Source organism: Salinibacillus kushneri (assembly GCF_900111405.1).
Classification (GTDB): domain Bacteria; phylum Bacillota; class Bacilli; order Bacillales; family Alkalibacillaceae; genus Salinibacillus; species Salinibacillus kushneri.
This window is the reverse complement of sequence record NZ_FOHJ01000016.1, coordinates 1-57,671: the sequence shown is the minus strand read 5'-3', so window position 1 is coordinate 57,671 and position 57,671 is coordinate 1. Positions and strand designations below refer to the sequence as shown.

The following is a 57,671-nucleotide window of genomic DNA, read 5'->3' as shown; positions in this document are numbered from 1 at the left end:
AGACCCCATTGCATATGCATCGGCTAACGGAACTCCTTCTTCAATCGCAATTCCAATGCACATATTAATAATCCCGTTCTCATAATAAGACGGCGGTGAACCATCTGTTGTTAACATAACCTGATCGTATGAAGTCATTTCATAGTCCTTAAGCTCTCTTAAGATTTTTCGTAAATCCGGGCGAATGGAGGAATGTCTAAGAGCTACACGATAGCCTAATAAAAGACGACGATACACTTCCTCGCCTGATATGGATTCATGATCACTATCTGCCCCAAGCAGCTTCATTTTTGTCAATGTTTCTAAAGATGCACCAGGAAAATGCCCTTCCACAGGCTTTCTCAGCCGCTTCGTTTCCTGCATCCAATGAAGCATACGATCATCATCTTTTAACACACTCGTCCATGAAGTCAACTCTCCGCCCTGGATAACAGCATCATGCTTTAACCATGACAAGACATTTGCCTTCCGGATAAATTGTTCATCATCCTGTAAGAAGGATTGGGAATCGAAACGCGCCCACCAATAAAGAGAAGTCGGTAAATCATCCAGTTCCTCCAATATAGAAAACGCTTTCTTATTATCTAATAAATAAAGGTACAAGAGATTATCATTAATGAAAACAGATGTACCAAATTGAGATGCATATAGTGATAAAGTATGGGGATTATATAATTGAAATGGATGTGCGTGTGGTTCAATATATCCTGGAACTAAATACTGATCTTTACAATCAATGATTTGTACATTCTCATGTTTTGGCAATCGATCTCCCATATAAACTATTCGATCTTCATATATCCAAATATGAGCATGCATCCATTTTTTCAAAAAAACATTTAAGTACGTAGCATTTTTTAAAACAAGCGTTGGTATTAAGCGATTATCAATAACAGCGACATGTTCCCGGAGCTGTCTGTTTCTCCATCGGCTATTAAAAGTCATGTTCGTCCCCCTTTTTAAATAGAAAGCACAAGCTCTTAAATCTTATTATGCAAGTTGCCGTGCATAGCTTAAAAACTTTTATTATGTAAAAGTTTAATACATTAACACTGTGAAGGGAAGGATAAATTTGGTTCAAAAAAATGTAGGGACAATTAATGCACTGATTCGAATTACTTGTGGACTTACATCAGTAAGCTTCGGTACAGCCGGATTAGTTAAAAGAGGCGAAAATGGCAAAAATGGATTTCTCATTCTTATGGGTGCCATGAAGGTTGCTGAAGGTATCGTCCGCTACTGCCCTGTGACAGACCTGATAGATAACACACAAATGGGTCAAGATGTCATACAAGGAATGAAGACAAATCAGCAGAGTCAGGCCAATCAATATGAGATTTAAGAACGAAAGCGGGGATTGCCAGGTTAACGATGTACGGACTGGACTCATGCGTTAAGAAATAAAGGAAACAAGACAAACGAAAATCAGGGTCGAGGTTGACTTAACTTACGGAGGTGAAGGAAGTCCAGCTAGTCCCTTCTCGCCGAAGCTTGACGTCGCCATTTTTGAGTTTTTATCCGTATATAACACTAGGGAAAAGCTTGAGGAATAACTCCCTCAAGCTTTTTGTTGTGCAATAACATATTTATGAAAATCCAGCCTTTTATATTCAATCATCACGACAGTCCAATGTTTTCAAAGATGCGATCTACATTCTTTAAATGGTATTCAGAATTAAAACATTCATCTAAATCCTCTTTCGACAAAACGTCAGTAATAGTTTCATCATTCTCCAAAAGCGTTCGGAAAGGAACTCCTTCTTCCCATGCTTCCATCGCTTTAGGCTGAATGATATCGTATGCCCTTTCACGTACCATTCCTCTTTCAATAAGGGTAAGCAGGACACGCTGAGAAAAAATAAGTCCATATGTCTTGTCCATGTTCCTTCGCATATTCTCCGGGAAAACGGTTAAATTCTTTATAATGTTCCCAAAACGATTCAGCATATAATTAATCACAATGGTACTGTCAGGTAAAATAATTCGTTCAGCAGAAGAATGAGAAATATCCCGTTCATGCCAAAGGGGAACATTTTCATAGGCTGTGAGCATATGCCCCCGCACAACTCTGGATAAACCTGACATATTTTCCGAGCCAATAGGGTTCCGTTTATGCGGCATGGCTGATGAGCCCTTCTGTCCTTTTGCGAAAAATTCCTCTACCTCACGGGTTTCCGTTTTTTGAAGCCCACGAACTTCTACGGCAAATTTTTCAATGGATGTGGCAATTTGGGATAAAACCGATAAATAATGAGCATGTCGATCTCTTTGCAGTGTCTGAGTAGAGACTGGTGCAGGAGTGAGACCTAATTTCTCACACACATATTTTTCAACAAAAGGATCAATGTTCGCATATGTACCTACAGCCCCAGATAGCTTTCCTACTTCTATCTGCTCTCTGGCTGACCGAAAACGAGCTAAGTTCCGCTTCATTTCTTCATACCACAACGCCATTTTTAATCCAAAAGTGGTTGGCTCTGCATGAACACCGTGCGTACGCCCCATCATCACTGTGTATTTATGTTCCTTCGCTTTGTTTGCCAGGATTTCAATAAATTTTTGTAGATCCTTTTCAATAATTTCATTAGCTTGACGTAACAAATAGGATTGTGCCGTATCTACAACGTCCGTAGAGGTGAGGCCATAGTGCACCCATTTTCTTTCTTCGCCTAATGTTTCAGAAACTGCCCGTGTAAAAGCTACGACATCATGTCTTGTTTCCTGTTCAATTTCTTTCACTCTATTGCTATCAAAGGATGCTCTTTGACGAAGAAGTCTAACATCTTCTGTTGGAATTATTCCCAGCTCACTCCAGGCTTCACAAGCAAGGATTTCAACCTCAAGCCAGGCATTCCATTTATTCTCTTCATCCCAGACTATACCCATTTCCTCTCTTGTATAGCGCTCAATCATGTCTATTCCCCCTATTTTCTATGTCATTATCTAAACATTATGTAAAAGCTAAGCCTCTTCCTTTTTGACAGCTTCAAAAATAATCTCCTGTTTTACAGGTTCCATGCCCTCATCTGTTTCTTGAAAAATCGGTTTTTCAAATCTTTTTACAGGCCGGTACCCCTCGTTATCTATTCGAGTTAAACAATCATGAATCGTTTCGTTCTCCTCCACCTTGAACTTTTGCTTTTTCGTTTTCTTTCCCACCTTGTTCACCACCAGCTAATTGCTTATTTCGTCTAATTCGTAGTTTACGTACTTGTTTTACCCAGAAGCCTCCGTGAATCGTCTTCGGTTCATAGGCAATCATAAAAGCCTTGGGATCCATTTCATGAATGGTCTTATATAAGTTTACCTCATACTTCCTAGGAGTTAAAATCTGCATTGCCAGACGATCTCCATCCATGCCGTGTGCAGACCAGCTTGTTACACCATATCCTTTATCTCTCAGCTTCTTTGTAAACTCAATATCAGGATTGGTGGAAATAACATTGACAGTTATGTAGCCTAAAGCAAGCTTCTCCTCAATTCTCGTACCAATAAGCACACCTATTCCAAATCCAAGTGCATAGGCTACAACATTTTGAATTTCATTTAAATTATCCAGCACCAGCCCTAAACCTACAATATAAACAACCGTTTCAAACATACTGACAAAAGCAGCCGTATATCGCTGCCCCTTTAACGTTAGCATCATGCGAACCGTTGAAAGTGAAACGTAAACAATATTAATCACTAAAATGATAGATACCATGATAAGTACGTTATCTAACATGCCGTTACCTCCTCTATCTTATCATTTGAAACTCCTATTATTATAATCACCTACTTCTCAATTTTTGCATAAATTATTAAAGGAAACATCATTTAGCAATGAATTTTTACGACTAAATCGTAAGTTTAACTACTTAGGAACTTCACTGCTTGAAGAGTACTTCCAGTTGTGGATGATAGTACTGGAAGTTCATTTGTGTTAAGGAATTTCGCCTTTTGTATATACTTACGCTGGAGGTAAAAAGTATGGATCCTTTTAAAAATATGCAAGATTGGAAAAAGAATATGGATAACTTTTTTGGTGAACAGTTTTGGAGTGAATTTGAAGGTATAATGAAGCCCCCTATTCCCCAAATCAACATATATCAATCTGATCACGAATTAACGATTCTCTGTAATATACCCGGTATGAAGGAAGTTAAAAACATCGATCTATTTGTCGATTACGCCAGTCTTGAAATCCAAGGTGTAATTAGTTTACCCTCTCAGGGAAATTTGGTACAGGAGGAAATTTTGCAGGGTGCCTTTGACCGAAAAATTGAGCTTCCTTTCCCTGTCCGCGGTGATAAAGTAGATGCAACCTACAAAAACGGTCTACTAAACATTCAGCTGTATCGGTTAATTACCAAAGAATCAAATAAAAACCGTGTGTCAGTACGGGTGATGGATAAGGATTAGAGAGAAAAGCCGTTATTTGATGAATCTTCATTCGTGAAAGCAGGAAGTAACGGATCCAGAGCGTTTTCTGCTCTGGATTTTCCCTCTAAGTCTTTTGGATAAACGGAGGAGACTCTATTCTTTCTAATATGCAATAAATCTGATCTGTTTGTTCCTTAATTCTGTCTCTTTGTTTAATAATTCGGTCTACGTTTCATTTATTCAAGTTTTTTATTTTTGAGCGAAAAATGATCAGGTCGATAGAAGCGTGTTTTCGGCTCAATTTGAGAGGAATCAAATCGACTGCTCCAATATTCATGTCGGTTTTCTTCTTATTTCTGTCTCATTTCTCTATTATTCAGTCACACAACATCATAATCCAGTCACAGCTTCATAGATTCCCGTCTCTCCCCCAACATCTTATGCTTTTGTCCGCTAAAAACCCCAGCTCGGAACAAGGCCAGGCTGGGGCTCATCAAATCTATTAACTTAAGAAAATAAAGTACAAGACAAAGATAACAAAAAGCCCATACATAATCGGATGAATCTCTTTCATTCGCCCTTTTAATAACATCGTAATGGGATAAAACACAAAACCAATCGCAATTCCTGTTGCAATACTATAGGTTAATGGCATGGCTATCACAGTTAAAAAGGCAGGTACTGCAATTTCAAATTCATCCCACTCAATATTTTTTAAGCTGGATGCCATCATCACACCAACAATAATAAGAGCTGCAGCTGTGACCTGGGAAGTAACCACATTTAACAATGGAGAAAAGAATAGAGCAAGCAGGAACAATACAGCTGTAACAATGGAAGTAAAACCTGTACGTCCACCGGCTCCAACCCCAGCCGTAGATTCTACATAAGATGTTGTAGTAGAAGTCCCTAATACAGATCCCGCAACAGTAGCAGCTGAGTCGGAAAATAAAGCTTTGCCTGCTCGAGGCAGCTTATTATCCTTCATTAAACCAGCCTGGTTGGCGACTGCCACTAACGTTCCAGCTGTATCAAAGAAATCCACAAAAAGAAAGGTAAGAATAACAACGAGCATTTCCATCGTAAAGATATCACCGAAGTGGGCAAATGCCTCTCCAAAAGTTGGCGCTAAGCTTGGTACACTACCGACAATTTGATTAGGTGCATCAATTAAACCAACCAGCATTCCAGCAATAGCTGTCATAATCATTCCATAAAAGATTCCGCCCTTTAACCCAAGAACGAGTAAAATAACCGTCACAAATATACCAAAAATCGCTAATAGCGTCGTAGGTTCAGTTAAATCTCCTAACGCCACCAAAGTACTTGGCTCTGCTACAACAATCCCTGCATTTTGCAAACCAAGAAAGGCAATAAATAAACCAATCCCTGCACCTACCGCCATTTTCATTTGAGCCGGGATGGCATTAATAATCATTTCACGTATACCTGTTAACGTCAGAACAATAAAAATAAGACCTGAAGCAAGTACTCCCGCGAGTGCTGTTTGCCAGGGAATTTCCCAGGTTAATACAACTGTATAAGCAAAAAAGGCATTTAACCCCATTCCAGGCGCTAATGCAATGGGATATTTAGCAAGCAGCCCCATAATCAAAGTACCAATCGCTGCTGCTAGCGCTGTAGCTGTAAACACAGCCCCTGAATCCATACGGTTTGGTAAATCCTGAACATCCTGCAGCGATAGTACACTAGGATTTAAAAATAAAATATAAGCCATAGATAAGAACGTTGTAATTCCCGCTATCGTTTCAGTACGATAGTCAGTACCGAGCTGATTAAAATTAAAAAACTTTTTCATCTTCCTTCCTCCCTGTCTGGTTTAAAAGCAAAGAAAAAAAGACACTCCAAGCTGTCGCCTAGAGTGTCTACTTATTACGGAAGGGAATTGCATACATCAAAAAACATAAAAAAGCAATGGCATCATGTATGCAATAACCTCGTAGTCAGACCATTTACGGTGGTCCGGTAGAAACTCATGGGCCCTATTCCCAAAATTATACGACGGTGTTTCTTTATGAATAAATTCAAGTTTATCGTATATGATAGAGTTACTTTTGTCAACGTAATTACGAATAATTTAAATCATTTCTTTTATAATGTTCGTTAAAAATCTTATTCCCATTCTATAGTTGATGGCGGCTTACTCGTAACATCATAGACTACACGATTAATTTGCTCTACTTCATTGACCATTCGAGTCGAGATTTTTTCCAGAACATCTAAGGGAATTCGTGCCCAATCAGATGTCATACCATCAACAGACGTAACAGCGCGAATAGCTATGGTGTGATCGTATGTCCGCGAATCTCCCATAACCCCAACACTTTTAATATTCGGCAAAACCGTGAAGTATTGCCAGATTTCCTGATCCAAACCTGCTTTAGCAATTTCATCACGCAATATGGCATCTGATTCACGAACGATTGTTAATTTTTCTTCTGTTACTTCACCTAGAATCCGTATAGCAAGTCCTGGACCTGGAAATGGCTGTCTCCAAACAATTTCTTCTGGTAAACCCAGCTGAAGGCCAAGCTCACGAACCTCATCCTTAAACAGCGTATTAAGCGGCTCTATTAAATCAAATTCCATATGCTCTGGTAATCCCCCTACATTATGATGAGACTTAATGGTTTGGGCTGTTTCCGTGCCGCTCTCAATAATATCTGTATAAAGTGTACCCTGTGCGAGAAAATCCATCTGTTCTAGCTTTGAAGCCTCTTCATCAAAGACATAAATAAATTCATTTCCAATGATTTTACGTTTCTGTTCCGGATCTGAGACACCAGCTAGCTTCTCAAGAAACCGGTCTTTTGCATCAATTTTTATAACGTTCATATGAAACTCATCACGAAATGTATCCATTACCGCATCAGCCTCATGCTTTCTCAACAATCCATGATCTACAAACACACAAGTCAATTGATTGCCTATAGCCTGGTGAATTAGAGCCGCAACAACAGAAGAATCGACGCCACCGCTTAACGCACATAAAACATTTCTATTGCCAACTCCCTGGCGTATTTTTTGGGACTCTATCTCAATAAAATTTGCCATAGACCAATTGGCTTTTGCCTGACATACGCTAAAGATAAAGTTATTCAATAAATCGTTTCCATATTCTGTATGTTTTACTTCCGGATGAAATTGTACCCCATATAGAGGCTTTTGTGAATGGCTCATGACGGCAATTGGACATGATTCGCTTACTGCATCAACACGAAAACCATCTGGTGCATTAATCACTTTATCACTATGGCTCATCCAGACAACCTGTTCATGGGGAAGACGATTAAACATAGCATTTTCATGATTAACTTGGATTTCAGCCTTTCCGTATTCCCTGTCATCTGCACGTTCTACATTACCTCCGAAATGATGAACCATCAATTGCATTCCATAGCAAATCCCTAAAACCGGGATATCCATGTTAAAAATCTCAGGGTCACAGCGAAAGCTATCCTCAGCATAAACGCTATTTGGACCTCCTGATAGGATAATCCCCTTAGGATTCATTTGTTTGATTTCATCCGCTGTCAGACGATGGGAATGAAGTTCACTGTAAACTCCCATTTCCCGGATTCTTCTCGTAATGAGCTGATTATATTGACTTCCGAAGTCTAAGACGACTATCATTTCCTGTTGATTTTTATCCATTATACTCACCCCTAAACTAGTAGATGTCTTTCTTGTTCTCTATTGTTAATAGTGCTCCCTTAGATACAAAAAAATGGATTTCCACCTATGATACAGAAGGCAGAAATCCAGTATATTGTATACGTCAGATCTGCCTTCATAGTCAGGATATTTAAGGTATCCCGGTAGAGACTCTCGAACCGTATTTTCGAGGATATATGAAGGTTAAGATGTTTTATTTTGGGCTGCTGTCGCATGATTTGTGCTTTAGCTACCGCAAAGTACACGTCCCTTTCTGCGGAATCACTAAGTAAAAATGAACAATCTAATAGAAAATTAGCTTTAACTTAAGTTTTTCTTATTCTACCAATCCCAAACAGAATGGTCAAGACAGGATTCGCTTGATAAGATTTTCCCACAGCTCCTGTTTCCGATTCCATTCCCTTATATTTTGATCATCCCGATACAAAATACGTTCATAGGAATTGGTCAATCGTCCCATTTCATTTGTACGCATCTGGTTATCAATCATTCTCGCATATTCACGTAAAGTCTGGTCTGATCCCCTTTTATATCCTTTATGTTTAAGCAGCGACAATAGAAAATGGTATGCCTTCATATACGTTTCTATATCTGTGTTTTTACGAAACTGTCTGCTTTTTAACCAGTAACCAAACGTATATCGCTTCCAGTACAAGATTCCAAGAAGACTTAAAACAATAAGTCCCAGGATGACCATTGGGAGGATTGATATATTTAGCGAAAAGTTGGATTTCGTCTCCTCCTCTTCCTGTTCCGGTGGTTCATTTTCCATTTGACTAACAGGAATATCCTCATTTTCCTCTTGATTGGTTAATTCTTCTAAATCTTCACCGGATGTAAAATCTACAGGATTATAAAAACCCTTAGTTGGTTCAAATGGAACCCAGCCGATTTCAGGGAAATAAACCTCAACCCAGGAGTGTGCATTAGAGTTGGTAATCTCATATGTGTTACCGTCCACACTTCGATCTACAATTTCGCCGGGCGCAAACCCTTTTACCCATCTGGCCGGTATATCAACCGAGCGTAAAAGCATAACCATTGATGTAGAGAAGTTATCACAGTATCCTACCTTAGATTCAAATAAAAATTGATCGACATAGTCCTCGTTTTCTCCTGGAACAGGCACATTTGTTGTACGATATTGAAAATCAGATGAGTTAAAATAATCCTCTATCGCTTTAGCTTGATCATAACGATTGGTCTCCTCAGCTGTTAGTTCATGAGCCAGCTCCCCTACCCTCGAAGGTAAGGATTCGGGTATTTGCGTATATTGATCTTTTATATTCTGAGGATCCTCCTGACCAGCCTCACGCAATGCTTTTAAAGAGTACGTCGGTTGATCGTAACTTACACTATATTGATTCATAGGTACTTCTTCACTAGCTATATGAGAATAAATTTCACCCGTAACTGGATTATAAGAGAAAGAATAAGACTGATCCCTCTCTGATTGAATGTCTGTTATGCCATACGGATATACCAGCTTCGGTAATTGTTGTTGTTCATTAAACGAAATAGTCCCCTGCCGCTCTTGGGTTTCAACTGTATCCGCTGTATCAGCAAAATGAATGGTTCCATCGTCGCTGAAGGTAAAGGATTCTTCTTTAGAGAACTCTGAACGCACCCATCCTTTTCCAGTATACACATCTTTCGTTTCAATCTTCCAATATTGAGCATCTTCTACCGTAGCCTCGAATACAAGGGTATGATCTTGTATAAAAGATCCTCCTAATCGCTCATCATTCTCCCCATAACCTACCTTTTTAAGCGCAGTACCTGATCCAGCGTTTCCTGTTGCGTTTTCAGACGAGCTCTGAATAAATGGAACAGGGTCCGGCCATTGGGGATTAAATTTCGGTGCAGCATACCCTACTAAACCGGAAAAGAGCACGAGAGTAATTAAAGGTAATGCCCATGCCAGGTAATTTCCCTTCGGAAGTCGAAATAGTCTTTCTTTAATCATGATACGCTGAACATTCGTTATCCCTAATATAATCATAGAAATGACAAAGGTTCGGATGATAGCATATTTAGCATCATATAATGTAAATGTATCTACCACAGTAAGATAAATCAACGTTAAAACAACAAAAAATAGTGTTCTCTTCGCAATAACAAACCAATAATAGAGTAAATAGCTCATTAGCCATAATAGGATTAGAAAGAGTAATGAGCGATATAAGGAAGTCATTTCCCACCATTGTTGGGAGAGCATGGCATCTATATTCCACTGAATGTCATTAAATAAGTGCTGAAACCATGCAGATGTCAGGAAGGTCTCCGAAAAGAACAACCCATCTAAAATAAAAAGCATACCAAATAGTTTAAGAGGTGATGTAATCCACCATTGAATCTGCATATAAGATAGGAAAAAGCAAAACATGGTGTATAAGACAAAAATGCTGACATTTCCTGTATCGGTAATTTGGTTCAAAGGTATTAGCCATTCCCAAAACAGTAGAAAACTGCCAATATAAATCGTAGAGTTAATCCAAAATTGACGTTGTTGCTGGTTTGTTTCTAAACGCATATTAAGCGTTCACCTCAATTTTTTCCTTCATTAAAATTCCCTCTGTAAGTAGATTGATGACAACGCCACTACTACTCAAGTACTTTAATCTTTGACGTTCTTCAGCTGAAATTAGTGAGCTTGCTTTAACCAAGAAGAGAACCACACGGGAGTTTTTCTGTTTAAGTTGAATTAACGTATCATAAAGTTCTAAGGATAATTCCGTTGTAACCACCATAGATAGATAGCCTTTTGGAAGTTTACCGACCTCTTGTTTAATCATTTGTCCAAAGGGAAGACTATCTTCAGGCTGAACAGTCGCCAAATAACGTTTGACTTGCTCCTTACTCATTGAATCCTTGTGAACCGGGATTACTTGACGATTACGTCCTAATGAAGCAAAAAATAACTGGGCAGACTCTTCCCTAATCGCATCTATTAAAGACACCCCAATCTCAACAGATCCTTCAAAAGCCAACCAATTATAATCATCATGCTTCGTTCCATCAAAAAGAATATACATATCCTGACTCTTTTCCTGATCGAATTCTTTGGTCATCATCGTATTCCTTTTGGCTGTAGACTTCCAATCAATCCAGGATACACGATCGCCAGGGATATATTCACGAACTCCAGAAACAACCATCGTATTCTTAACCATACGATTATACGAAGAAGACTCTCCTTCCTCAAAGCTCTGTGCATATTTATGGAATTTAAGGTTTCGTTCCATTGGATAAACCATTAAAGAATTCTGCACTTCGTAGATTTTTTCTTTTTTAATAAAACCAATGAAGTCTCCGCTAATAACACGAATTTGATTAAATAAATGCTGTCCCCTGGGCACTTCCTCTATTTGGTATTCAAATGAAAAGGTCCGTTTAAACCAAGGGAAAATAATCTTCTTCGCATTACGCTTTTCTTTTAAACGATCTGGATTAGCCAAATACGAATACTTTTTCCGTTTAGTATCCCGAAAATGAATCGACTCAGGTAAAACATCTTCAATGATACAGTAATATAAAGGAAGTAAGCGGGGACGTTTAAAGGTTAATTCTATTTTAATAGTACTTCCTGTTTCTGAAATGACAGGATAAATCTTTCGGTCTAGTTTGATACGAGACATTGGATAAAAGAATAATAAAATCATATAAATAAAAATTGGGAGGGTACTAAAAAACAGAAACCAACTAACAAAACCACCCTGGAACATGGCATACGCATATAATATGCCTGCGGGTATAAAAATACATAGCAACTTAAAAACCTTTTTTATGATTGTACCCATATCTATCCCCTATCTATTGGAACCTTGGTTTGTGCCAAAACCTCTTCCACAATCATTTTTTCATTTTTATCCTCAAACTTACTCTCTGAAGTAATGATAATACGATGCGCTAATACAAATGGTGCTAAATATTTGACATCATCAGGAACGATATAATCACGATTATGGATAAACGCATAAGCTTTAGCTGCTTTCATAAGTGCTATCGAACCACGAGGACTAGCCCCTAAATAAACTTGCGGATGATTTCTCGTACCACTTGTTATATCAACAATATAACGCTGTAAGGATTGATTCACGAATACCTCATCAATTTCTCTTTGCAAGTGGATAAGCTCTTCCTGTGTCATAATCGGTTCGATTTGATCAATTGGATGTGAATGAGATGTACGGTTTAACATATCCATTTCCTCTTGAGGACTTGGGTATCCCATATTCAGCTTCATTAAAAAACGATCAAGCTGAGCTTCTGGTAAAGGATACGTCCCTTCATATTCAATGGGGTTTTGTGTAGCCATGACAAAGAATGGTTTTTTCAACGGAATGCTTGTTCCATCAACCGTAATATTCTTTTCCTCCATCCCTTCTAATAAGGCAGACTGTGTCTTAGGTGATGTACGATTGATTTCATCCGCTAGGACAATATTCCCAAGAATAGGACCCGGACGAAATTCAAATTTAGATTCTTTTGGATTATAAATCGAGACACCTGTTACATCAGAAGGTAATAAATCGGGTGTAAACTGAATTCTCTTAAACTCACAATTTAACGATTTTGCCAATGCACGAACAAGCATAGTTTTTCCAACACCAGGAACATCTTCTAATAGAACATGCCCTTGTGCTAATAAGGCTACAATACTTAATTTCGTGACTTCCTCTTTTCCTATAATTACTTTTTGAATGTTTTGTAAGAGCTGATCAGCCTTTTCATGAAATACAAATGTTTGCTGGGTCATTAGATCCGGTTCCTCCCAATAAATAATCAAAATATTTTGTGAACATATACCATATTATTACTATACTATATTCCTAGTATGTACACAAAAGCGAAATCTTATAATCTATGTGGTAAAAATTAGTCCATTACCTTTTGAAAAATGAAAAGGTATCTGAACATTTTATGTTGAGAAAATGATGTAGATGAATGCATACAGGAGAGAATGATTGAGGTTAAAAGGGGGAAGAGACAGGGAGTGTTAAGATCAGCTTTTGATTTCATTTATGAATAAAGGATGGATGTACTCCCAGAATAAGATATAGTTATCTATTTAAGGGGGAAATTCCATGAAAAAAAGGTTATGGTTCATACTTGTATTCTTTTTAACAATCGGACTTGCTGCCTGTGGAGATGCTGAAATTGAAGAGGCAGATGATAAAGGACAAGAAGGGGCAACCAGTGATAATCCTGAGGAGCAAGACGATAATCAGGAGGAAGATAAAAACACTACTGAACGATTTGCTATTGGTGATACCGTCAACTTTGATGGCGTGAATATTACCTTAAACGAAGCCAGAATTGAGCCAGGTGGTGAATTTGATACACCAGAAAACGATCAGTTCATTGTGGTAAACTTAACTGCTGAAAATACAACAGACGAAGAGGTCACCATGTCTTCCATTATGAATATTGAATTAAAGGATGCGGAGAGTTACTCTTACAGTACAACAATTTTGACCGAAGGAATGAAAGGACAATTCGACGGATCCATTGAACCAGGAGGAAAATTAAGAGGTGAAATTCCATTTGATGTGCCTAAATCAGATTTCTACGAATTACACTTTTCCGATCCATTTAAATCAGGAAAAGCGATTTGGGAAATCCCTTCTAATCAGTTGGCTCAATGAGGCTGCCTAGTTTTATGATTCAGACGAAATAGTCATGAATTTGCACCAGCTACTTAATGAAAAGCGATGCCTGTTTTTGAGGCATCGCCTTTGTATTCAACATTTATTTCTTCCGCCTAATCCCGATAACACGACCAGCCTCTTTTGGTTTTTCTTCTGGTGTATGGTTTTTAGCCAGCTCCTTTACACGCATAAAAATTTCATCTGGAAATGGAGTCGCTTTACCTGCTTTTTGATCAATCCCCATTAACATCTGCTCACTTGTTGCTGCCCGTTTTCCATTTTCACCTATGAGTTCAAAAAATACATGAGCGCGTTTTGAGTCATAATCAATTAGTTGCAGATGAACTTCAAATGATTCACCAAGCTTCATCTCATTCAGATAACAGACATGAGTTTCCATCGTATAGATGGTATATTGATGCTTTTCACGAAAATCATCCGTAATGCCAATGAATTTCATGAAACGATCGACACCCCAGCTAAACGCACGGACATATTCAGCATCATTCATATGTCCGTTATAGTCAATCCATTCGTTTGGTACCTCATGCTGAATAATTAATTTTGGTTCACCCATATGAAATCTCCCCCTTGTCTATCGATTGACACTCTTCATTCAAAGCTTAAAGTCTTCCTGAAAGGTTCGCTCCAGGCCAATATTTTTCCAGTACCTGCTGAATTTCAATTAAGAACTGATCGCGCCGTTCTTCCAATTCTTCCATTTCGACATTACTGGTTTGTGCTTTCGTACCCGTTATTACTTTTTCTGCTAATTCATCGGTCAATTCAGGGGCTTTCAGTTTCGTCCATGGAAGTTTTAACGCAGGTCCAAATTGTTCGAGCAAGTGACTCATTCCCTGCTTACCTCCCCCCATGTGTAAAGTCAAAAACGGACCTAATAAAGCCCAGCGCAGTCCAGGCCCATAGATAATCGAGGCATCTATCTCTTCAGTAGTCGCAATTCCATCATTGACAATGTGTAAGGATTCACGCCAAATTGCCTCCATCAAACGGTCAGCAATATGTCCTTCAATTTCCCTTCTGACTATAAGTGGCTTCATTTTCATTGATTCATAAACGGATTGTGCCTTTTTAATATAATTTTTCTCGGTTTTCTCACCACCAACCAGTTCCACCAGCGGAACAAGATACACTGGATTAAATGGATGGGCCACCATCACGCGCTCAGGATGATGTTGACAATCTGCCTGCAGCGTACTTGGCAAAATACCTGATGTACTAGAAGCAATTACCACTTCTGCTGCTACGTATTGATCAATATCTGAAATAACGCTTCGCTTTAATTCTTCCCGCTCCGGTACGTTTTCCTGAACGAAATCTGCATGTTCTAATGCTTTTTGTAAGTCTTGTTCAACATGTAAATGATCGATTGTTGCACCATCTGCTAAACCCATTTTTTCCATATAAGGCCAAGCTCGTTGAACGGCTTCACGAGTCTTTTGTTCAGCTTCTGCATCAGGATCATAGGCAGTTACATGATAGCCATTCGCTAAAAATCTAGTAATCCAGCCGTTCCCAATTACCCCGGTACCTACAACCGTAATATGTTTGATTGATTCTTGTGATGTCATTCTAATCTTCCTTTCTATATGGGTTAAGCAAATGTAATTCTTCTCTTGCCTCTGACGGTGTCATAATATCTGAGCCAAGACTATGCACGATACCAACTGCTTTATCCACCAATTGTTCGTTGGTAGCCAGCTGTCCTTTCTTTAGATAAAGATTATCCTCAAGACCTACTCGGATATTCCCCCCCTGTAAAAGGGACTCAGCAGCCATCGGCATTTGCATCCGGCCAATTCCAAACGCTGCCCACCTACTATTATTTGGTATGCGATTTTTCATGTAAGAAAGTGTTTCTGCATCTGCTGCAGCTCCCCACGGAATCCCAAGACAGAACTGGAATAATGGATCTCCATCAATTAAACCTTCCTCAACTAATTGGTTAGCAAAGCGAACGTGACCTGTATCAAAACATTCAAGTTCAGGTTTAACCCCGCTTAGCTGTACCATTTTTGCCTGTTTCCGCAGCCAATCAGTCGGGCTTACATAAAGCATATTGCCAAAATTGGTGCTTCCACAGTCCAATGTACACATCTCTGGGAGCAGTTTTCCAATTGGTTCGTGGCGTTCTTCAGGGGTTTGCAAATCAGTACCTTCACCGCCTCTTAACGGATCCTTTTCATCAGGTACCCAGTCACCGCCACCACCTGAAGTCAGATTAATAATAACGTCTGTTTCTGATTCACGGATTCGCTCGACAACTTCCTGAAAAAGGCTAACATCATGACTAAGCTTGCCGGTTTTCGGATCTCGAACATGTATATGAGCAATGGTTGCTCCTGCTTTAGCCGCTTTAATTGCCGAATCTGCAATTTCTTTTGGTGTTACCGGTACGTGTGGGCTTTTAGCTGTTGTATCTCCTGCTCCTGTTACAGCACATGAGAGAATAACTTTTTTATTCATATTCACTCTCCTCCTCGTTTTTTAGGTACATGTTCAAATATTTCTCCACTCTCAAAAAACTCAGTAACTCTGCGTATCCAGTCGTAGTAATCCATCCATTCTTTAATTTCTTCCAGGAGGTCATTTATATCTCTTTCATCTTCTTCTGTAAGATCTGGCTGCTGCTGCAATTTATCCAGTTTTTTTATCAAACGGTGTTCAAAATTACGGCTTCTCTTTACAGCTTTTTGCCATGTAGAAGTAAAAAGAGAAATAAAGGTTTCATAATAATCTTCTTCAACCTGATATAAATCTTTCCGTACACCTTTTTTAAAAACACGCTCAGCAATATTCATATCAATCATTTCCCGGACCACCTGACTCATTCGGGTTTTGCTCATTCCAATTTCAGCAGATAACTCATCCAACGTCATTGGTTCACGATGCATATAGATGGTTCCAAGAACACGTCCAATACTTGTCGAAACACCAAACGCATTCATGTTATCGGTAATCTTTTCAACAAACTGCGCTTTGACATCTTCAATTTTTTCTTCATGATTCATCGCGGTAATCTCCTTTATTAATTAGCTAACTGAAATAAAAAGTTACGCATCATTTCTTGCAGCAAACTGTACTATAACTTTCGAATTCATTTCCCCACCATGATAAATGTGCTCAAATGCTGTTTCTCCCTTAGCATGTGTCTTTGTTGTTGTTCCATTATTCAGATTCACATCATATAGTGGTGCTTGACTTGCTGCAATATCCAACCGTAAACAATCCCCTTTTTTCAGCGTATAAGCTGTTGAACCAATTTCTATGTCTAAACAGAAAGGCTGGTTGTTCGTACGGGCCGTTTCCCGATGAAACGTATCGATAATGTTAAAGACACGTCCTGATGAATCCACTTCCGAAATTCTGAGGGATATATCAAATAAAGGAGATGGTGACGAACACCAGATCTCTCCCTTTACCGTACCCAGTAACTGACAATCTTCTTCAAAAGGCTCACTGGTAAAGACAAGAACATCATCCCGTTCATGTATATCACTTATATCAAACATCCCCGAATCATGTCCTGCCATCAAAGAACCTCCTCCGCGTACTGGTACCGGGTTGGCTGGATCAAGTTTTAAAAAGCTTTTATACTTTACAGATGCAGGTTCTGCTGAAAGTTTACCATTGGTATTTCCATCAGAATTATGAAGAAAAAATTCTTTACTATTCCCGTTTACTGGCCATTCTTCAAATGCCTCCCACCTGTTTTCGCCCATTAAATAAAGATGAACGGGTTTGGAGACAGAGATAGGTTTATTCTTCAGCCATTGATCAAACCACTTTATATGGATTTCCGTTGGATCTGATAATTGATTAACGCCAATATTTTTTTCAGCGTGTTCAAAAAATCGCTCTCCAGCATGACCAGTCATTTTATCGTGAGTCCATGGACCGATCCAGAGCATACTTGGTCCACCATAAGCCTGATATGCTTCCAATGTGGGTTTTAATAAGGCATCAAACCAGCCGCCCATAAATAAGGCAGGAATATCAAGCTGCCCAAGTCTTTCAGTAAGATTGGTATTTTTCTTCCGTTCCGATGTCAGATTTCCCTGCATGACATCAAAAAAGAACGAGTCAGGATCCAGGTCTTTCATTGGCGTCCATTCATCTGCTGGTACATCATACAACCATCCTTCCAACTGTTCCAAATATTGATTGAATTTGACCTGATCAAGATGATTTCGGCGTTTTAGCTGATTCTCAACGATAGACCCTAACACCCATGTTTCAAACTTACCTACAGCGTGAGCATCTCCATCATGACCAAGAATATCTCCCCATGGTTCCGCCATCGTCATCACGGGAGCAATGGCTTTTAATGATGGAGGTTGTTCCACTGCTGCAGCAAGCTGTGTATAGCCGTGATAGGACATACCAAACAGGCCTACTTTCCCGTTAGAAAAAGGGAGAGTTGCCGCCCATTCCACTGCTTCATAGCCATCTTTTCTTTCATGGATAAATGGATAAAATTCTCCATCTGATGCAAATCGTCCTCTCACGTCCTGGAGAATCACGACGTAACCAGCTTCCACCATTCGAGGAACATCCAGATATTCATCATAATATCGTGGTGTCTCCTTATTATAAGGAAGTCTTAGCATTAATACTGGATATACACCATTATCATTCGGACGATACACGTCGGAACGGAGAATGATTCCATCGGACATTGGGCAGGGAATGTTCTTCTCAATTTTTATATGATCTTTACCCATGACGGACACCTCTTTTACAAAGTGCAACTTCAAACATCAGGCTGTTGTTTTTGATTCTTTTACTGGCTGTAGCTTCCGTTCAATCCAGCCCATAGCTAAATCAGCAATAATTGCCATTAGCGCTGTTGGAATGGCACCTGCTAAAATAATCGGAGTTCCGTCTGTTGCATTGGTACCTGTTAAAATGATGGCACCAAGGCCTCCTGCACCTACGAATGCTCCAATGGCTGTAATTCCAATACCAATGACCAGTGCTGTTCGGAGTCCTGCCATAATCACACTAACGGCAAGTGGCAATTCGACCATACGCAAAAGCTGAAAACGAGTCATTCCTGAGGCAAAACCCGCTTCAACAATGGTTTTATCAACATCCTTCATCCCTACATATGTGTTTTGGGTAATAGGCAAAATCGAATAAAGGATTAACGTCACAATAACGGTATTTGTACCAAGTCCCATGACAATCATAATAACAGCCATGGCACCTAAAGCTGGAATGGTCTGAATAATACTTCCAAATGCCAATACCCAGCTGCTTAATTTTCCGTATTTAGCAATCAGGATGCCTAAAGGAATAGAGATAATGGCTGCTAATAGAACCCCATAGGCTGCCATCAGAAAATGCTTGTAAAATTGTACCCAGATGTAGTCGCTATTTTGACTGAAATAGTTGATAAACTGTTCTAAGGTTTCCATCTCATTTTCCCTCCTTCTCTGCATCCTCAAAATAGCCATGCTTTTCTAAGAATTGTTCGGCAACTTTGCGTGGATTCATTAACTTAACATCCGCGTTGTAATTTAATTCCTGCATCATTTCTGTGGATATTTGTCCATGCAGCCGTTCAGTAATATCTTTTATTTTTGGATATTTCTTCAAAACTTCATTGCTTATAACAGGTGATGCGTCATAAGGTGGGAAGAATTTTCTATCATCCTCTAAAACTTTTAAATCAAATTCCTTAATCCGTCCATCTGAAGAGTAAGCCAGTACAACGTCCATCTTGCCACTAGCTGCTGCCTGGTAGACAAGACCGACATTCATTGGATAGACTTCTCCGAAAGAAAAATAGGTTTCCTGAAATCCATCATACCCATCTCCTTTCCGGTTAATCCATGCATTATCTACACCAAAACGAAGATCATCGGCATATGGCTCTAAATCCGATACAGTTTCAATATCGTTTTTTTCGGCAAATTCCTTAGTCACTGCGACGGAATAACTGTTTTCAAATCCGTACGTAGGAGCCCAGGTTTGATCAAAACGATCCACGAATTCACGCTTTACAATATTTAAGGCTTTCTCTGGATCTGTAATCGGGTCCATTCCTAATGTCCCGGATAAATCCGTTCCCGTATAACGGGTACTTGTAATGTCAAGGTCACCTCTAGTCATACCCTGATGTTGCACAATGGATGAACCCAGATGTGTGACCAGCTCCGTATCAGCTTCTGTTTCTCGTTCAATCATAATGGATAACATTTCTGCCAGGATTTGCGATTCCGATGTTCCCAGCGCTCCAATTTTCAATGTCTCTTTTGATGTACTTGCAAGCCCCGGCAGTGAACAACCTGCTAGCATCACAAGTAATAGTAAGATTATACTTCCTTTATATACGGTTTTCTTCATCGTTGTCACCTCCACGATTATGCAGCTTCATACGAATCTTTTAATCCTTCAGGTGTTAAACGGTTTTCCAAAAAGGCCAGGGAACGATCGGCTATTAAGGCAAGAATCGTTGCTGGTATTGTACCGGCGACAATTAATGCTGGCTGAAACAAATTCAATCCATCAAAAATAAAGTCACCAAGACCACCACCGCCAATAAATGCTGCTAGTGTCGCCCAGCCAATAAGGTAAACGGTTGACAGGCGAATTCCTGCCATAATAACAGGCATTGCTAATGGCAACTCCATTTTCAGAATGGATTGCCTATTACTCATTCCCATACCTTTACCTGCTTCTATTACTCCTTTATCCACATCACGTACGCCGATATATGTATTGCGTAATATCGGAAGTAAGGAATAGAAAAATAGTGCGAGAATCGCAGGAAGCTTACCGACGCCCATAATCGGAATGAAGAAGGCAAGTATGGCAAGACTTGGAATCGTCTGTAAAATGCCAATAAATGAAATAAATTTGTCGGCAAATTTTGGAGTTCGCGACAACGCAATGCCAAGTGGCACAGCTACCAATACCCCCAGGATAAGAGCAGCAAGCGAAATATAAAAATGTTCCCACGTCTTCAGAATCAATTCATGACCATGCTCTGCAAAAAATTCCATCATGGTTATCCACCTCCTATTCTGCTAGATTTGCAACTTCAGCTAATTCCATACCATCGCCCCAAATCGTGTCATAAACCAAGTTCGCAAGAGTTGCTCTTGTGACAATACCAACCAGCTTCTTCTCTTCATCAATTACCGGCACATATTTTATACCGCGACGCAGAATTTTATAGACCGTATCTCGTAATAAACTATCCTTAGAAACGGAAATAAGGTCTTTCTCCATGACTTCTTGCACTTCAATGACTTTTTTATAATTTAGATTGATTGCTTCAATATCAATAAACCCTTTTAGTACGTTGTCAATATCTACGACAAGAAGAGAATCTACGTGTTTATCACGCATCGTGGAAATAGCAGATTTCAGAGTAGTCCCGCTTTGTACGGTGACTGGTGAACTTTCCATAATCTGTCCTACTGTCGTAACATCAGGTCGTCCTTGTATTAAACGATCCTTCCCAAGGAACTCCTCTACAAATTCGTTCGCTGGGTTTTTGAGAATTTCATCCGGAGTATCAGCTTGAACAACTTCTCCCTCTTTCATAATGACAATACGGTCTCCAAGCTTTAACGCTTCATCCATATCGTGTGTAACAAATACAATGGTTTTATTTAGTTCTTTTTGAAGCTTTTTAAATTCTTCCTGTAAAGAATCCCTTGTAATTGGATCCAGTGCTCCGAATGGCTCGTCCATAAGAATTAACGGTGGATTTGCAGCTAGTGCCCGTAACACTCCAATACGCTGCTGTTGACCTCCACTTAGTTCATGAGGATATTTATCCAGGTATTCCTCAGGAAGTCCAACCAATTGTAAAAGTTCCTTTGCACGCTCATCTTTCTCTTCCTTCGACCATTTTAATAATGTACCCACCAGCACAATATTCTCCTTAATGGTCATATGTGGCATAAGTCCAATTTGCTGAATGACATAGCCAATTGAACGGCGTAATTCAACCGGGTCCTGATCTTTAATGTTTTTTCCATCAACGAGAATCGCACCTTCAGTAATGTTGATCAGCCGGTTAACCATCTTCATCGTTGTGGTTTTTCCGCAACCACTTGGCCCGATAAAACACACAAATTCACCTTTTTCTATTTTTAGATTTAAGTTATTGACAGCGGGTTTTCCACCATCATATTTCTTTGTTACATTTTTAAACTCCAACAATGCTGCACACCTCCATGTAATACTCTCTCTCTCGCTGAATTACCTTTCTAAGTATACGAGAATAAACGAATGGAGAAAACAAGCATTTAACTTTATGCAGTTTTAAAAATGTGTACAATTTTTATTTTATAAAGTTTATAAAGTGTATATCGTAAAATTTCGGCAAATTTCAGCCAATTTTTACACTTCCTAACCTTAAAAACGTTTTCAGATCAAATAAAAAATCACGATATTAGAGAATTCTAACTCTCTAACATCGTGAGCTATTCGTAAACATTTTCGAGATAAATCAGCTTTGGACCATGCCCGTTTGCCGGGATTTCACCTTTTATAAACGGAATCCTTTCACTAGCAATACTCTTAAAGGTAACCGAAGATTTTACTTCCAGACGCCATTCTGAATCCGATAAAACGAACGAAGTATCCTCTGGATTTGTTTTTTCACTGTCATTGATTATCGATTGTACAGCATTAAATACACTTGAACTAAAATAAGAATTTTGTAAGTGGTCTTTAAATGTATTTTTGAGTAGAATATGTGAGCTGATTTCAGATGGGAGAACATCATTTAATGCTTTTATATAGGCCTGATCAGTGGATAACCCAGTTCCTTCATAGGCATCCTGCTTGTCATTCACAAGCTCTCCCAAACTTTTCCCTCCATGATTAAGCCTAAAATCTATGGAAGCTGCCAGATGGTTATCAAATTCTTCTATCGCTGCCTTTGACTCCTTAATATAGACAGAGGAACCGGCTAAAGCTGCCTGTTGAGCGGTATAAGAAGCTTCACTTCCAACCAGAAACACCTTCGTAATATTTATAATAATAACGAATAATAGCGCAACAATTCCAAGTAACCAGAGTAAGAATATGGATGCATTCCCCTTTTCATCCCTGATAAGTATATTCATTTTACCAGCACCTGACTTACCGTCGTTTCTTCTAAATCAATAGCCGTACTTGATTTCCACTGATCAGGAACAAAAATCAGCGGATGCTTTCCCTCTACCTCTAACTCAAACTGGCCATTAGAAGTTAAATAAGTTACGTCCATCCGATTGTAATTTATAACGGAACTAGAACCCATTACATCTATCACAGTATCCTCCGCCTCATCAATATCCTGGGTGATGGAAAAGGTTTTAGCTCCTTCATTTGCGGCCGTGTGGATTGTGTAAACCGCGTATCCTGATGCAATGACCTGCCACAAAATGAGAAAGAACATAAAGAAAAAGGGTAAAATACCCAAAAACTCTAAACTAATAGCCCCATTTTCTTCCCTCAGCTTCAAGGTCCATTTTTTCATGCCAGACCCTCTCCCATAACTAATTCTTCAGATTCCTCTTTATGTAATTGATTGATTTTATATTGCAAATACCAAATGTGGAATAAAAAAAGAAGAATTCTGTTCATTTGTACAGCCTCATAATGATTTTCGATTCGTTCTTTTATACGGAAAACAGAATAATAGAGTAACCCTAAAAAATAATAAACCAATATGATTTGCACAGATTCTATAATAACCCTTCCATACGGAGTAAAAAGATAGGTCTCTACAAAGAAAAGGAGAAAAGATAGACTTAAAAATACTGTAAAAACCATCCACCACCTAAAGGGAACTTCATTCTTCCGGGAAATGGATTGTATGGCTTCTTTTCTATTTAGAAACCAGTACCCTATGTAGATCCCTAAAGTTAGAATACTAAGCAAAACGACCAAAAAAGTGCCGCTATATTTAAAAACTACCTTCTCCATCTGTAAGGTCATAGGAATCCTCCTCATTTACACGCTCTCATTATTGTTGTGATAACGAAAGGTTAAATAAAAAATAAGTAGTGGAAATACGAATGAATTCAAGATTGCCCTTGCAATTCCATATACATAAAAATTGTTTTCAAAGTTTGCAAACGCGACCATAATACCTCCCCATACAAGAGCCTGAACACTCAAGATAACCAGCCAATCCAGGAATAGTATGATATTTTCATTTCTCATTGTTCTTCCAGCATATCTCAATATGTCTTTTACTCCGTTGTGGGATACATAAAAAGGAATTAATAGAATCATCGAGAAACAAAGGAAGGTTGGAATAAAAAATAAGGAGCTGCCCAGTATACCAATGATATAAAAAGGAATGGTCAAAAATAGAATAACCCCAAAATGCTTGATGAACTCATACAATAATTCCACAACGGATGGATATTCATCATCTTCAACATCTGTAATAGCCAGCCTCCTAAATACAGGAATGATAAGCGTAAAGTTTACAACAATGAAAAATAAGGCATACAGATTAGGATATTGATCATTTGTTAATTGCTGATATAAATAATAAGTAGCAAAGTAACAAAAGAGCGTAAATGGAATCACTAATAGGACGCTAAGCATTACGATTTTAATAAGATGGCGGTTATACATTTCCAGGCTCTCTTTAATCATAATCCCATCTCCCCATCCTTTTAAGAATCGTTATCAAAAGGTATGCTGTTACTAAAGAAGTTACAATGCTAGTCGTTATACTACTATTAACCTCAAGAGGAGCTGTGAAAACAGGGATGTGGAGAACGACCATAGAAAATAGAAAATTAATTACCGTTAAAGATAAGCTCCCCAAAAAAACGGCAAAATATGGAGTATCCCGATTCCACATTGGAGCTAAGATTCCAATAGATATATACGTAATGAGGAAAGTCACAATAATCGTCCACTCTACATTAAGTAAATTTATGAGGCCCAACAGAAACGAAAAAAAGATAGTAAGTAAAATCGAAACGCCCATCGCTCGAATTAACCCTGTAAATTGAAACATTTGAGAACTCCCCTATTGGTTTTCTAGTTCCTCCATACGTTGAGGTGTGATTAACAAAACAGGTGTGATAAATAAAAATAAAATAGCGCCTAAAAATAGAAAAATAGCTATCGCAAGCGCATCTGGATTGGACGACCCAAGTGCTCCAATAAATAATACAGTTCCAAACAAAATAATCAGTGGAGCATAGAAGGCATAAACTTTGCCGACATTTGATTGGCCGGGGTTTTGAATTCCTTTAGCGATTTTCTCAGAAAATAAATAAGGAGTAATAATAACGGCAGCAAAGGTTACAATGCCTATCCAAAAAGCTACTGTTCCATAAATCATCCGGAATATGGGAATCGTGAAATAAACCGTTAAGGCATTTAACATCACATATGATAGTAATGAGAAATACCGTTTGCTCTGATACCGGTGTATTCGCCATAACAAAATAAATAACAACAAACAAAAGGTTGCTAATCCAAAGTTAAAGCCTAGTAGTGCCCAATTCGCTTCAGGTAAAAAACTTACTAAAAAACCCATAAGAAAAAGCAAAAAGGTAGTGGGAATAATTCGACTGTTTTTAAACTCGACTTCCTGATTCAAGCTAAGACCCCCATTCACTTGTTAATAGAATGGTACCCCATAGATGGATGGGGCACCATTTTCAGCCAAATATACTGCCTAATTTTGAAAAGGCTGATGACACCTTGTCTTTTGCCCATTTTGTCGCGCCCTTAGCGGTATCGTAACCTTTTTTAATCCCTCCGGCAACTGCATCATATCCTTTCTTTAACCCGTTTGTGATCCCCCGTTTGATTCTTCCTCCAACATTTGTTCCATTAAAGAAGTACGTGGTTAATAGTCCTGCACCTAAACCGGCTACAGCCCCAACAATCGTTCCAACCCCTGGAACTACAGACCCTGCTAATGCCCCTGACGCCATTGCAGAAGCTGCACTTCCCGCTGCTGTAGATGCAACTCCAATGGCTGCATCAGTCGTGAAGGATGCGGCAAAATCTGTTGTTGCTAAACCGCTTAGGTCCGAAAATCCCTCTGTATGATTATAAATAGATCCAGCGGAAGTAAGTACAACACCTGCAGGGCCTCCCAATTTTAACGAATTGCTAGGTTTCCAAAAGCCCTTTGAAAATACATTCCACGATTGACTAACAGCACTTTTAGCAGATTGAGCAGAATTTTTTAGTAAACCATTAAAAGTGCCTGCGTTTGGCATGGATTTACTGCTTAAAAATGCATTATATCGATCCTGTCGAATATATCTCACCTGTGGACCCATAGCTTTATGTTCACCATTAAATGTATATTGCCGATATCGATTATAAAGCCAATTCGATAGACGGTTATTCAGCTTATTCTTTCCATACACAGAGTAATTTCCATTCTCTAATTGTTTAAATTTAAATCCTGCATATAAAGAGGTCGCACCCTGAGCAACGTCATCGGCAAATTTAAGTCCATAAGTTTTTAGATCCTTAAAAAAACCTGTAACATGGCCATATAAACCCTGACTGCCATCAGTTGACCTGAGTGCAATATTCAGGAAAGACTTCGGTTGCATCTCCCCTTCACCTGATCCCCCTGTATTTCCGTTACCTGTACTACCTGAAGAAGAACCATTACCCCCGTTTATTGTGTGGCCATTTGTAACGCTACCACCTTGAGAGGAACTGCCACTATTTACAGAATCACCAGGAGTAGATGAATCACCATTTACTGAATTTCCATTTGATGGAGCCTCGCCATTTCCGTTTTGATTTCCCCCATTAATAGCTGACCCGCCGTTCATGGCATCGCCAGCATTTGTTTCTCTACCCCCAGTTGCTGTTCCTCCGGAGCCAGGAGTACCTCCATTAACTGATGGTCCAGACTTGGCCGCATTTCCACCATCTACTTCATTACCAGCATGGGGGGAAGAACCTGTTTGAATGGGATTTCCAGATGAAATCTCATCTCCTGCTATGGGTCGATAGGCAGGGAGCTCTGGTACATTGGGAATCATGAATTGCCCTTCCGTTATTGGTTCTGCATCAATAATAGGCTCACCAGAGTTATCATATTCTCCATTTTGAATGGGTTCACCATAAGGTATTACTTCTCCTGGAATAATATATTCTCCCCCCTCAATCGCATCCCCCGGCGTAATAGTCTCTCCAGGAGTTATAGGGGTTCCAGGAGTTATAAAACTAGCATAGCTTACGATCGGAAATAGATTCCAAAAGGTGATAAATCCAATGATGATGATCGCCACTACTCTTTGCACACGATATCTTTTCAAAGAATCACCACTTTTCTATTCGTCAACATTTAACTCATATTTTTCCTCCAAAGCTTTCACAGCTTCTTTATAGCCCTTATCATTCATCGCTTCCAGCTCTTTTTCAAATGTATCAATCTCTGATAATATCCAGTCATGATAATCTGAATTTTTTTCTTCCAAATATTTTCTGGATTCATTACTGATATGTCCATAATCATTTAGGGCATTTACAATAAAATTAATTCTCGTCCGCTCATCGACTACCTTCGATTCTTCATCGGTCGTATATACAAAGATATCCAGCTCATTTGAAACGTGCTGCAAATCTATGCTTTGCATTCCCTGCTCTTTCCAGTCCTGCCATGCATCAGCAATCTCATTGACCTTCTCTAATTCATTCATAAGCTCATTTTCGTCTGATACCGTTTGATAGATTCCATCAACAGAATCCGCAATTTCCTGTAATTGGTTTTGCCCTTCTCCATCCACATCAAATCCCAATACATTAATAATAGGAGTAATCTTTGAATCATAGAGTTTTTTGGCTGTCTGAACGGGATTGGTATCACATGTTTCAATTCCATCACTAACCAAATAAACAATATTTGTATTCTTACTGCCATCAAAAGCAGATAGGTCTTTTTGCGCCTCTTTTAATGCTAAGCCTGTTGGTGTCCATCCTGCTGGCTCTATTTGATTGAGTGACTTCATAAAGGAATCAGCATCATAGGAATCAAATCCGTAAATCCGGTCTGTACTACGGCAGGACATTTTTTTATCCTCATCTGAACCCGTTCCTTTATGACCATAGACACGCAAAGCCACTTTTGTTTCTTCCGGTAATTCATTGAGGAAATTCGATATGGCATCTTTTGCTGCTTTCATTTTCGTTTTGCCATTAATGACCTGGGCCATACTTCCGGATGCATCTAAAAGAATGACTACATTTAATTGCTCTTTAAACTGATACCTTGAATCCTCAATATCCGGATTACCAAGGGATTGAAACTTTAAATCTTTCATCAGCTTTTCAGGCCCTTGAAAATCAAGCTGAACGCGTTTTAAAATTTCCCTGTAAAGATAATCTAATTCCTGATCAGTTGGATTTTCCTTATCTTCAGGAAACGGCAAATCACTAAAGTGTTCCGCAATTTCCTTATCCTGCTCAGAAGTACTTTTTTCCGATTCATAGTCATAAACCGGACCAGCATCCTCCCCGGCTGGCAATGCTTCTAATGCTTCAAAGGTTGACGGTAATGAAATATTCTCTACATTCATTTCTTCAGAAGATGGGTGATTATCGGCCTCTGTTTGACTTTCATCCTGTTTGGTTTCGTCTGTGGAATTTTCCGTTGTGGGTTCTGTATTGTCTGATGATGGTTCCTCTTCTTGTTTCGTACATCCTGTTCCTACAATAACAATGAGTACAAACATTACGATTATTGTTTTGTTCTTTAGCAACTGATACACTCCCTCAGTAAATCAAACGTTTTCTCCTAAAATAATTACCCTACCATGTTGCTAATTTTTGAAATGATGCTTTCAATAATCCCTTTAATTCCATCACTATTATCACTTACAGCCGATGAAATAATCCCAAGAACCAAAATTAACAGTGCTGCAACGCCCAGCCATTCCAGTGATTGTGCTCCCCGTTCGTTTCTGACTGGCTGTGTCATTTTCACATAAAACCTTACCATTTTCCCCATTATCCATCTCTCCCTTTCCGTTTAATTTTGAAGTAACTGAAAAATATTTTGATTTTGACTAAACATATTCATGACCATCAATCCACCAATTAAAATCAGGGATGATGGCAAAACAATGAACGTTGTAATTAGGGTTACTTTCGGTGATGCTTTTGCTGCCTTTTCTTTGATCGATTCCTTTTTCAGTTTTCTCATTTCCTCCGCCTGCTGCCTAAACGTCTGTGAAATCGGTATGCCAAGTCGCTCTCCTTGAAGAAGCGACTTAATTAAAACCTGGAATTCTTTACTCTCATTTCGATTTAATAACATTTGATAGGCTTCTCTTCTTGGAACCCCAACATCAAGCTCTTGAATAAACCGGCCAAATTCCTCCCGAATGGGCCCGTCAAAATAAGGAACAATATCCCTTAATGCCTGATCAAGTGCTACCCCGGCTTGCAAGGTAACACTCATCGTATCTAAGAAATCCGGTAAGTGATAAGATAAATCTTCCTGTCTTTTTTTAGCCTTGTTTTTCATCCAGTAGATGGTTCCAAGATAGCCTAATAAAGGATAGATGACTACGGTCAGCTCTGAAAAGGGCAATTGAATGACCAGACTGATTCCACCGATAATTAATCCGATTATGGCTAAAAAAATTTTTAAGCCCTGTAGCCTTTCAACGGTTAACCGGTATGGATAACCTGCCTGCATGAGCCATTTTCTTACATCATGATTTTCACTTGAAAAATTAATTCTTTGACCAATATGAGAAAAATCATCCGCATATTGAAAGAGCTTTGCTAAAAAGCGCTCTTTCCTTGAAGTCTTTTTTTCTAGCAAATGGAATATGTAGGTTTGCTCTTTTACCTCTTTCTTTAAGTCCTGTTTATAAACAATAAATTGGTAGAAACTTCTTAAACTAAGTCCAAAAAAGAACAAAAATAAGAGTAAAAACAAAATAATAAGGCCATCCATATCATCACATCCTAATATTTGTTACCTTGCGTACCAGAAGGAAGGTTGCGACGGTTCCCCCTATAAATAAGAGGGCGATTACGATTCCTATTCCCGAAAGCAAGGGATCAAGAAATCCATCAATAATATTATTCATCATTAAGACGAGAAAAACGGGTATAACAGGAACCAGGTAGGAGATATACCTTTGTTCAGCTGTCATTGTTTTAATTTCCTGTTTTAGGATTTGACGGTCTTCTAAAGTCTGACTCATTTCCTCTAATATGGCAGATAAGTTTCCCCCTGCCTTCTTTTGAATGAGAACCGTAGCAACAAACAATTTGAATTCCCGATTATTTATACGACTATCCATGGACCTCAAGGCACTATTAAATTCAATCCCTAAGGAAAGCTCATGAGCAAGCTGCTTAAACTCAGCTTTAGCTGGCTCATTAATTTCCTGAGCAACCAGCTGTATGCCTTGATTGAGTGTCATCCCGGAGCGTGTCGCATTGGCCAGAATCCTGCAAATCTCCGGTAATTGCTCTGCCATACGTTCCTTCATCTTATTTTTCCTTAAGAGAAATATGAGTTTCTTTGCAGCTTCGAGAAACAAGATTGATATGATGAAACTAATAAGGAAATCTAAATGAAATAGGTTGGATAAAACAAAGATAAGTCCCATAAACGTTACGATTTGAGCTCCGATAAATTCTGAAGGTGTTAGAGGTATATTTGCTGCTCTTAATTTGTTAAACATAGGTTTTGCAGCTTCTGTTTGATCATAACGGTCGCCCCATAAAACGATAAAGCTTTTTCTTCTTTCCTCGACTTGATAAAACTCTTCAGCCTGTTTCCGCCAATCCCGCTTCCCCTTTCGGTAGTCTAAATAAAACGTTATTCCTATCAAAAATGATAAGACAGAAACAGTCGTGGCTAATGCTACCGTCAAAACCTGACCCCCTTTTGATTTAGATGAAAAATAGAATCCGAAATTTGATTGCCAAACACATTTATCCTTTCTAAACATTGGGGAACATAACCTGTTGCCTGATAAAATCCTTTTACCTTTCCGTTTTCAGTCATTCCTGTTCGTTTGAAGGTAAAAATTTCTCTCATCTCATGGCTGCCATCCCCATTTTTCTTCACTTCTGAAATCGACACCATCCTTCTCGTCCCATCTGTCATGCGGTTTACTTGGATAACAATATCCACAGCACCAACAATGTACTCACGAATGATTCGTGAAGGGAGTTCCAATCCTGCCATGACTACCATCGCTTCAACACGCCTAAGTGCATCATCAGGTGCGTTGGCATGGACCGTGGTAATAGAACCTTCATGACCTGTATTCATAGCCTGAAGCATGTCAAAGGCTTCACCGCCCCGAACCTCACCGACGATAATTCGATCCGGCCGCATTCTCAGAGCATTTTTTACCAGCTTTCGAATCGTGATTTCACCTTTCCCCTCTACATTTGCCGATCTCGCTTCCATACCTACTACATTAGCCCGGTCCAGCCGCAGTTCCGCGGAATCCTCAATCGTCACAACCCGTTCTTCATGTGAGATACAGGTTGCCAATACATTTAACAGCGTGGTTTTACCAGAACCTGTTCCTCCTGAGATAAGAACATTTAACTTAGCTTGAACAACGGCTTCCAGAAACATCGCCATAGTATAGTTGAGCGTGTCAAAACGAAGCAAATCCTCCATTTTAAAAGGGTCTTTCTTAAATTTTCGGATGGACACGAGGGTGCCATTCAAACTAACTGGGGGAATAACAGCATTCACACGACTTCCATCCGGCAATCTGGCATCAACCATAGGTGAACTTTCATCTATTCTTCTTCCAATTGGTGCAACGATTCGATCAACAACATGGCGAACATGGTCATCATCCCGGAACGTAACTTGGCTCCTTTCAAGCTTCCCAAAGCGCTCAATATAGACCTCATCATAGCCATTTATTAAAATCTCCGTAATCGATTCATCATGAATCAAAGGTTCCAGGGGTCCATAACCAACCGATTCATCTAAAATTCGGTTAATTAACAAGGTCTTATCCTGTCGAGGAATAATGACCTTTTCCTCTGACATAAATTGAGAAATTAACTGTTCAATTTTTAAACGCATTTCTCCTTCACTTAAACTGGTCAGAGCTTCCAGATTTGTATCTCGTAACAGCCTTGCTTTATAGTGTTCTACCAGATGCTCGACTTCACTTGTAGTTGATCCTCCCTGAACCATCTTTTCTTTCCGTTTATCAAATAAAGATGGCATGATGTAACCCCCTTTAATTCGGAAAGTCTATATAACTTATTTACGATGCAAAACCGCTTTAACGAACTTACGGATGTCCTTAGCAAAAGGAATAAGCTTCTCTCTCTGTTTTTTGCGAATCACTTCACCTTTATTGATAAAGGTTTGCAGTCCCTTGTAGTCGTATCGAATCGTAGAAGCAATGGGAAAACGTAAGAGGTTTTTTAAATCCTTTAACTGCAATTCCTTTTCCTTCGATAATTCATTCACAATTAAGGTCACACTTGATTGTAAGTGAATCCCTAACCGTTTACATACCTCTTCAAAATTCTTTAATACTTTTAAGGATGAAGTTTCTGGAAGTAGTACATAGCATATTTGGTCAGACTCTTCGATAGCCGTAGCAGTAAGTGCATTCATTTGAGGTGGTAAATCAATGACACAGTAATCAAACGATCTTCTGCATGTTCGAAGTAGTCGGCTAATAAAATCTTCATCCAATTGTTCCCCTATCTCTGCATCACATGGGCTGATCAATATTTCAAGCTGGGAATGCTCCTCCTTTTGGGATACATTACGAATATGGTTTTCATTTAACTCCTGAATAACAGGTTTCAAATCTGCGATGGAGCGATTGGTGTTTATCGACATAAGTGTCTCAATACCGCCATACTGAATGTTTAAGTCTATTAAAATTACCTCGGCAGCCGACTCAAGTTTTAACGTTTGAGCAAAGGTTGAAGATATAAGAGACTTACCCGTACCTCCTTTACCACTGTAAAAGGAAAAAATCTGCCCCCTCCCCTTGCCAAACATAATGGGTTGCTCTTTTTCGGAATCCAGCTTCATTTGATAGCTTTTTTGAATCGTAGGAAAGCGGCTGATAAATAAAGATAATTCTTCTGGTAATACGAAAAATTCTTCGGCTCCAGCCCTTGTCATATTCCGAAGCAGATTAATATCTGAATCTGTCGCTAAAAAGATGATAAAGGTTAAAGGATTAATAGATTTTATGTATTGAACCTGTTCTACAATATGATCATTGCTGGTTTGTACAATGATTACGATATCCCGTGTTTGCCGATTAACTTCTCGTGACACGTCATCAAAACGGACAACGGTGATTGTATTCTCATCACGGTCAAAAGAATTAAGCAGTTGATTCGAAATGGTATCATCTTCACTCACCAGTAAAATATCCAATTTACGTTCCATGTCTATTTCTCCTTGACTTATGTTTCATTTAAGACCCTTGGAAAAACCATTTTTCACCTAATCTGAATGAAATCCATCAGATGTATTTGCTCTTCCAACGTTTGCTTTCAGGATACGAATATGATCAGCATAGTGCTGCATATGGATTAACTCTTCAGCCTTTTCAGCAGGAACGACGACACCAATACCTATATTGTCTTCCCAATATGCATGATACACGAGAACATCCTTCATAAACGTTTCGGTCACTTTTTCCCCATCAACTTCTCTTGAAACAATAATATCTACTCGATCTAATGCTTGAACTTTTTGGTCAAATGTAAGTCTTTCGGTTCTTGGTAAGGAAACGAGCCGATTATTTACATCTCTTAAGACTGATACCGGTTTGATCATGTTTTTTGTAACCAGATCCCCTTCCTCAAGTTGAACAACGGAGACTCGATTATCCAAATCCTCAAGATTTGTAATATGTGAGTCTGTAACAAATTTATTAGGAATTTCCATAACTGTAACATCACTTTTACTTATTTCCTGTCTTGGTGATATGGTATTCTCTGCTACATAAACCTCAGTCATACCCCCGAGCTCTGCATTTAGTGACTTCACTTTTTCATAGACGAAATAACCCGCTATTAATGCCAGAATAAAAGCAAGAAACAGAAAGATGAAGGCTCTTTTCTTTGATTCAATCATATTGCATAGTCTCCCTATAATCCTTGTTTAAATCATTCAGGATGATAAACACCTAAATTTTATAATTATAGTAATTTTTAGTCAATTTTACTCGTTATTAGGTCTTTTTATTTATTTTTTGAGTCTATATTCCTATTAAAATCTGATTAATAGATAGGATTATGTGAAATAATCCCGGTTTGTCCTGTAATATTTTTCTATTTGTGTCGAAACGCCTCAAAAATATTGTCGAAACACGTGTAGTAGCTAAAATGTACTAATTTTAAAGATTTATATTTTTTACATAGAAAAGGAAGCCTCCTTATATTTAGTAAAAGAAGAAAACCACAAATTTATGTAATAATGTTTTCCAGAAAAAGATAAAGGAACTACCTCCAATAACTAACCCGTCTGAGAGAGAGATTTCTTTACCTTAGGATATTGCTTCTTCAGCATGACCCCTTCTTATAAATAGTACGAAAGTATGGTTTTTGAAAATTTGTCCACTATTACAATATTTGACAACAAATGTTTTCCACAATTGTTATCTTAAGGTTACAAGTAATTTTTAATGTAATAATCCAACCAAAAGACGGTTTAAAATTGGAAAACGATAAATTTTATAAATCTCAAGGAGGCGTACGAAAAGCCAAGCTGTGAATCAAGCATGAAAACAAGCACACAAATGGCCATTTCCTATTTTAATGAAGGGAGGACTAAACAAAAGGAGGAACGTATTGTTGTCTTTGTTAGAAAGTATTCGTCTTAGAGAAAAAAGACCATACCATTATTTTTAGGAGGGGTATAATGGCAGGCAATCGAGGGGTCGTTTATGAAGGTGCTGGAACGGTTTCGGTTAAAGATATTGATTTTCCCGATTTAGTCTTAAAAGATGGTCCAGGTGTCCCTGCTTCCAATGTAGGACGTAAGTGTGAACATGGTGTCATTCTTAAGGTTATTACCACGAACATATGTGGAAGTGACCAACATATGGTGCGCGGACGTACGACTGCTCCTGAGGGTCTTGTTCTCGGGCACGAAATAACGGGTGAAGTAATAGAGGTTGGAAGGGACGTTGAATTTATAAAAAAAGGAGATATTGTTTCCGTCCCATTTAATATTGCATGTGGCCGTTGTGATATGTGCCGTCAGCAAAAGACACATATATGTACGAATGTTAATCCTGAGCGACCTGGTGCAGCTTATGGTTATGTCGATATGGGCGGATGGGTAGGTGGACAATCTGAGTATGTGATGGTACCTTATGCGGACTTTCAGCTACTTGTCTTCCCTGATAAAGAAAAAGCATTGGAAAAAATTTTGGACTTAACGATGCTTTCAGATATCTTTCCGACTGGTTTCCACGGTGCTTACTCAGCAGGTGTACAAGTTGGATCAACCGTTTATGTAGCTGGAGCTGGTCCTGTTGGCTTAGCCGCTGCTCACTCGGCTCAACTATTAGGGGCATCAACCGTTATTGTGGGTGATTTAAATGAAGAGAGACTGAAACAAGCGAGAAGTTTTGGGTGCGAAACCGTAAATCTTAGAAAACACGATCGTATAGGTGAACAGATTGAGCAAATTTTAGGAGTACCCGAAGTAGACTGTGCTGTCGATGCCGTTGGTTTTGAAGCATCCGGCCATGGGGCAAATGCAGGAGAACAGCCTGCTACAGTTTTAAACACAATCATGGACGTTACACAAGCAGGTGGAACACTCGGTATACCAGGTTTATATGTGACAGAGGATCCTGGGGCAGCCGATAAAGATGCACAAACGGGTTCATTAAAAATTCGTTTCGGTCTGGGATGGGCAAAGGCACACACATTTGTAACCGGACAGACCCCGGTCATGAAATATAATCAAAACTTAATGAAGCTAATTTTTTCAGATAAGGCACAAATTGCCAAAGCTGTAAACGCGACTGTTATTGGACTTGATGAAGCACCACAGGGTTACAGTGATTTTGATAGCGGTGTAGCCAGAAAGTTTGTTATTGACCCACACGGCTCTATCAGCTAATCAACCGAATATCTCCATCCATAAAAAAGAGCTGACCTGAATGTTATAATGAATAACTTTCGGATCAGCTCTTGCTTATTCCAGTATAAGATATGGATCTATAGAATTTTTAGAAAACAGTCCTTCCAAAGAGTGAATAAGGTAGACACCTCCAGCATTACTTCCCCTTGCTAATATACAATGAATATTAAGACTTCCCTCATACATTTTCCATTTACACAGATATGCAAAAAACAGAGATTGTTGTAAAATGTCTATTATATGACAGAGACTATTAGACTATTGAGCAGTGAGATTATTCTCTGCATAGAAAGATTTACTGATACCTCAAAATGACGTTACGGGGAGGATACAGGTTTGAATATAATCATGAGTAAAATCTATACGATAATGGAATGGATTACTAAATTCGCTTATGTAAACGCTTTATGGATTATTTTTACATTATTAGGAGGTATCATTCTTGGTTTCTATCCCGCTACGATTGCTATGTTTGCAATGGTCCGTGATTGGCTGCGAAATAACCCTGATCTCCCAGTCCTAAAAACCTTCTGGGAATATTACAAGCGTGATTTTCTAAAAAGCAATTTGCTAGGAATCATGTTAAACGTATTATTGGCTTTTATTGCTATTGATATTTATTACATTCAGTTTGATATAAATGAAGCCATAAGCTGGACCTATATTCCTTTGTTCGCATTCATTCTTATTGTCATATTATTTGTGTTTTATGTTATTCCAGTCTTTGTGCATTACGATTTAAACATCCCTGCCGTAATCAAGAATGCTTTTTTAATCATGTTAATTAGTCCAATCATGAGCTTTCTAATGATTACATGTCTTGCCTCCACCTATTTTATTATGTGGCACATACCCGCCTTATTTTTTATATTTGGGGGAACAACTTATGCCTTTATAACGACCTGGCTTAGTCTTCATGCCTTTGATAAAGTACAACGAAAACACGAGGGCTTATAAAAAATATTTATTCAAAACGTTTTAAGCTGAAATAAATGTTTCTTGATTAAAAAGAGACCACCCCGGCCTACTGTTTTCTGGAAATAGTAAGCTGAGGTGGTCTTTATGGATAAAGTCCAGTCAGATCCATCATCCTTTTACTGCACTTGCGGTAATGCCTTCCATAATCTTTTCACTGAAAAATAGAAAGGCGATAATAATGGGCAACACACTAATAACCAGCGTTGCTCCAATAGCCCCCCAGTCTGTCATATACTGTCCTATAAAGTTCTGTATACCAACCGTTAATGTTTTGAATGCATCTGAACTAATAAAGGTATTGACAAACACAAATTCATTCCAGTTATAAATCATATTGATAATAACGGTTGTTGATAGGATTGGAGCAGATAACGGTAATATAATCTGGAAAAACATACGATGAATGGAGCTTCCATCTATAATCGCTGCTTCTTCGATTTCCCGCGGTATGGTTGTATAGAAGCCTAGTAAAATCATTACTGTAATCGGCAGGTTATACGTTGTGTATGTGATGATAATGGACAATGGATTATCAATTAAATGAACATTTAAAAACATATTATAGAGTGGAATCAAAGCAGAATGGATCGGAATCATTAATCCTATCATGATAATCCCCAATACAAGACTACTAAATTTCCAGTGCATTCTAGTAATCGTATACGTTGCCATACTAGCAATTAGGATGGTTAGTCCTGTTGCAACAACCGTTATCCATACACTGTTCCAGAAATACGTCCCTACTCCACCTTCAAATACTTTTAAATAATTGTCCCATTTCGGGTCCGTTGGTAAAGCAAAAGGATTTCCCGCAAAGATCTCCTGGTTGGATTTTAGTGAAAACAAAACCAGCCAAATAATAGGAAAGATTTGAAACACAGCCACAAATGCTAAAACAGTATATAATAAAATATAACCAATATGTCTCATGATATGACCTCCTATTAATATTGAATTTCTTCTTTGGTTGCTGTTAATTTACGGATAATAATGGTGACAATTAGGGTAATAATCAACAATAAAAATCCTATTGCACTTCCGTAACCAAAGTCATAGCTTTCAAAGGCTAATTTATACATATAGGACGCCATAACTTCACTAGCTCCATTCGGGCCTCCACCTGTCATAACATAAATCAAGTCAAAGTATTTTAATGAGCCAACTACCGATAACACAATGGTTACCTTAATTACATTCATTATTAAGGGAATTTTCATTTTCATGGCAATTTGTACTGGTGAAGCACCGTCAATTTTTGCCGCTTCTATTAATGATTGTGGAATATTTTTTAACGCCGCATAATAGATTAATATATAAAATCCAGCATATTGCCAGATGATTGGGATAAAAATAGCATATAATGCAATATCTGGATCAGCCAGCCAGTTAGGCGGATTTTCCACACCAAAGAATATAAGTACACTATTGAGCATCCCATTAGTCGGGTTGTATACCTTAATCCATAATTGTGCAATTGCTACGGAAGATAATAACATGGGTATTAAATAAATTTTCCTCAATAGGTTTGCACCTTTAATTTTGGAAGCTAAAATTAATGCAACAATCAGGTATAAAATGAGACTAAGAGCAGAGAATAATGCTAATAAAAAGGAATGAAAAGCACTTTCCCAGAACTTTGCATCCTGCAATGCAACCATATAATTTTCCAGGCCGATAAATTCCATTGCACTTATTCCGTCCCAATCCATCAATCCAAAATATCCGGAAAGTATTAACGGAACGACAATGAGAACACCTATTAAAAATAGTGCCGGGAACGTATAAAGAAAAATAATCCACTTATTGGACATGATTTTATTCATAGTATTCAACCCCATTGTCTTTATTCTGTATTAAAAAGATTATTAGAGAAAATCTATTATAAGTAGAAAAGGACAATCCCCAGGCTTTAGGATATGTCCTTTTCGAATGGGCAAATAGATTTTACTGTTTGCGAGTGTTATTCCTCCCCTGCCAGAGCATCTTCATTTCTCTTTGCAAATTCCTCTGGTGTTATTTCTCCACCAAACAGTGCTTGAATCGCATCCAGATGTACTTGTGCATCTTCTGCATTCATTTGAACGTCTGCATACAAGGTAATATTTTCGGCGGTATTCAAGTCATTTAATACATTGTTGTACATCTCTGGAAGATCCATTGATTCAGCATCCACTTTAGTCCCTGGAATAACACCTACGTCTGTGACCGCTCTCTCTCCCCATTGTTCTACAAGGTAAGAAGCAAATTTCTTGGCTTCTTCTTTGACATCAGAGTTTTCAGCAACAAATAATCCAACACCTGTACCACCAATATAACTGTTTGTATTTCCATTCCCGCCAACAGTTGGAAACTTAAAGTACCCTACATTATCTCTAAATTCTTGTGAAACATCCTCATTGGTTGTATAGTTTGGCAGATCCCAAGTAGCAATTAAATACATAGCTGCTTGTTCTGCCATAAACATACTTTTGGCTTCTTCATCGGCAAGACCATTAAAACCTTCTACAAAAGCATCTGCACCAACTAAATTTTGAACTTCCTCAGCAGCTTGAACCAATGCTGGATCCTCAAAAGAATTTTCACGATTAATCGCATTCGTTAAAACGTCTTCATTTCCACTTAATCGATCGGCTAAATACATGTACCACATAGAACCCGTCCACGCATCTTTATTACCTAAAGCAATTGGGGTGACATCGTTTTCATTTAATGTTGCAACTATATCTTTTAATTCTTCTAATGTTTGGGGTTCCTCCAACCCATACTCTTCAAAAATTGCCTTATTATAGAAGATATAGGAAGTATTTAATTCTAATGGCAGTCCGTATGTTGTACCATCTACAGAAAATGCTTCAGTTGTACCGGAAACAAAATCATCCTTATTAATGACATCATCTAAAGACGCGTACATATCCCCCTCTACATAAGGCTCCATGTAACCCGCAGCCCATGTCATACCAACATCAGGCAATTTATCCGATGTTGACAATACCTTAATTTTGTCTTTATATTGCTCATTACTTAATACTTCCAAATTAATGGATATGTCTGGATTTTCCTCTTCAAAACCAGAAATGATATCGTTTACAATTTTGTGATGCTGAGCAGAGCTTCCCTCAGGCCATAAATGCATAAACTCTACCGTTTTCTTATCGCCGGAGCTCGCTTCCTCGGATCCACCGGTATCCGAACATGCAGCAAGAACAAATAATGAAATGACCAAAACAGCCACAAATGAAATCGCTTTCTTATTTTTCATCACTTTACCCCCTGAAATTTTAATAATGCTTATAGGTATAAGCTTATAAATATTCTACCAAAGCCTCCATTGTTTGTCTAGTGGATAAACAAAGTTTATGATGAATTGGTAAAAGGCTAAACGATTCTGAAATTGGAGAAAGAACTGATGGAAGATGACAGAAACACGAACGTGGAAACCAACATGCATGGGAGTTTCAACCTTTTCTGCAGAAGCATTCCTGAACAATGACTATCATAGTAAATATTCAGTAGGTTAAATCATTATTCAGCATTCATTTTGTTGAATGGTTACGGATAGAAAATTTTAAAGGCAGTTTATTTGTTAAACGCCCTCTTTGTTTTTATAATTAGATAGAAAAAATTTAAAAATGAGGCATACTAAAATTATCCTCCCCTTAGCTCATGGTGTGTGCTTATGGAAAAACGAAAAAAGGTGTTTTGAACAAATGGAAATTAAGCATTTGGAATATTTTATTGAAGTCACTGATACGGGTAGTTTTACCCAGGCGGCAGAAAACCTGTATATTACGCAGCCTGCCCTCAGCCGGATTATCAAATCCCTGGAAAGCGAGCTGGGTGCCCCTCTTTTTATCCGTTCTCGGAAAAAGCTGTTATTAACAGATGTAGGGCAAATCCTTTATAAACATGCTCAAGTCATTGAAAGGCAACTTAAACTCCTGGAGACAGATATTGATAACTTATTAGTACTGAAAAAAGGCTCTATTCGTTTAGGATTACCTACAATTATTAATTCCTTTTTCTTCTCCCAACTTATGGCTTCCTTTCATAAACAATATCCTGAAGTAACGTTCCAATTAGAAGAAGATGGATCAAAGCGGATTGAAGAAAAGATTGTCAACGATGACCTGGACTTTGGTGTAGTTGTACTTCCTGACAACCATGATATGTTTGATTATTACAATTTTGTTAATGATCATTTAAAATTAGTTGTTCCATTCTCTCATCATCTCGCGGAGAAAGAGGAAATCTCCTTGCATGAACTTAAAGATGAGTCATTTATTATGTTTAATCGGGATTTTGAATTAAGAAATATAATATTAAAAGCTTGCATTGAAGACGGTTTTGAACCAAATATCATTTCTGAAACCTCACAATTGGATTTTATTGAAGAAATGGTTGCTTATAACCTCGGTATTACCCTTCTCCCTGAAAGTACGTGTATGGAGTTAACAAGTAATTTGCAGACGATAACCATCTCTAATCCTAAAATAGAATGGAATCTTGCTTTAATTTGGAAAAAAGATGCTTACTTATCACAGGTTGCAAAAGAATTTATCAGATTTGCAAAACTCAAGCTGGTAACAGAGGATAACTATTCTGATATCAAAGAAGATGAATAAAGCAGGCTACCCAATACAGGGAAGCTTGCTTTTTATTTTGTTATTTTAAGTTGTTCATCATTGACATGAACGACTAATAGGACTGAACAATAATACGTTCCTCCTTCTGCCTCATCCTATTGTCAATGCTGTATTTCTTCAAATCGCTTACATAATGATTCATTATAAATGCTATGTTTGATTGGCATTGTACTTTAATAGCTTAGAGGCTTTATAATAATTCTCGTGAAATTAAAAATATGAATTTACTGCAAAGGTGATAAATTATGGAAGCAAAGAAAATTAACGAAACAAGAGTCGTTCAAACAGACCAGGTTCTCATAAATGATTTGAACAACTATCATACTTTATTTGGTGGCGTTTTAATGAAAAAGATGGATGCCTGCGCAACGCTTTCCGCTCGTAGACATTCCAGAATAAAAGAATGTGTTACTGCATCAACTGATTCCGTAAATTTCATTGAACCCATTCGCCAAAGTGATTCAGTCTGCATTGAATCATTTGTCAGCTATACCGGAAGTAGCTCGATGGAAATTTTCTGTAAGGTTATAGCAGAGGATCTTGAAACAGCAAATCGAAGGGTAGCAGCCACAGCATTCTTTACTTTTGTTCCTCTTGATGAAAATAAGAAGCCTGTTGAAGTACCAAATGTTATACCTGAAACAGATGAAGAGAAATTTCTTTATGAATCCGGAAAAGAGCGGGAAAAAATCCGTAAATTTAAGAGACAACAAAATAAAGAACTCATTTCACACCTTGTATTGGAAAAGCCCTGGGATTAATAGAAACATACAAAAGGAGTGATTACATGATTACATCCCCAAGTTATAAGGAACTATTAAAGGCGAAAAAAGACATCGAAGAATTAAACAGTTCCAAACCTGCTATTCATCAAAAATTCTTGAATGTAATTAAACTTACACGTCAATTACAATATGGATATCAATTTTTGGGCTGCTTGATTATGGATGAAGACCCTGGGGATTTTAGTCCGGTTTCCCAGGACGAGTATGTGTTATCTGTTTTTGAAGAGCAGATTGAAAACCTAAAATCCGATCAATCTTTTAACCATTTAAAAAGTATGCTAAATGATAATAAACAAGTTAGCTATGCGAATATATGTAAGTTAGCGTTAGGAACAAGCCCAACATCATTGGTTGGTCCAACTTTAGTCCGAAGATAATAGATGTCTCATTTTTATTGTACACCCTTCTGAAAAAGAAGCATGCTGCTTATTTGTAACGGGTTCGGTTTTGGAGTACAAAACACGAAATAACATACCAAATAGCAGTCCAATTAACAGGCAAATTGGGCTGCTTATTTTTATTGATTTAAAGGGGTTTTTCAATTAAATAAATGCAAATTAACATTGGAATTCACATCGCTTTTAGTGAGGTGACACAACTTATTGTCATCCATCGAGTTCATGTATTAAAACAAATGTTATTTACATGGTTAAAGTTCAGTATTTAAGAATGGTATTATGTATATTTATGTTAAAATCAAGGGAGAACGCTATTCAACTAACGTGCAGTTTTGTTTAAGAATAAATAGATGCTTGAGGTGGAAGTTAATGTCGCTAATATTACCAGGAGATTCCTCTATTCAATGGACATCGTTCGAGGAGACAGTGGATAGGAAGATAGTAATAATCCAAGAAAATAATATTAGAAAACAAGTTGGATTTACTACTGAACAAGTAATTGAAGAAATTCATGAATCCAAAAAAATGTTAAGAAGGACTCAAACTTTGAAATCGGATTTGATAGGTGATATAGAAGCAATATCAATAATTTCAAAAGATACATTTAAGCCATATAAACATAAAATTATAACTGAAGATTCAACCAAAGTAGTAGAATATTTTGATTCAAATGTACGACTTATCCATTCTAATAAGGAAAGAAATATAAAAACAGAAACCAAACTATTCGAAAACCATTCTGTTGAAATGGTTATCCGATTATTACCCTTACATCAAGGCTTTTTATCTAATCTTGTTGCTTTTCATCCTGGTAAAGAGAAAATAATAAATGTTGCTATTAGAGTTGTGTCAAAAGAGATTGTAAAAAAATGCGGAGTGGAAATGGTTGAATCTTGGAAAGTAGAAGTAGACTTTGAAGGTAATATACAAAATTATTGGATTAGCGTAAATGAAAAAGAACTCTTAAAACAAGAAAATGTCTTATCTCCTGATGCAAAGATGATATTTGAAAGGGTATAGTGTGATATTCAACTAACGGGTGCGTTAGTTGAAGAAGAGAATAAAAAGAAACGCTCAGAGATTAAAAATTTCTGAGCGTTTTTTAGTGCCAATTATATTGTGATTTTAGTTGTTATTTCGGTTGCTAATTATAGTGCGTTTTAACCTTCTATTTGTAATTTTGTACTCCAAAACAGAACGGTTTAGCTTATTTGCAGATGCTTCTTTTTTGGTAATGTAAAGGCTGTTTTCGCCATGTTCCGCCATTTTGCTCTTTTTTAAGTTTAAATCTGTAAATATAGATGCTGATTCCGCTTCAGTGCGCTCACTTTAAGAGATGGATTTTATCCTATACTTTCACTTGGTATTCTTTTATTCCTTCAACAATTGAAGCGGCAACACGATCATGAAAATCGTCAGTCCACATTTTGGACTCATCCTGAGGATTCGTCAGATAACCCACTTCTATCAAAGCCGCTGGCATTTTCGTATCCTTTACAACAAAAAGATTTTCCTTCTTTATTCCTCTATTACTAAATCCGGTAGCTTGAACCACATTTTTTTGCATAATCTGAGCAAAAATACGGGAATGATTGTGATAATAAAACGTTTCTGTTCCCGAAACATTGGGATTGGAAAACGTGTTTCCGTGAATAGATATAAATAAATCCGCATTTAGATTATTAGCATACTTCGGTCTGTATCTACTTTCCTGTGAAATAAAGCTATCATCCTTTCTGGTCATAAAAACTTGTATTTCAGACTCTTGCTCCAACAGCTTTTCCACCTTTTTCGATACACTTAGAGTGAAATCCTTTTCATACTGGCCACTGGCCCCTTTAGCCCCGACATCTTTTCCGCCATGTCCTGGATCAATAACAACTTTTAAAGCTGTATTATTGTTTTGATCACTATTATGATTATCTTGATTGTCGTCGGAATTGCTATTGCAAGCAGTTATTACTATTAAAAATAAGAGAAAATTAATAAACATTACATATTTTTTCATGTTTCTACCTTCTTTCTATTTTTCTATATGTCAGGAGTAGCTATTAAGCGTAAAACCGGTGACAACAGTCATAGTTCATTCACCCCTCTTTTTCCCTAGCATTTTTGTACTATTTAAAGATTAATATAGAGAGAGAAAGATGAGATAAAAATGGGATCGATATTATTTAAAGAATGATTAATAGTGTTGTTACTAGAATTCATATCGTCAATGAGCATGTCATAGGTAACAAAAGTGAAAGTGCCTATGTCACCCTAAGACAGGGCAGTGGAACAAACTATGCTGAAACAGCCTAAAATTTATCATTTTCCAACCCCAAAAAGCCATCCGTTCAGTACTTTTGAACGGATGACTTATGTAAATAAATATCCAATTATCCCTTCAGCTTGGCAAAATGAAAAATTTCTTAATACATGTCTATCCTTTTTTGTTTAAATAGAAAAAAACTGCACTCCATCTTCTGTATTCGATACACCATGCAACGCTAACTTTGAAATTAGCAAGTCCTAACCCCGTTCCAGTTTACATGATATTCGGCATGGTAAGAATCCTCGTTAAATGTTGTTTACTTTAGTACTGCTTTACATTATTATTATCTTTTTCAACGTTTAAGACAAAACCGATTGTTCGGGGGCCTTGAAAACTTCTAAAATTTGCTCTTCCCTTCCCCATACACTTCCTGGCCTTCAAAAATTCAATCAAGAAGATGAACTTCATCATCTACTTTAATGTCACCTTTTTTTATCACAGAAGCATAAACGCCAAAATTATTGTTTCTTTCTTTTATAACCGTTTTATGTAAACTCGAATCTCGTTCGGCATTTTCGGGATTAACAGTAATAATCATACACCTTTTACAATGTCCTACAAATTCCATTTCTACTTCCGTTCCTATTTTAAAACGTCGGCCAATCCATTCTTCCTCAATAAAGGGGACTTTATCCTTTAATGAAATAAATAAATTAGGACGAAAACGTCTCGAATCAACTTGGTCTTTTCCCCATAGTTCTTTCAACTTATCTAATGAAGCATCTGTTGCAAGCAGAATGTTTTCTACTGCAATTGGCCCTATAGGTACATGTGTAGGGGAATATTCGATAGTAGAGATTTTTCGGTTCGATTTGTTTTCGATTTCTTTTATTAGTTCTTGATCTCTCCAATCAAAAACCTTACCCTCGGGTGTCATTACTTTCACCTTAGGATATTCTTCCATTGATTCTTCTCCTACAAATCCCGCTTTATATCGAACCATTTCTGGGAATTGTGTTATGGTTAAGAAATTTCCTTTTTTTGTATCATCTAAATAAGCATGACTACGGTCTCCATATAAACCATATTCCATTATTTTAGTTTGTTGTACACTTTCCCCACGAAATGATTTTACAGGATGGCGAACCATTTCTTTGATATGACCGACTAACATTTCATCACTCCTTCACTCCCGTATTCATTTTATCTTACTTTGTGTTAGCAGAGCCCCTTTTCAACACTACTGCGAACTAATAAAATAGCGTTTCGGACTTTACAGAAACCCTGCCATATTAGCATTCCTGTAGTACGTTCATTTGAGCTTTGAAAAAATAGAACCCTCAATAAGATAAGGGTACAGACACCACTCTATAACTCAAATTCTAAGGAGGCTTATATGAAGTTTAAAATGCAAGACAAACAAAATCAACTAATTGAAAGGAATACTTTCAAGTATACCAAATACTTCCTTATCAACCATTTCCCGTTGAGTTGTGGCGAGATCAAATTCCTCAAGAATTGTTCTAGGTGTAGTTTATATGCATCATGTGCCTATCATTGCCAACCGATATCTTGAACTTCCATCGAACGTTATTCCTTTGGTGTGGGGAATAAACGAAGGGCAGCGAGTGCTCCTTTCCATTTTACGTCTTTAAAAACTTGTTTAAAACTTGTTTAAGTTCAGGGAAGATAACCTCATCTCTATGATTCATTTGGTTAGCAGCACTGACCAGGCGTTTAACGACTACATCACCACTTCGATCATTTTCTCTATGTTTAAAATAAAAAACTAGGCTCCCTTACAATAGGAGCCTAGCTTCTCTCGTTTTATGATTTATTTTTTTTACTGAATTTAGCAAACACTTCATATACGATTGGTACAATAACAAGAGTCAACAATGTGGAACTTGTTAAACCACCTATAACGGTAACACCCAATCCTTTGGAAATTAAACCGCCTTTGTTACGATATAATTGAAGAGCTTTCAAGAGGACAGTTGGAAAAACTACAAACATTCTTATCATGTCAAACTAAGGAAATGAATAACTCTTTAGGCTTTTTATCTTTATTTGTTGCATCACTAGCTATTTTAATTCCGATTACAGATTGGATATCAAATATAAGTGATATTTTTAATTTAATACCTTATGTTATTACACTAGGCATAATTGTGTTTATTTTTAAAGATGGACTTTACCTTAAAACTGAATATGATAACCATAACAAAAAAATTAAATATTTGATTTTTATCATTGAGACCCAAATTAAAAATAAAGAGGTTTCCAACGAACCTAATTCAATGGAAACCCCTCTATAATTTTAATAACTAATATCGGTCACTTTTTCGGACACCAAAATTAGTTTTAACGGTTATGAACGTTGATATAACAAGGTTCTGTAACCTATATTACATCATGCCGCCCATTCCGCCCATGCCACCCATGTCAGGTGCAGCACCAGCGCCGCCATCGTTCTCTTCAGGAAGGTCAGCGACAACAGCTTCTGTAGTTAGGAACATAGCCGCTACAGATGCTGCGTTTTGTAGTGCTGAACGGGTAACTTTTGTAGGGTCAACGATACCTTGTTCAATCATGTTTACCCACTCACCATTAGCAGCGTTAAAGCCAATGCCTACTTCTTCATTCTTCAAGCGCTCTACAACAACGGAGCCTTCAAGACCAGCGTTGTGAGCAATTTGACGTACTGGCTCTTCTAGTGCACGTAGCAAGATGCTTGCACCCGTTGCTTCGTCACCAGTAAGTTCAAGGTTAGCTACTTTGTTGTAAATGTTAACAAGAGCTGTTCCACCACCAGATACAATACCTTCTTCTACTGCAGCACGAGTAGAGTTCAAGGCATCTTCAATACGTAGTTTACGCTCTTTCAATTCTGTTTCAGTAGCCGCTCCAACTTTAACAACAGCTACACCACCGCCTAATTTAGCTAGGCGCTCTTGTAGTTTTTCTTTATCAAATTCAGAAGTTGTTTCTTCTAATTGGGCACGGATTTGGTTAACGCGAGCAGAGATATCGTCTGCGTTACCTGCACCTTCAACAATGGTTGTATCTTCTTTCGTTACAACGATCTTAGAAGCGCGACCTAAGTGTTCAATAGAAGCACTCTTAAGATCGAAGCCAATATCTTCTGTGATTACTTGACCGCCAGTTAGGGTTGCAATATCTTCTAACATTGCCTTACGACGATCACCAAAGCCTGGAGCTTTAACCGCTACAGCGTTGAATGTACCACGAAGCTTGTTAACAACTAATGTAGCAAGAGCTTCTCCTTCAACATCTTCAGCAATGATAAGGATTGGCTTGCTTTGTTGTACAACTTGCTCTAGTACAGGAAGTACCTCTTGAATATTAGAAATCTTCTTATCTGTAATTAAAATATATGGATCTTCTAGTTCAGCAACCATCTTATCCTGGTCGGACACCATGTATGGAGATGCATATCCGCGGTCAAATTGCATACCTTCTACAACTTCAAGCTCAGTATTGAAGCCTTTGGATTCCTCAACAGTGATAACTCCGTCATTACCTACACGTTCCATCGCTTCAGCAATTAATTGACCTACTTTATCATCACCAGAAGAAATAGAAGCTACCTGAGAAATAGAATCTCTTCCTTCGATTGGGTTGGAAACTTTTCGTAGTTCTTCTGTAGCTACTTCAACCGCTTGTTCAATACCGCGGCGTACACCTACAGGGTTTGCACCAGAAGCTACGTTTTTTAGTCCCTCTTGAATCATTGCTTGTGCAAGTACAGTTGCAGTTGTCGTACCGTCACCAGCTACATCATTTGTTTTAGATGCAACCTCAGATACCAACTGTGCACCCATGTTTTCAAAATGATCTTCAAGTTCAATTTCTTTAGCAATGGTTACACCATCGTTTGTAATAAGTGGAGATCCGTATTTTTTATCTAAAACTACGTTACGTCCTTTTGGTCCAAGCGTAACTTTTACAGCATTTGCTAATGAGTCAACTCCGCGAAGCATTGCGCGACGAGCTTCTTCACTAAATTTAATCTCTTTAGCCATGAAAATATGCCCTCCTTATAGTAATAAAAGTTTATGATATTTCAAGCGTTCCTCAAAAGTGTTAGCCGATAACAGCTAAGATATCACTTTCACGAAGAATTAAGTATTCCTGACCTTCATATTTCACTTCTGTGCCTGCATATTTTGAATAGACTACATGGTTTCCTTCTGCAACCTCAAGTGAAACACGTTCACCATTATCTGTTACATGTCCGGAACCAACCGCTACTACTTTTCCTTCTTGTGGTTTTTCTTTTGCCGAATCTGGAAGTACAATTCCACTTGAAGTTGTTTCTTCTTGTTCTACAACTTCAATGACAACACGATCACCTAGTGGCTTTAACATAATGGATACCCTCCTCAAATTCTGTTATTTTACTTTATTAGCACTCTTTTTTGGTGAGTGCTAATTCCAATTATTATAATAATGAATTTCGTATTACTTTGCAAGTAAATGAAATGATTTTTTTCTTAAGAATTTTTCGTTTATAATAGGTAAAGTACAATCATTAAATAAATTAGGATAATATATGGTCCTTTTGTACAAGATCAACTTTATATTGTCCATTAAAAAGAATATGTTTAAACCTTCGAAAATATATTCTTTTTTATAGAGAATCTTTGAAGAAATATACGAAGAAGGAGTCGTCTTAATTGCCTAGAAGATACTGGTATGTTATTTTAACTTATGCTATTGGACAATTATCAGGGATTATAGGGGGACCTTTATTATTTTCTTTAGGCGTTCCTGAAGATAATGTCCCAGGAATATGGTCGATTATCATCTTCCCTATCATGATCCTTATTGTTCTGCTATTATTAAAAACTGATATGCAGGAAGCTCGTAATCAGCGCTCCTTGCACACAGGACAAATTATATTATGGGTCATTGGCGGGTTTTTCTTTGTTTTATTCGCTAACTATTTGGCCGCATACATGGAGATGGCAGTAGGGATTGAGCCAGGTTCCAATAATACAGCGGACTTAGTCGAAATCGCTAAAACCTTCCCATTATTTCTACTCGTAACCGCTATATTAGCACCTATTTTAGAAGAAGTTATCTTTAGAAAAATTATTTTTGGATCGATTTATCAAAAATATAATTTTTTTATTGCGGCGATTATTTCTGCACTGATTTTCGGTATACTACATGGAGAGCCCGAGCACTTGTTAATTTATACAGCAGTAGGAATGGTTTTTGCTTTTCTTTATGTCAAAACCAGAACCATTTTAGTCCCTATTTTCACGCATATCTCCATTAACTCCTTTGTTTTCATTATTAACTATGTCATTACGGAAGAAGATTTACAAAGATATCAAGAACGACTGGAAGAGCTCCAGACTATTCTAATCGGAGGCTAAATTTTTATGAGAGCATCACCATTATTTATGTCTACCCTATATTTATTTATGGGGATATTGTTTACGTATATTGCGGCCCAGAGTGTAGAGGAAACACTTTGGAACTTCACCACAATTATTCTGGCTGTTGTGGCAACCTTTGATTTTGCCGTTGCCGTACGTTTAATAAACCTGCATATGAAGATAAAGAATTCTAAAAACAACAAGAAGTAAAGCCAACCCCTTGTTAACTTAAAACAAGGGGCTTTATGTTCATGAACGATGATCATCCACTAGTTCTTCTTCCTCTTCCAATGGATAATGCTTTAAGAAATAGGCTAATGATTGCAATTCAATGGATAAATCAATATGATGAATACGTATTTGGGGTGGTACGGTAATACGAGCAGGGGTAAAGTTTAAGATGCCCTCCACTCCACATTCCACAACTCTCCCTGCAATAGGTTGTGCAGATTGTGCCGGCACAGTTAAAATCGCAATATTAATATCAGTACCTATCCTTTTCTCCATCTCATCAATATGATAGACTGGGACACCCCCAACCTTTGTCCCTACTTTTTCAGGATTGGAATCAAATGCCATTTCTATCTTGGTATTATTATTTTTCGTAAAATTATAATTTAAAAAAGCCGTTCCCAGGTTTCCTACTCCTATTAATGCTACTTTTGTATAATTGTCCTGTTCTAATGCCTCCCTAAAAAAGGTCAGTAAATAATTTACATTGTAGCCATATCCCTTTTTCCCCAAAGCTCCAAAATAAGAGAAATCGCGACGAATAGTTGCTGAATCGACTTTTACAGCTTCACTTAATTCCTTAGATGAAACCCTGGCTTTGCCCTGATTGTAAAGGTTATTAATAAAACGATAATAAAGTGGAAGCCTTTTCGCAGTTGCTTGTGGTATTTTATGATGATCGTGATTCGACATACTAATCCCCCTACTTATACGATAATAAAAGATAGACACAATGAGCGTCTCTATTTTAGCTTGCTATCCTGCTTTAAGATAAGATACACTTAACCACGATGAGGTGAAAAAAATGATTTTAATGCAATTAAATAATATAGAAAAATATTTTGGCGCTGACCTTATTTTATCGAATATTAAATTAGAAGTACATAGTCAAGATCGGATTGCGATTGTAGGAAGAAACGGAGCAGGCAAGTCCACATTACTAAAGATTATGTCAGGAGAGTATTCCTACGATAATGGTGAAATGATTCGACCCAGAGATACGACCATTGGCTATCTAGCACAAAATACAGGACTAGAATCTTCCTTAACCATTTGGGAGGAAATGGAGCAGGTCTTTTCCGAGCTTAAAAAAAGAGAAAAGGAGCTTCGCCAGCTGGAAGAAAAAATGGCTGATCCTAATCTTATGGAAGACCATTCCGCTTATGAAGAGCTTTTGAAAGATTATGATGTCAAGCAGGAGGAATTCAGACGACTTGGCGGTTTTGAATACGAAGCAGATATTAAAGCCGTTTTAAATGGACTAAAGTTTTCTAACGTGAATGCCTCTATTAATGAGCTTAGCGGTGGGCAAAAAACGAGACTTGCTCTTGGGAAGCTGCTCTTGGCCAAACCAGATATTCTTATACTGGATGAGCCCACTAACCACCTGGACATCGAAACGCTCAATTGGCTGGAACAGTATTTACAAAACTACCATGGTGCAGTCGTAATTGTTTCCCACGATCGGTACTTCTTAGATAAAACAGTGACTGTGGTCTACGAAGTTTCCTTCCAGACCTCAAAAAAATATACCGGAAACTACAGTGACTACCTTGTGCAAAAAGCTCAGGATTATGAGCGAAATCTAAAGCAATACGAAAAGCAACAGGCTGAAGTGAAAAAGTTAGAGGAATTTATCCAAAAAAATATCGTAAGGGCTTCCACAACTAAACGGGCTCAAAGCAGACGAAAAAGGCTGGAAAAAATGGAGGTTATGGACAAGCCTAAGCTTGATAATCAATCAGCCAAGTTTTCCTTTGATATTGAACGTCAAAGCGGTAATGATGTTTTAAAACTAGAGAACCTATCCTTCCGCTATCAGTCTCAGCAAGCGAACATTTTTCAAAATGTGAACCTTAGTATACATCGTGAGGACCGTATTGGATTAGTCGGTCCTAATGGAATAGGAAAATCAACCTTACTAAAAACAATTGTGGGACAACTCGCTCCCTATCAGGGACATATTGATTACGGGACAAATGTTCAAATCGGCTATTATGATCAGGAGCAAACCAATCTTTCCAGCAACAAAACAGTACTGAATGAACTATGGGATGAATATCCGTTAAAGCCTGAAAAGGAAATTCGAACGGTTTTAGGGAATTTTTTATTTTCCGGAGATGATGTATTAAAAACCATTCCTTCCCTTAGTGGCGGTGAAAAAGCACGACTTGTTCTGGCTAAATTAATGCTGCAAAAGGCAAACTTTTTAATCATGGACGAGCCCACCAACCATTTGGATTTGGATAGTAAGGAGGTCCTTGAATCAGCCTTAATTGATTTTCCTGGAACTATTTTATTTGTCTCTCATGACCGCTATTTTATTAATCGGATTGCGACCAAAATTGTAGAAATGTCAAAGGAGGGAACGAACCTTTATTTAGGAGATTATGATTATTATTTATCGAAAAAACAAGAAGAAAAAGAACTGGAAGAGCTGAATGCCACACAGGATAACCAAGTAAATCCACCAGAAGAGAAAAGTCAATTCTACCAAACTAAAGCGGAAAAACGGGAAATAAGAAAACTGGAACGACGTGTGGAAGAGATAGAGAACCAGATTCAGACAATAGAAGAAACGATAGAGGGAAATGAGCAAAATATGGTGCAGCCAGAATTCCTGAATGACCATGAAAAATTACAGGAATTAACGAATGAAAATGAACAACTGGCTGTTAAACTCGATCAATTATTAGAGGAATGGACAAATCTTCAAGAGCAATTAGCGGATATATAGGAGCTGAACAGATTAGGTTCAGCTCCTTTTTCTTAGTTGAAGTTATCAACAGTTATACACAGAGTTATACACATAGCATGCGTTAAAATGGGACTAATCAGCTAAGTTACCCACAATATCCACAACTTTCCACCTGTTTATCCACAATTTTCATCCACATATTCATGACTGATATTATCAATTTTTGTCGAATTTATTCACAAAGGTTGTTCTAGCTTGTGTATAAATCAAAACCGATTCCAATGAGTCATCTAACTTCTGGAATCGGTTCTTTTATTAAGATTACATTTTTAACTCTTCCTAACAGAACGTTTCATATATTTTTCTAAACGTAAGGAAGGATTAGCATTCAAATCAAGCTCAGCACGATGACCTTCTTCATAGGCAATACTGGCTGCTGCTCCAATCATGGCCGCGTTATCTGTACATAAATGAAGAGGTGGTATTAAGACTTCAACATCTTCCTCGGCAAATTTTTTATCTAACGCACGGCGTAAGCCTTGATTTGCTGCCACACCACCAGCCACCATTAACTGTTTGACTCCAAATTCTTTCACAGCACGATAGGTTTTCGTAACCAATACATCAACTACACTTGCTTGAAAGCTTGCCGCCATATCCTCTGGTGAAATCTCTTCTTCTCTTTGCTCTGCATTGTGAAGGGTATTCATCACGGCAGTTTTTAAACCACTAAAGCTGAAGTCATAGGTATCCTCATTTATTAATGCCCTTGTAAACTGGAAAACCTCTTCTCCATCCTGTGCCAGTCGATCAATTTGCGGACCCCCAGGATAGGGTAATTTTAGTGTTTTAGCTACTTTATCATACGCCTCACCTGCAGCATCATCACGGGTTTCTCCGATGACATCAAACTGTCCATGCTCATTCATCAAAATTAGCTCAGTATGACCACCTGAAACTACTAGTGATAATAATGGAAATTCAAATTCTTTAATCAGTCTATTTGCATAAATATGACCAGCAATATGATGGATACCTATTAATGGTTTTTGATGAGCAAATGCCAATGCTTTTGCTGCTGAAACACCAATTAATAAAGCCCCTACAAGGCCTGGTCCTTCTGTTACTGCAATCGCATCCACGTCCTCCATCGTTATATTCGCCTGCTTTAATGTCTCTTCTAAAACGACTGTAATTTGTTCAATATGGTGACGTGACGCAATTTCAGGTACTACGCCTCCAAATCTTTTATGACTTTCAATTTGAGAAGCCACTACATTAGAAAGTATTTCCCGGCCATTTTTTATAACAGCCATTGCCGTCTCATCACAGCTCGTTTCAATGGCAAGAATTAATTGTTGTTCATTTATATTCATAATTTCACCCACATTACAATTGCATCTTCATGATTATCGATATAATAATTTTTCCGTATACCTACAGGGACCATACCAAATTTTTGATACATTTTTTGGGCAGGAAGATTGGAGACACGTACCTCTAACGATAATTCCTGCGCATTTAGCGCTCTTGCTTCATTTAAGACATACGAAAAGAGCTGTTGGCCATATTTATTCCCTCTATACTCAGGTAAAATCGCAATATTTGTAATTTGCGCAGCTTCATACACGATCCACAAACCACAATAGCCAAAAGGCACCTCATGATCTTCAATCACATAATAGTGCGCAAATTTATTTTGCTGCAATTCACTTCGAAAAGAACCCTCATCCCATGGAGTGATAAAGGTTCTTTTCTCAATCTCCATCACACGATTAAGATCCTGTATTCCCATCGGTCTTATTGAGACATCACCCATTTTTTCTCTGCTCCTGATTTTTTTCTAACCATTTTGCCTCAGCCTCAGCCAGTCTTAAATAATTTGGTGTTAAAGTATGAATCTCTGTTTCCGATTTTGTTTGAGCAATCTGAGCTAAAGCCGACGCTCTTGGTACTGCTAAAAAGGCTGGCGGAAATTCCGCTTGTTCACCTAAAATCTCCTTAATTTTCTCTTTATGGGTTTCCAAGTCATTACTGATAAAGAGAACTTTTTCATCCTGATTTTTTAAATCCTCCAGCCATTCCGTAAATAGAACATTTTCTTCATCCTTTACAGATGTTAGTGCCTTGTTTTCCCTTTTATACAAGCCTGCATAAACGCGCCCTCTTCTGGCATCAAAAAATGAACATATTTTTCCGTCAAAATAAAGACCATTAAATGCTGCCATTTCCAAACTTGATACAGCAATAATAGGGATATGTAAACTATAAGCCATTGTTTTGGCCGTTGTTACACCAATTCTTACTCCTGTGAAGGAACCTGGACCATGTGCTACAACAATTTGGTCAAGTTCTGCTGGTTTCATCTTCGCTTCTTCCATCGCTTGATGAATAGCGGGCATAAGCCGTACAGAATGATTGCGCTTCACATTTGTAGTAATTTCAGCAATTAGTCTCTGATTGTCCATTATGGCTACACTCATTACTTGATTCGATGTATCAATCGCTAGTACCTTCATTCCATTAGCTCCCTACAAAGTTTTTCATATCTTTCTCCAGCAGGATATAATGCCACTAATCTTCCATCATTATCTGCATACGAAATTTGTATATTCAACCGATCATCAGGCATTTCCTCTTCAATAAATTCGGCCCACTCCACAACCGTTATACCATCCCCGTCAAAATACTCATCAAAACCTAAATCCTCTTCGTAATCTTCTAAACGGTAAGCATCAATATGATATAAAGGGTAGGTTCCCTCATATTCCTTTATAATCGTAAAAGTTGGACTATTAACAGTCCGTTTAATATTTAATCCCTTTGCAAGACCTTTTGTAAATGTTGTTTTTCCTGCTCCAAGATTGCCCTCTAAGGTAATCACATCACCAGGTCGTAATTCTTTTGCTAAACGAGCCGCAAACGCTTTTGTCTCATCAGCACTTTTTGAAAAAAATTCATATGGATTCATTTCTCATCACCTAGTCTGTTCACAAATGGACATACCCTGATCGCTTTAGCTTTTCTTTTTGTCCATTTGATTGAATTAATAAAACTTGGGGATTATTCCTTGATTCCTTAACAACGCCAATGTTGGTTACCTTTGTATTTGTCTTATCAGCTGCCGCTTGTACCTTTACCCAATCTTCTTTTGCTACGGTACCTAGTAACTCAAAATCTTCTCCACCTGAAAGGACCCACTTTTTTTGGTCTTCCAGTGAATATTGTTTAATTTCTGGTCGTATAGGAAAAGCAGAATAATTCAACTCAAGACTTATTCTTGATGCCTGCGCTATTTCATTTGCCTCACTGGCAATTCCATCACTAACATCATTTAAACATAAACGTTTTAATGATTGTAACTCCTGTGCAAAATGAACTCTCGGATTTGGCATTTGGTGTCTTCGAATAAAATAGTCACGATTTTCAGCTTTTTTTTGCTCCAACAACAAATGTAACCCATAGGCTGAATCACCAAGGTGCCCTGTAACAAATATATAATCCCCTTCATAGGCGTAACTTCTATATCTTGAACGGTTTTTAGGGACATAACCGTAAACCGTAACGGTAATCACTAGTTCATTACCTGAAACGGTATCTCCACCAATTAAATCCATTTGATACTGCCGGGCATGATCATGCATGCCTGAATAGACTTCTTCCAACTGTTTCTGTGACCAATTCTTTGGAATTACAATCGAGACCATATAATAAGCCGGATCACATCCCATGGCAGCCAAATCACTTAAATTAGCCCCTAATATTCGATATCCAATATGGTAAGGATTCATTGTTGTTAAGCGAAAATGTATGCCTTCTACCATTGTATCTGATGCTGTTATCATATCAAAACCATTCACAGGTCGAACAACCGCTGCATCATCCCCAATCCCTTTTATTAAAGATGACTGACGATAATATTTTTGAGTTATAGAATCTATAAACGAGAACTCATCCATCTTTCATTTCTCCTTATAAGAACACTTGTTTACATTTCATAATAGCAGAAAAAGTCCATTTTCCAAAAGATGAATGATATGGAACCATTATAAAAACCTTAGGGGCATCCTAAGGTTTAATGGTGTATATGTTATGTAGTTTAATTCTTTAGTAATGGCGGTCCGGACGGGACTCGAACCCGCGACCTCCTGCGTGACAGGCAGGCATTCTAACCAGCTGAACTACCGGACCTTTGGTTGCGGGGGCAAGATTTGAACTTGCGACCTTCGGGTTATGAGCCCGACGAGCTACCAGACTGCTCCACCCCGCGATATTGTTGTGATTAATCCACAACTATATATAAATCTTTTACGCCCAGCAGCGTCCTACTCTCGCAGGGGAAGGACCCCAACTACCATCGGCGCTGGAGAGCTTAACTACTGTGTTCGGAATGGGAACAGGTGTGACCTCTCCGCCATCGCCACTGGACTTTGATTCTTCTATA

Annotated in this window: 60 protein-coding genes, 2 tRNA genes, 1 rRNA gene and 2 riboswitches (1 of these 65 running past the window's edge); of the genes, 14 read left to right on the top strand and 49 right to left on the bottom strand. The window is 38.0% G+C overall.

The features are described from left to right. On the bottom strand, positions 1-945 hold the 5' portion of the coding sequence (locus BMX63_RS16685; RefSeq protein ID WP_093137615.1) for an adenine deaminase C-terminal domain-containing protein. It extends 792 nt beyond the left edge of the window; only the first 945 of its 1,737 coding nucleotides appear in the window; its start codon is at positions 943-945; its stop codon lies beyond the left edge, outside the window. A 127-nt stretch (positions 946-1,072) separates the two neighbouring features. On the opposite strand from BMX63_RS16685, the gene BMX63_RS16680 reads away from it, so the two are divergent. Next, on the top strand, positions 1,073-1,342 hold the full coding sequence (locus BMX63_RS16680; protein ID WP_245732871.1) for a YgaP family membrane protein: 270 nt from the start codon (positions 1,073-1,075) through the stop codon (positions 1,340-1,342). 275 nt (positions 1,343-1,617) lie between these two features. Here the strand turns inward: BMX63_RS16680 and purB are convergent, their stop codons facing one another. The 3 genes from purB to BMX63_RS16665 are packed head-to-tail and all read right to left on the bottom strand — an operon-like array spanning position 1,618 to position 3,727. Then, positions 1,618-2,913, bottom strand: coding sequence for an adenylosuccinate lyase (gene purB, locus BMX63_RS16675; protein ID WP_093137614.1), 1,296 nt, complete (start codon positions 2,911-2,913; stop codon positions 1,618-1,620). 48 nt (positions 2,914-2,961) lie between these two features. Further along, positions 2,962-3,126 (bottom strand): NETI motif-containing protein, encoded by a 165-nt coding sequence (locus BMX63_RS16670; protein WP_245732870.1) that lies wholly within the window; start codon positions 3,124-3,126, stop codon positions 2,962-2,964. Next, a complete protein-coding gene (locus BMX63_RS16665) occupies positions 3,101-3,727 on the bottom strand; it encodes a DUF2179 domain-containing protein (protein WP_093137610.1) in 627 nt (208 codons plus the stop codon). Before BMX63_RS16665 ends, BMX63_RS16670 begins: the two co-directional genes overlap by 26 nt. A 245-nt stretch (positions 3,728-3,972) precedes the next feature. Between BMX63_RS16665 and BMX63_RS16660 the strand changes: the two genes are divergently transcribed. Further along, positions 3,973-4,404, top strand: a complete 432-nt coding sequence (locus BMX63_RS16660; protein WP_093137608.1) for an Hsp20/alpha crystallin family protein — start codon at positions 3,973-3,975, stop codon at positions 4,402-4,404. Between the two features lie 463 nt (positions 4,405-4,867). Here BMX63_RS16660 and BMX63_RS16655 read toward each other — a convergent pair whose 3' ends face one another. The 5 genes from BMX63_RS16655 to BMX63_RS16635 all read right to left on the bottom strand — a co-directional run bounded on the left by BMX63_RS16655 (position 4,868) and on the right by BMX63_RS16635 (position 12,820). Next, a complete protein-coding gene (locus BMX63_RS16655; RefSeq protein WP_093137606.1) occupies positions 4,868-6,184 on the bottom strand; it encodes an NCS2 family permease in 1,317 nt (438 codons plus the stop codon). 122 nt (positions 6,185-6,306) lie between these two features. Beyond that, a riboswitch (purine riboswitch) is annotated at positions 6,307-6,408 on the bottom strand. Positions 6,409-6,498: 90 nt separating this feature from the next. Continuing rightward, positions 6,499-8,040 (bottom strand): glutamine-hydrolyzing GMP synthase, encoded by a 1,542-nt coding sequence (guaA, locus tag BMX63_RS16650; protein WP_093137605.1) that lies wholly within the window; start codon positions 8,038-8,040, stop codon positions 6,499-6,501. A 119-nt stretch (positions 8,041-8,159) separates the two neighbouring features. Continuing rightward, positions 8,160-8,261: riboswitch (purine riboswitch) on the bottom strand. A 143-nt stretch (positions 8,262-8,404) separates the two neighbouring features. Beyond that, positions 8,405-10,594, bottom strand: coding sequence for a transglutaminase TgpA family protein (locus tag BMX63_RS16645; protein WP_093137603.1), 2,190 nt, complete (start codon positions 10,592-10,594; stop codon positions 8,405-8,407). A gap of 1 nt (position 10,595) precedes the next feature. Then, on the bottom strand, positions 10,596-11,861 hold the full coding sequence (locus BMX63_RS16640) for a DUF58 domain-containing protein (protein WP_093137601.1): 1,266 nt from the start codon (positions 11,859-11,861) through the stop codon (positions 10,596-10,598). Between the two features lie 2 nt (positions 11,862-11,863). After that, a complete protein-coding gene (locus tag BMX63_RS16635; protein WP_093137600.1) occupies positions 11,864-12,820 on the bottom strand; it encodes an AAA family ATPase in 957 nt (318 codons plus the stop codon). Positions 12,821-13,148: 328 nt separating this feature from the next. Between BMX63_RS16635 and BMX63_RS16630 the strand changes: the two genes are divergently transcribed. Then, positions 13,149-13,709: a DUF4352 domain-containing protein gene (locus BMX63_RS16630; protein ID WP_093137598.1), complete on the top strand. Its 561-nt coding sequence runs from the start codon at positions 13,149-13,151 to the stop codon at positions 13,707-13,709. Positions 13,710-13,812: 103 nt separating this feature from the next. Here the strand turns inward: BMX63_RS16630 and BMX63_RS16625 are convergent, their stop codons facing one another. From BMX63_RS16625 to cpaB, 23 genes are all read right to left on the bottom strand, one after another. Then, positions 13,813-14,289: a thioesterase family protein gene (locus BMX63_RS16625; protein WP_093137596.1), complete on the bottom strand. Its 477-nt coding sequence runs from the start codon at positions 14,287-14,289 to the stop codon at positions 13,813-13,815. Between the two features lie 46 nt (positions 14,290-14,335). Then, complete coding sequence (locus BMX63_RS16620) at positions 14,336-15,304, bottom strand: 3-hydroxyacyl-CoA dehydrogenase NAD-binding domain-containing protein (RefSeq protein WP_093137595.1); 969 nt, start codon at positions 15,302-15,304, stop codon at positions 14,336-14,338. Position 15,305: 1 nt separating this feature from the next. Then, entirely contained in the window at positions 15,306-16,199 is an 894-nt protein-coding gene (locus BMX63_RS16615) for a beta-keto acid cleavage family enzyme (protein WP_093137593.1), read from the bottom strand. A 2-nt stretch (positions 16,200-16,201) separates the two neighbouring features. Next, positions 16,202-16,744, bottom strand: coding sequence for a GbsR/MarR family transcriptional regulator (locus tag BMX63_RS16610; RefSeq protein WP_093137592.1), 543 nt, complete (start codon positions 16,742-16,744; stop codon positions 16,202-16,204). Positions 16,745-16,786: 42 nt separating this feature from the next. Continuing rightward, on the bottom strand, positions 16,787-18,457 hold the full coding sequence (locus tag BMX63_RS16605; RefSeq protein WP_093137590.1) for a CocE/NonD family hydrolase: 1,671 nt from the start codon (positions 18,455-18,457) through the stop codon (positions 16,787-16,789). A 36-nt stretch (positions 18,458-18,493) separates the two neighbouring features. Then, entirely contained in the window at positions 18,494-19,153 is a 660-nt protein-coding gene (locus tag BMX63_RS16600; protein ID WP_093137589.1) for an ABC transporter permease, read from the bottom strand. 1 nt (position 19,154) lies between these two features. Beyond that, positions 19,155-20,084 (bottom strand): osmoprotectant ABC transporter substrate-binding protein, encoded by a 930-nt coding sequence (locus BMX63_RS16595; RefSeq protein ID WP_093137587.1) that lies wholly within the window; start codon positions 20,082-20,084, stop codon positions 19,155-19,157. Between the two features lie 17 nt (positions 20,085-20,101). Continuing rightward, on the bottom strand, positions 20,102-20,746 hold the full coding sequence (locus BMX63_RS16590; protein ID WP_093137586.1) for an ABC transporter permease: 645 nt from the start codon (positions 20,744-20,746) through the stop codon (positions 20,102-20,104). Between the two features lie 13 nt (positions 20,747-20,759). Next, entirely contained in the window at positions 20,760-21,914 is a 1,155-nt protein-coding gene (locus BMX63_RS16585) for a betaine/proline/choline family ABC transporter ATP-binding protein (RefSeq protein WP_093137584.1), read from the bottom strand. A 263-nt stretch (positions 21,915-22,177) separates the two neighbouring features. After that, positions 22,178-22,825 carry a TadE/TadG family type IV pilus assembly protein gene (locus BMX63_RS16580; protein WP_093137582.1) on the bottom strand — a complete coding sequence of 216 codons (648 nt, stop codon included), beginning with the start codon at positions 22,823-22,825 and terminating at the stop codon, positions 22,178-22,180. Continuing rightward, positions 22,822-23,220 (bottom strand): TadE/TadG family type IV pilus assembly protein, encoded by a 399-nt coding sequence (locus tag BMX63_RS16575; protein WP_093137581.1) that lies wholly within the window; start codon positions 23,218-23,220, stop codon positions 22,822-22,824. Before BMX63_RS16575 ends, BMX63_RS16580 begins: the two co-directional genes overlap by 4 nt. Continuing rightward, a complete protein-coding gene (locus tag BMX63_RS16570; protein ID WP_177167368.1) occupies positions 23,217-23,681 on the bottom strand; it encodes a DUF4234 domain-containing protein in 465 nt (154 codons plus the stop codon). The genes BMX63_RS16575 and BMX63_RS16570 overlap by 4 nt, the downstream gene beginning before the upstream one ends. 15 nt (positions 23,682-23,696) lie before the next feature. Next, on the bottom strand, positions 23,697-24,353 hold the full coding sequence (locus BMX63_RS16565) for a hypothetical protein (protein WP_093137577.1): 657 nt from the start codon (positions 24,351-24,353) through the stop codon (positions 23,697-23,699). Next, positions 24,346-24,723: a hypothetical protein gene (locus BMX63_RS16560; RefSeq protein ID WP_093137576.1), complete on the bottom strand. Its 378-nt coding sequence runs from the start codon at positions 24,721-24,723 to the stop codon at positions 24,346-24,348. Before BMX63_RS16560 ends, BMX63_RS16565 begins: the two co-directional genes overlap by 8 nt. Before the next feature lie 12 nt (positions 24,724-24,735). Further along, positions 24,736-25,314 carry a hypothetical protein gene (locus tag BMX63_RS16555; RefSeq protein ID WP_093137574.1) on the bottom strand — a complete coding sequence of 193 codons (579 nt, stop codon included), beginning with the start codon at positions 25,312-25,314 and terminating at the stop codon, positions 24,736-24,738. Between the two features lie 61 nt (positions 25,315-25,375). Beyond that, positions 25,376-27,007 (bottom strand): hypothetical protein, encoded by a 1,632-nt coding sequence (locus tag BMX63_RS16550; protein WP_093137573.1) that lies wholly within the window; start codon positions 27,005-27,007, stop codon positions 25,376-25,378. 15 nt (positions 27,008-27,022) lie between these two features. Beyond that, complete coding sequence (locus BMX63_RS16545) at positions 27,023-28,459, bottom strand: vWA domain-containing protein (RefSeq protein WP_093137571.1); 1,437 nt, start codon at positions 28,457-28,459, stop codon at positions 27,023-27,025. 35 nt (positions 28,460-28,494) lie between these two features. Next, on the bottom strand, positions 28,495-28,698 hold the full coding sequence (locus tag BMX63_RS16540) for a hypothetical protein (protein ID WP_245732869.1): 204 nt from the start codon (positions 28,696-28,698) through the stop codon (positions 28,495-28,497). A gap of 21 nt (positions 28,699-28,719) precedes the next feature. Continuing rightward, on the bottom strand, positions 28,720-29,655 hold the full coding sequence (locus BMX63_RS16535) for a type II secretion system F family protein (RefSeq protein WP_093137568.1): 936 nt from the start codon (positions 29,653-29,655) through the stop codon (positions 28,720-28,722). Between the two features lie 4 nt (positions 29,656-29,659). Then, positions 29,660-30,586: a type II secretion system F family protein gene (locus BMX63_RS16530; RefSeq protein WP_245732868.1), complete on the bottom strand. Its 927-nt coding sequence runs from the start codon at positions 30,584-30,586 to the stop codon at positions 29,660-29,662. After that, the gene (locus BMX63_RS16525) at positions 30,583-31,917 is read right to left on the bottom strand and encodes a TadA family conjugal transfer-associated ATPase (protein ID WP_093137565.1); all 1,335 of its coding nucleotides are present in this window, start codon (positions 31,915-31,917) and stop codon (positions 30,583-30,585) included. Before BMX63_RS16525 ends, BMX63_RS16530 begins: the two co-directional genes overlap by 4 nt. Before the next feature lie 36 nt (positions 31,918-31,953). Beyond that, positions 31,954-33,111: a CpaE/TadZ family protein gene (locus tag BMX63_RS16520; RefSeq protein WP_093137563.1), complete on the bottom strand. Its 1,158-nt coding sequence runs from the start codon at positions 33,109-33,111 to the stop codon at positions 31,954-31,956. Between the two features lie 57 nt (positions 33,112-33,168). After that, positions 33,169-33,804, bottom strand: a complete 636-nt coding sequence (cpaB, locus tag BMX63_RS16515; RefSeq protein WP_093137561.1) for a Flp pilus assembly protein CpaB — start codon at positions 33,802-33,804, stop codon at positions 33,169-33,171. Between the two features lie 786 nt (positions 33,805-34,590). Between cpaB and fdhA the strand changes: the two genes are divergently transcribed. Continuing rightward, entirely contained in the window at positions 34,591-35,805 is a 1,215-nt protein-coding gene (fdhA, locus tag BMX63_RS16510; RefSeq protein WP_093137559.1) for a formaldehyde dehydrogenase, glutathione-independent, read from the top strand. 357 nt (positions 35,806-36,162) lie between these two features. Further along, positions 36,163-36,783 carry a YesL family protein gene (locus tag BMX63_RS16505; protein WP_093137558.1) on the top strand — a complete coding sequence of 207 codons (621 nt, stop codon included), beginning with the start codon at positions 36,163-36,165 and terminating at the stop codon, positions 36,781-36,783. Between the two features lie 129 nt (positions 36,784-36,912). Here BMX63_RS16505 and BMX63_RS16500 read toward each other — a convergent pair whose 3' ends face one another. The 3 genes from BMX63_RS16500 to BMX63_RS16490 all read right to left on the bottom strand — a co-directional run bounded on the left by BMX63_RS16500 (position 36,913) and on the right by BMX63_RS16490 (position 40,063). After that, the gene (locus BMX63_RS16500) at positions 36,913-37,734 is read right to left on the bottom strand and encodes a carbohydrate ABC transporter permease (RefSeq protein WP_093137556.1); all 822 of its coding nucleotides are present in this window, start codon (positions 37,732-37,734) and stop codon (positions 36,913-36,915) included. A 14-nt stretch (positions 37,735-37,748) separates the two neighbouring features. Further along, positions 37,749-38,627, bottom strand: coding sequence for a carbohydrate ABC transporter permease (locus BMX63_RS16495; protein WP_093137555.1), 879 nt, complete (start codon positions 38,625-38,627; stop codon positions 37,749-37,751). Positions 38,628-38,764: 137 nt separating this feature from the next. Beyond that, positions 38,765-40,063, bottom strand: coding sequence for an extracellular solute-binding protein (locus BMX63_RS16490; RefSeq protein WP_093137553.1), 1,299 nt, complete (start codon positions 40,061-40,063; stop codon positions 38,765-38,767). 448 nt (positions 40,064-40,511) lie between these two features. Here BMX63_RS16490 and BMX63_RS16485 point away from each other — a divergent pair, with 448 nt between their 5' ends. The 4 genes from BMX63_RS16485 to BMX63_RS16470 all read left to right on the top strand — a co-directional run bounded on the left by BMX63_RS16485 (position 40,512) and on the right by BMX63_RS16470 (position 43,650). After that, positions 40,512-41,426 carry a LysR family transcriptional regulator gene (locus tag BMX63_RS16485; protein WP_093137552.1) on the top strand — a complete coding sequence of 305 codons (915 nt, stop codon included), beginning with the start codon at positions 40,512-40,514 and terminating at the stop codon, positions 41,424-41,426. A 266-nt stretch (positions 41,427-41,692) separates the two neighbouring features. Then, positions 41,693-42,208 (top strand): acyl-CoA thioesterase, encoded by a 516-nt coding sequence (locus BMX63_RS16480; RefSeq protein ID WP_093137550.1) that lies wholly within the window; start codon positions 41,693-41,695, stop codon positions 42,206-42,208. Positions 42,209-42,234: 26 nt separating this feature from the next. Further along, positions 42,235-42,609: a hypothetical protein gene (locus BMX63_RS16475; RefSeq protein ID WP_093137549.1), complete on the top strand. Its 375-nt coding sequence runs from the start codon at positions 42,235-42,237 to the stop codon at positions 42,607-42,609. A 390-nt stretch (positions 42,610-42,999) separates the two neighbouring features. Beyond that, positions 43,000-43,650 carry a DUF3108 domain-containing protein gene (locus BMX63_RS16470; RefSeq protein WP_093137547.1) on the top strand — a complete coding sequence of 217 codons (651 nt, stop codon included), beginning with the start codon at positions 43,000-43,002 and terminating at the stop codon, positions 43,648-43,650. 328 nt (positions 43,651-43,978) lie between these two features. Here BMX63_RS16470 and BMX63_RS16465 read toward each other — a convergent pair whose 3' ends face one another. Then, the gene (locus BMX63_RS16465) at positions 43,979-44,638 is read right to left on the bottom strand and encodes an N-acetylmuramoyl-L-alanine amidase family protein (protein WP_093137546.1); all 660 of its coding nucleotides are present in this window, start codon (positions 44,636-44,638) and stop codon (positions 43,979-43,981) included. Positions 44,639-44,811: 173 nt separating this feature from the next. Between BMX63_RS16465 and BMX63_RS18695 the strand changes: the two genes are divergently transcribed. Beyond that, complete coding sequence (locus BMX63_RS18695; protein WP_281242767.1) at positions 44,812-44,934, top strand: hypothetical protein; 123 nt, start codon at positions 44,812-44,814, stop codon at positions 44,932-44,934. 398 nt (positions 44,935-45,332) lie between these two features. Here the strand turns inward: BMX63_RS18695 and BMX63_RS16460 are convergent, their stop codons facing one another. Together BMX63_RS16460 and BMX63_RS16455 are read right to left on the bottom strand one after the other, a co-directional pair. Next, the gene (locus tag BMX63_RS16460; RefSeq protein ID WP_093137544.1) at positions 45,333-46,061 is read right to left on the bottom strand and encodes an MOSC domain-containing protein; all 729 of its coding nucleotides are present in this window, start codon (positions 46,059-46,061) and stop codon (positions 45,333-45,335) included. Between the two features lie 653 nt (positions 46,062-46,714). Then, positions 46,715-46,903 (bottom strand): efflux RND transporter permease subunit, encoded by a 189-nt coding sequence (locus tag BMX63_RS16455; RefSeq protein ID WP_093137543.1) that lies wholly within the window; start codon positions 46,901-46,903, stop codon positions 46,715-46,717. On the opposite strand from BMX63_RS16455, the gene BMX63_RS16450 reads away from it, so the two are divergent. Next, positions 46,885-47,205 carry a hypothetical protein gene (locus tag BMX63_RS16450; RefSeq protein WP_093137541.1) on the top strand — a complete coding sequence of 107 codons (321 nt, stop codon included), beginning with the start codon at positions 46,885-46,887 and terminating at the stop codon, positions 47,203-47,205. The genes BMX63_RS16455 and BMX63_RS16450 overlap by 19 nt on opposite strands. Positions 47,206-47,295: 90 nt before the next feature. Here BMX63_RS16450 and groL read toward each other — a convergent pair whose 3' ends face one another. Together groL and groES are read right to left on the bottom strand one after the other, a co-directional pair. Next, on the bottom strand, positions 47,296-48,933 hold the full coding sequence (gene groL / locus BMX63_RS16445; protein WP_093137539.1) for a chaperonin GroEL: 1,638 nt from the start codon (positions 48,931-48,933) through the stop codon (positions 47,296-47,298). 61 nt (positions 48,934-48,994) lie between these two features. Further along, positions 48,995-49,279, bottom strand: a complete 285-nt coding sequence (groES, locus tag BMX63_RS16440; RefSeq protein ID WP_093137537.1) for a co-chaperone GroES — start codon at positions 49,277-49,279, stop codon at positions 48,995-48,997. 308 nt (positions 49,280-49,587) lie between these two features. Between groES and BMX63_RS16435 the strand changes: the two genes are divergently transcribed. Then, positions 49,588-50,295 (top strand): CPBP family intramembrane glutamic endopeptidase, encoded by a 708-nt coding sequence (locus BMX63_RS16435; protein WP_093137535.1) that lies wholly within the window; start codon positions 49,588-49,590, stop codon positions 50,293-50,295. Positions 50,296-50,301: 6 nt separating this feature from the next. Next, positions 50,302-50,508 carry a YdiK family protein gene (locus BMX63_RS16430; protein WP_093137533.1) on the top strand — a complete coding sequence of 69 codons (207 nt, stop codon included), beginning with the start codon at positions 50,302-50,304 and terminating at the stop codon, positions 50,506-50,508. A 39-nt stretch (positions 50,509-50,547) separates the two neighbouring features. On the opposite strand, the gene BMX63_RS16425 is transcribed toward BMX63_RS16430, so the two are convergent. Then, a complete protein-coding gene (locus BMX63_RS16425) occupies positions 50,548-51,222 on the bottom strand; it encodes a redox-sensing transcriptional repressor Rex (protein WP_093137531.1) in 675 nt (224 codons plus the stop codon). A gap of 112 nt (positions 51,223-51,334) precedes the next feature. Here BMX63_RS16425 and BMX63_RS16420 point away from each other — a divergent pair, with 112 nt between their 5' ends. Next, positions 51,335-53,266 carry an ABC-F family ATP-binding cassette domain-containing protein gene (locus BMX63_RS16420; protein WP_093137529.1) on the top strand — a complete coding sequence of 644 codons (1,932 nt, stop codon included), beginning with the start codon at positions 51,335-51,337 and terminating at the stop codon, positions 53,264-53,266. A 290-nt stretch (positions 53,267-53,556) separates the two neighbouring features. Here BMX63_RS16420 and tsaD read toward each other — a convergent pair whose 3' ends face one another. The 8 genes from tsaD to rrf form a co-directional block, all read right to left on the bottom strand. After that, positions 53,557-54,603, bottom strand: a complete 1,047-nt coding sequence (gene tsaD, locus BMX63_RS16415) for a tRNA (adenosine(37)-N6)-threonylcarbamoyltransferase complex transferase subunit TsaD (RefSeq protein ID WP_425441506.1) — start codon at positions 54,601-54,603, stop codon at positions 53,557-53,559. Further along, positions 54,600-55,046: a ribosomal protein S18-alanine N-acetyltransferase gene (gene rimI / locus BMX63_RS16410; protein ID WP_093137525.1), complete on the bottom strand. Its 447-nt coding sequence runs from the start codon at positions 55,044-55,046 to the stop codon at positions 54,600-54,602. Before rimI ends, tsaD begins: the two co-directional genes overlap by 4 nt. Then, positions 55,039-55,746 carry a tRNA (adenosine(37)-N6)-threonylcarbamoyltransferase complex dimerization subunit type 1 TsaB gene (gene tsaB / locus BMX63_RS16405; protein WP_093137524.1) on the bottom strand — a complete coding sequence of 236 codons (708 nt, stop codon included), beginning with the start codon at positions 55,744-55,746 and terminating at the stop codon, positions 55,039-55,041. The genes rimI and tsaB overlap by 8 nt, the downstream gene beginning before the upstream one ends. Continuing rightward, the gene (gene tsaE / locus BMX63_RS16400) at positions 55,743-56,198 is read right to left on the bottom strand and encodes a tRNA (adenosine(37)-N6)-threonylcarbamoyltransferase complex ATPase subunit type 1 TsaE (protein WP_093137522.1); all 456 of its coding nucleotides are present in this window, start codon (positions 56,196-56,198) and stop codon (positions 55,743-55,745) included. The genes tsaB and tsaE overlap by 4 nt, the downstream gene beginning before the upstream one ends. A gap of 19 nt (positions 56,199-56,217) precedes the next feature. Next, complete coding sequence (thiL, locus tag BMX63_RS16395; protein ID WP_093137520.1) at positions 56,218-57,186, bottom strand: thiamine-phosphate kinase; 969 nt, start codon at positions 57,184-57,186, stop codon at positions 56,218-56,220. 155 nt (positions 57,187-57,341) lie between these two features. After that, positions 57,342-57,418: transfer RNA gene (locus BMX63_RS16390), tRNA-Asp, on the bottom strand. 2 nt (positions 57,419-57,420) lie between these two features. Then, positions 57,421-57,497 (bottom strand) — tRNA-Met (locus BMX63_RS16385). Between the two features lie 42 nt (positions 57,498-57,539). Continuing rightward, positions 57,540-57,655: ribosomal RNA gene (rrf, locus tag BMX63_RS16380) — 5S ribosomal RNA — on the bottom strand. Positions 57,656-57,671: the final 16 nt, after the last annotated feature.

Excerpts from the sequence above, each read along its gene's own strand:
- purB (WP_093137614.1), bottom strand. The coding sequence starts at position 2,913 with ATGATTGAGCGCTATACAAGAGAGGAAATGGGTATAGTCTGGGATGAA.
- BMX63_RS16665 (WP_093137610.1), bottom strand. The coding sequence starts at position 3,727 with ATGTTAGATAACGTACTTATCATGGTATCTATCATTTTAGTGATTAAT.
- BMX63_RS16660 (WP_093137608.1), top strand. The coding sequence starts at position 3,973 with ATGGATCCTTTTAAAAATATGCAAGATTGGAAAAAGAATATGGATAAC.
- BMX63_RS16655 (WP_093137606.1), bottom strand. The coding sequence starts at position 6,184 with ATGAAAAAGTTTTTTAATTTTAATCAGCTCGGTACTGACTATCGTACT.
- guaA (WP_093137605.1), bottom strand. The coding sequence starts at position 8,040 with ATGGATAAAAATCAACAGGAAATGATAGTCGTCTTAGACTTCGGAAGT.
- BMX63_RS16645 (WP_093137603.1), bottom strand. The coding sequence starts at position 10,594 with ATGCGTTTAGAAACAAACCAGCAACAACGTCAATTTTGGATTAACTCT.
- BMX63_RS16640 (WP_093137601.1), bottom strand. The coding sequence starts at position 11,861 with ATGGGTACAATCATAAAAAAGGTTTTTAAGTTGCTATGTATTTTTATA.
- BMX63_RS16635 (WP_093137600.1), bottom strand. The coding sequence starts at position 12,820 with ATGACCCAGCAAACATTTGTATTTCATGAAAAGGCTGATCAGCTCTTA.
- BMX63_RS16630 (WP_093137598.1), top strand. The coding sequence starts at position 13,149 with ATGAAAAAAAGGTTATGGTTCATACTTGTATTCTTTTTAACAATCGGA.
- BMX63_RS16625 (WP_093137596.1), bottom strand. The coding sequence starts at position 14,289 with ATGGGTGAACCAAAATTAATTATTCAGCATGAGGTACCAAACGAATGG.
- BMX63_RS16620 (WP_093137595.1), bottom strand. The coding sequence starts at position 15,304 with ATGACATCACAAGAATCAATCAAACATATTACGGTTGTAGGTACCGGG.
- BMX63_RS16615 (WP_093137593.1), bottom strand. The coding sequence starts at position 16,199 with ATGAATAAAAAAGTTATTCTCTCATGTGCTGTAACAGGAGCAGGAGAT.
- BMX63_RS16610 (WP_093137592.1), bottom strand. The coding sequence starts at position 16,744 with ATGAATCATGAAGAAAAAATTGAAGATGTCAAAGCGCAGTTTGTTGAA.
- BMX63_RS16605 (WP_093137590.1), bottom strand. The coding sequence starts at position 18,457 with ATGGGTAAAGATCATATAAAAATTGAGAAGAACATTCCCTGCCCAATG.
- BMX63_RS16600 (WP_093137589.1), bottom strand. The coding sequence starts at position 19,153 with ATGGAAACCTTAGAACAGTTTATCAACTATTTCAGTCAAAATAGCGAC.
- BMX63_RS16595 (WP_093137587.1), bottom strand. The coding sequence starts at position 20,084 with ATGAAGAAAACCGTATATAAAGGAAGTATAATCTTACTATTACTTGTG.
- BMX63_RS16590 (WP_093137586.1), bottom strand. The coding sequence starts at position 20,746 with ATGATGGAATTTTTTGCAGAGCATGGTCATGAATTGATTCTGAAGACG.
- BMX63_RS16580 (WP_093137582.1), bottom strand. The coding sequence starts at position 22,825 with ATGAATATACTTATCAGGGATGAAAAGGGGAATGCATCCATATTCTTA.
- BMX63_RS16575 (WP_093137581.1), bottom strand. The coding sequence starts at position 23,220 with ATGAAAAAATGGACCTTGAAGCTGAGGGAAGAAAATGGGGCTATTAGT.
- BMX63_RS16570 (WP_177167368.1), bottom strand. The coding sequence starts at position 23,681 with ATGACCTTACAGATGGAGAAGGTAGTTTTTAAATATAGCGGCACTTTT.
- BMX63_RS16565 (WP_093137577.1), bottom strand. The coding sequence starts at position 24,353 with ATGATTAAAGAGAGCCTGGAAATGTATAACCGCCATCTTATTAAAATC.
- BMX63_RS16560 (WP_093137576.1), bottom strand. The coding sequence starts at position 24,723 with ATGTTTCAATTTACAGGGTTAATTCGAGCGATGGGCGTTTCGATTTTA.
- BMX63_RS16540 (WP_245732869.1), bottom strand. The coding sequence starts at position 28,698 with ATGGGGAAAATGGTAAGGTTTTATGTGAAAATGACACAGCCAGTCAGA.
- BMX63_RS16535 (WP_093137568.1), bottom strand. The coding sequence starts at position 29,655 with ATGGATGGCCTTATTATTTTGTTTTTACTCTTATTTTTGTTCTTTTTT.
- BMX63_RS16525 (WP_093137565.1), bottom strand. The coding sequence starts at position 31,917 with ATGCCATCTTTATTTGATAAACGGAAAGAAAAGATGGTTCAGGGAGGA.
- BMX63_RS16520 (WP_093137563.1), bottom strand. The coding sequence starts at position 33,111 with ATGGAACGTAAATTGGATATTTTACTGGTGAGTGAAGATGATACCATT.
- cpaB (WP_093137561.1), bottom strand. The coding sequence starts at position 33,804 with ATGATTGAATCAAAGAAAAGAGCCTTCATCTTTCTGTTTCTTGCTTTT.
- fdhA (WP_093137559.1), top strand. The coding sequence starts at position 34,591 with ATGGCAGGCAATCGAGGGGTCGTTTATGAAGGTGCTGGAACGGTTTCG.
- BMX63_RS16500 (WP_093137556.1), bottom strand. The coding sequence starts at position 37,734 with ATGAGACATATTGGTTATATTTTATTATATACTGTTTTAGCATTTGTG.
- BMX63_RS16495 (WP_093137555.1), bottom strand. The coding sequence starts at position 38,627 with ATGAATAAAATCATGTCCAATAAGTGGATTATTTTTCTTTATACGTTC.
- BMX63_RS16490 (WP_093137553.1), bottom strand. The coding sequence starts at position 40,063 with ATGAAAAATAAGAAAGCGATTTCATTTGTGGCTGTTTTGGTCATTTCA.
- BMX63_RS16485 (WP_093137552.1), top strand. The coding sequence starts at position 40,512 with ATGGAAATTAAGCATTTGGAATATTTTATTGAAGTCACTGATACGGGT.
- BMX63_RS16480 (WP_093137550.1), top strand. The coding sequence starts at position 41,693 with ATGGAAGCAAAGAAAATTAACGAAACAAGAGTCGTTCAAACAGACCAG.
- BMX63_RS16475 (WP_093137549.1), top strand. The coding sequence starts at position 42,235 with ATGATTACATCCCCAAGTTATAAGGAACTATTAAAGGCGAAAAAAGAC.
- BMX63_RS16470 (WP_093137547.1), top strand. The coding sequence starts at position 43,000 with ATGTCGCTAATATTACCAGGAGATTCCTCTATTCAATGGACATCGTTC.
- BMX63_RS16465 (WP_093137546.1), bottom strand. The coding sequence starts at position 44,638 with ATGAAAAAATATGTAATGTTTATTAATTTTCTCTTATTTTTAATAGTA.
- BMX63_RS18695 (WP_281242767.1), top strand. The coding sequence starts at position 44,812 with ATGATTAATAGTGTTGTTACTAGAATTCATATCGTCAATGAGCATGTC.
- BMX63_RS16460 (WP_093137544.1), bottom strand. The coding sequence starts at position 46,061 with ATGTTAGTCGGTCATATCAAAGAAATGGTTCGCCATCCTGTAAAATCA.
- BMX63_RS16455 (WP_093137543.1), bottom strand. The coding sequence starts at position 46,903 with ATGTTTGTAGTTTTTCCAACTGTCCTCTTGAAAGCTCTTCAATTATAT.
- groL (WP_093137539.1), bottom strand. The coding sequence starts at position 48,933 with ATGGCTAAAGAGATTAAATTTAGTGAAGAAGCTCGTCGCGCAATGCTT.
- groES (WP_093137537.1), bottom strand. The coding sequence starts at position 49,279 with ATGTTAAAGCCACTAGGTGATCGTGTTGTCATTGAAGTTGTAGAACAA.
- BMX63_RS16430 (WP_093137533.1), top strand. The coding sequence starts at position 50,302 with ATGAGAGCATCACCATTATTTATGTCTACCCTATATTTATTTATGGGG.
- BMX63_RS16425 (WP_093137531.1), bottom strand. The coding sequence starts at position 51,222 with ATGTCGAATCACGATCATCATAAAATACCACAAGCAACTGCGAAAAGG.
- BMX63_RS16420 (WP_093137529.1), top strand. The coding sequence starts at position 51,335 with ATGATTTTAATGCAATTAAATAATATAGAAAAATATTTTGGCGCTGAC.
- tsaD (WP_425441506.1), bottom strand. The coding sequence starts at position 54,603 with ATGAATATAAATGAACAACAATTAATTCTTGCCATTGAAACGAGCTGT.
- rimI (WP_093137525.1), bottom strand. The coding sequence starts at position 55,046 with ATGGGTGATGTCTCAATAAGACCGATGGGAATACAGGATCTTAATCGT.
- tsaB (WP_093137524.1), bottom strand. The coding sequence starts at position 55,746 with ATGAAGGTACTAGCGATTGATACATCGAATCAAGTAATGAGTGTAGCC.
- tsaE (WP_093137522.1), bottom strand. The coding sequence starts at position 56,198 with ATGAATCCATATGAATTTTTTTCAAAAAGTGCTGATGAGACAAAAGCG.
- thiL (WP_093137520.1), bottom strand. The coding sequence starts at position 57,186 with ATGGATGAGTTCTCGTTTATAGATTCTATAACTCAAAAATATTATCGT.